General features: G+C 45.0%; 44 protein-coding genes and 2 pseudogenes (1 of these 46 running past the window's edge). 21 read left to right on the forward strand and 25 right to left on the reverse strand.

Annotation, left to right across the window (positions count from 1 at the left end; genetic code table 11):
* Window positions 1-36: 36 nt before the first annotated feature.
* The 3 genes and pseudogenes from ACX5J7_RS01505 to dnaQ all read right to left on the reverse strand — a co-directional run bounded on the left by ACX5J7_RS01505 (window position 37) and on the right by dnaQ (window position 2,553).
* Window positions 37-165 carry a hypothetical protein gene (locus tag ACX5J7_RS01505; RefSeq protein ID WP_269822341.1) on the reverse strand — a complete coding sequence of 43 codons (129 nt, stop codon included), beginning with the start codon at window positions 163-165 and terminating at the stop codon, window positions 37-39.
* 96 nt (window positions 166-261) lie between these two features.
* Window positions 262-1,765, reverse strand: a pseudogene (locus ACX5J7_RS01510) (TIGR03503 family protein).
* Between the two features lie 68 nt (window positions 1,766-1,833).
* A complete protein-coding gene (gene dnaQ, locus ACX5J7_RS01515) occupies window positions 1,834-2,553 on the reverse strand; it encodes a DNA polymerase III subunit epsilon (RefSeq protein WP_012518185.1) in 720 nt (239 codons plus the stop codon).
* Window positions 2,554-2,650: 97 nt separating this feature from the next.
* Between dnaQ and rnhA the strand changes: the two genes are divergently transcribed.
* Window positions 2,651-3,121 carry a ribonuclease HI gene (gene rnhA / locus ACX5J7_RS01520; RefSeq protein WP_015067028.1) on the forward strand — a complete coding sequence of 157 codons (471 nt, stop codon included), beginning with the start codon at window positions 2,651-2,653 and terminating at the stop codon, window positions 3,119-3,121.
* A 75-nt stretch (window positions 3,122-3,196) separates the two neighbouring features.
* On the opposite strand, the gene ACX5J7_RS01525 is transcribed toward rnhA, so the two are convergent.
* Window positions 3,197-4,174, reverse strand: a complete 978-nt coding sequence (locus ACX5J7_RS01525) for an NAD(P)H-quinone oxidoreductase (protein ID WP_474116318.1) — start codon at window positions 4,172-4,174, stop codon at window positions 3,197-3,199.
* 151 nt (window positions 4,175-4,325) lie between these two features.
* On the opposite strand from ACX5J7_RS01525, the gene ACX5J7_RS01530 reads away from it, so the two are divergent.
* Entirely contained in the window at window positions 4,326-5,519 is a 1,194-nt protein-coding gene (locus tag ACX5J7_RS01530) for a class I SAM-dependent rRNA methyltransferase (RefSeq protein ID WP_474376800.1), read from the forward strand.
* Between the two features lie 99 nt (window positions 5,520-5,618).
* Here the strand turns inward: ACX5J7_RS01530 and ACX5J7_RS01535 are convergent, their stop codons facing one another.
* From ACX5J7_RS01535 to ACX5J7_RS01560, 6 genes are all read right to left on the reverse strand, one after another.
* Complete coding sequence (locus ACX5J7_RS01535; protein WP_024016182.1) at window positions 5,619-5,870, reverse strand: DUF2061 domain-containing protein; 252 nt, start codon at window positions 5,868-5,870, stop codon at window positions 5,619-5,621.
* A gap of 270 nt (window positions 5,871-6,140) precedes the next feature.
* The gene (locus ACX5J7_RS01540) at window positions 6,141-6,443 is read right to left on the reverse strand and encodes a PilZ domain-containing protein (RefSeq protein WP_015067025.1); all 303 of its coding nucleotides are present in this window, start codon (window positions 6,441-6,443) and stop codon (window positions 6,141-6,143) included.
* 221 nt (window positions 6,444-6,664) lie between these two features.
* Window positions 6,665-10,693 carry an ATP-dependent RNA helicase HrpA gene (gene hrpA, locus ACX5J7_RS01545; RefSeq protein ID WP_498705849.1) on the reverse strand — a complete coding sequence of 1,343 codons (4,029 nt, stop codon included), beginning with the start codon at window positions 10,691-10,693 and terminating at the stop codon, window positions 6,665-6,667.
* 100 nt (window positions 10,694-10,793) lie between these two features.
* On the reverse strand, window positions 10,794-12,140 hold the full coding sequence (locus ACX5J7_RS01550; RefSeq protein ID WP_474376798.1) for a Na+/H+ antiporter NhaC family protein: 1,347 nt from the start codon (window positions 12,138-12,140) through the stop codon (window positions 10,794-10,796).
* A gap of 275 nt (window positions 12,141-12,415) precedes the next feature.
* The gene (locus tag ACX5J7_RS01555) at window positions 12,416-13,594 is read right to left on the reverse strand and encodes a helix-turn-helix domain-containing protein (RefSeq protein WP_498705850.1); all 1,179 of its coding nucleotides are present in this window, start codon (window positions 13,592-13,594) and stop codon (window positions 12,416-12,418) included.
* A gap of 224 nt (window positions 13,595-13,818) precedes the next feature.
* Window positions 13,819-14,730, reverse strand: coding sequence for a diguanylate cyclase domain-containing protein (locus ACX5J7_RS01560; RefSeq protein WP_012518176.1), 912 nt, complete (start codon window positions 14,728-14,730; stop codon window positions 13,819-13,821).
* Window positions 14,731-15,171: 441 nt separating this feature from the next.
* On the opposite strand from ACX5J7_RS01560, the gene ACX5J7_RS01565 reads away from it, so the two are divergent.
* From ACX5J7_RS01565 to ACX5J7_RS01575, 3 genes are all read left to right on the forward strand, one after another.
* Window positions 15,172-17,877, forward strand: a complete 2,706-nt coding sequence (locus tag ACX5J7_RS01565) for a TonB-dependent receptor (protein WP_348681763.1) — start codon at window positions 15,172-15,174, stop codon at window positions 17,875-17,877.
* A gap of 79 nt (window positions 17,878-17,956) precedes the next feature.
* Window positions 17,957-19,066, forward strand: coding sequence for a metallophosphoesterase (locus ACX5J7_RS01570; RefSeq protein WP_232362925.1), 1,110 nt, complete (start codon window positions 17,957-17,959; stop codon window positions 19,064-19,066).
* A 14-nt stretch (window positions 19,067-19,080) separates the two neighbouring features.
* A complete protein-coding gene (locus ACX5J7_RS01575; RefSeq protein WP_498705852.1) occupies window positions 19,081-21,405 on the forward strand; it encodes a phytase in 2,325 nt (774 codons plus the stop codon).
* A 77-nt stretch (window positions 21,406-21,482) separates the two neighbouring features.
* Here ACX5J7_RS01575 and ACX5J7_RS01580 read toward each other — a convergent pair whose 3' ends face one another.
* The 3 genes from ACX5J7_RS01580 to ACX5J7_RS01590 form a co-directional block, all read right to left on the reverse strand.
* Window positions 21,483-21,902: a CBS domain-containing protein gene (locus ACX5J7_RS01580; RefSeq protein WP_012518171.1), complete on the reverse strand. Its 420-nt coding sequence runs from the start codon at window positions 21,900-21,902 to the stop codon at window positions 21,483-21,485.
* Window positions 21,903-22,066: 164 nt separating this feature from the next.
* Entirely contained in the window at window positions 22,067-23,110 is a 1,044-nt protein-coding gene (locus ACX5J7_RS01585) for an isoaspartyl peptidase/L-asparaginase family protein (protein ID WP_015067019.1), read from the reverse strand.
* 119 nt (window positions 23,111-23,229) lie between these two features.
* Window positions 23,230-26,940, reverse strand: coding sequence for a hybrid sensor histidine kinase/response regulator (locus tag ACX5J7_RS01590; protein WP_498705855.1), 3,711 nt, complete (start codon window positions 26,938-26,940; stop codon window positions 23,230-23,232).
* 233 nt (window positions 26,941-27,173) lie between these two features.
* Here ACX5J7_RS01590 and sbcB point away from each other — a divergent pair, with 233 nt between their 5' ends.
* Both sbcB and ACX5J7_RS01600 read left to right on the forward strand, forming a co-directional pair.
* Window positions 27,174-28,604, forward strand: a complete 1,431-nt coding sequence (sbcB, locus tag ACX5J7_RS01595) for an exodeoxyribonuclease I (protein WP_498705906.1) — start codon at window positions 27,174-27,176, stop codon at window positions 28,602-28,604.
* A gap of 126 nt (window positions 28,605-28,730) precedes the next feature.
* Complete coding sequence (locus tag ACX5J7_RS01600; RefSeq protein ID WP_498705856.1) at window positions 28,731-30,386, forward strand: FapA family protein; 1,656 nt, start codon at window positions 28,731-28,733, stop codon at window positions 30,384-30,386.
* A 198-nt stretch (window positions 30,387-30,584) separates the two neighbouring features.
* On the opposite strand, the gene ACX5J7_RS01605 is transcribed toward ACX5J7_RS01600, so the two are convergent.
* The 5 genes from ACX5J7_RS01605 to ACX5J7_RS01625 all read right to left on the reverse strand — a co-directional run bounded on the left by ACX5J7_RS01605 (window position 30,585) and on the right by ACX5J7_RS01625 (window position 35,728).
* Window positions 30,585-31,019 (reverse strand): GGDEF domain-containing protein, encoded by a 435-nt coding sequence (locus ACX5J7_RS01605; RefSeq protein ID WP_498705857.1) that lies wholly within the window; start codon window positions 31,017-31,019, stop codon window positions 30,585-30,587.
* Between the two features lie 31 nt (window positions 31,020-31,050).
* Window positions 31,051-32,022 (reverse strand): transporter substrate-binding domain-containing protein, encoded by a 972-nt coding sequence (locus ACX5J7_RS01610; RefSeq protein WP_498705859.1) that lies wholly within the window; start codon window positions 32,020-32,022, stop codon window positions 31,051-31,053.
* A gap of 99 nt (window positions 32,023-32,121) precedes the next feature.
* Window positions 32,122-33,357 carry a kynureninase gene (gene kynU / locus ACX5J7_RS01615; protein WP_278384145.1) on the reverse strand — a complete coding sequence of 412 codons (1,236 nt, stop codon included), beginning with the start codon at window positions 33,355-33,357 and terminating at the stop codon, window positions 32,122-32,124.
* Complete coding sequence (locus ACX5J7_RS01620) at window positions 33,350-34,459, reverse strand: alpha/beta hydrolase family protein (RefSeq protein WP_474376532.1); 1,110 nt, start codon at window positions 34,457-34,459, stop codon at window positions 33,350-33,352. The genes kynU and ACX5J7_RS01620 overlap by 8 nt, the downstream gene beginning before the upstream one ends.
* A gap of 93 nt (window positions 34,460-34,552) precedes the next feature.
* A complete protein-coding gene (locus ACX5J7_RS01625; RefSeq protein ID WP_498705862.1) occupies window positions 34,553-35,728 on the reverse strand; it encodes a thiolase family protein in 1,176 nt (391 codons plus the stop codon).
* A gap of 345 nt (window positions 35,729-36,073) precedes the next feature.
* Here ACX5J7_RS01625 and ACX5J7_RS01630 point away from each other — a divergent pair, with 345 nt between their 5' ends.
* The 7 genes from ACX5J7_RS01630 to ACX5J7_RS01660 all read left to right on the forward strand — a co-directional run bounded on the left by ACX5J7_RS01630 (window position 36,074) and on the right by ACX5J7_RS01660 (window position 44,572).
* Window positions 36,074-36,481 (forward strand): MerR family transcriptional regulator, encoded by a 408-nt coding sequence (locus tag ACX5J7_RS01630; protein WP_015066940.1) that lies wholly within the window; start codon window positions 36,074-36,076, stop codon window positions 36,479-36,481.
* On the forward strand, window positions 36,478-37,647 hold the full coding sequence (locus ACX5J7_RS01635; RefSeq protein ID WP_020745790.1) for an isovaleryl-CoA dehydrogenase: 1,170 nt from the start codon (window positions 36,478-36,480) through the stop codon (window positions 37,645-37,647). Before ACX5J7_RS01630 ends, ACX5J7_RS01635 begins: the two co-directional genes overlap by 4 nt.
* Window positions 37,648-37,854: 207 nt before the next feature.
* Window positions 37,855-39,462 carry a carboxyl transferase domain-containing protein gene (locus ACX5J7_RS01640; protein WP_278384149.1) on the forward strand — a complete coding sequence of 536 codons (1,608 nt, stop codon included), beginning with the start codon at window positions 37,855-37,857 and terminating at the stop codon, window positions 39,460-39,462.
* A gap of 11 nt (window positions 39,463-39,473) precedes the next feature.
* Window positions 39,474-40,274 carry an enoyl-CoA hydratase/isomerase family protein gene (locus ACX5J7_RS01645; RefSeq protein ID WP_012518159.1) on the forward strand — a complete coding sequence of 267 codons (801 nt, stop codon included), beginning with the start codon at window positions 39,474-39,476 and terminating at the stop codon, window positions 40,272-40,274.
* Window positions 40,264-42,264 carry an acetyl/propionyl/methylcrotonyl-CoA carboxylase subunit alpha gene (locus ACX5J7_RS01650; RefSeq protein WP_498705864.1) on the forward strand — a complete coding sequence of 667 codons (2,001 nt, stop codon included), beginning with the start codon at window positions 40,264-40,266 and terminating at the stop codon, window positions 42,262-42,264. Before ACX5J7_RS01645 ends, ACX5J7_RS01650 begins: the two co-directional genes overlap by 11 nt.
* Before the next feature lie 4 nt (window positions 42,265-42,268).
* On the forward strand, window positions 42,269-43,165 hold the full coding sequence (locus ACX5J7_RS01655) for a hydroxymethylglutaryl-CoA lyase (protein ID WP_498705865.1): 897 nt from the start codon (window positions 42,269-42,271) through the stop codon (window positions 43,163-43,165).
* A 420-nt stretch (window positions 43,166-43,585) separates the two neighbouring features.
* On the forward strand, window positions 43,586-44,572 hold the full coding sequence (locus ACX5J7_RS01660; RefSeq protein WP_278384154.1) for a transposase: 987 nt from the start codon (window positions 43,586-43,588) through the stop codon (window positions 44,570-44,572).
* Window positions 44,573-44,579: 7 nt separating this feature from the next.
* Here ACX5J7_RS01660 and ACX5J7_RS01665 read toward each other — a convergent pair whose 3' ends face one another.
* Both ACX5J7_RS01665 and ACX5J7_RS01670 read right to left on the reverse strand, forming a co-directional pair.
* Window positions 44,580-45,734, reverse strand: coding sequence for an MFS transporter (locus ACX5J7_RS01665; RefSeq protein ID WP_474376537.1), 1,155 nt, complete (start codon window positions 45,732-45,734; stop codon window positions 44,580-44,582).
* A gap of 76 nt (window positions 45,735-45,810) precedes the next feature.
* Entirely contained in the window at window positions 45,811-46,344 is a 534-nt protein-coding gene (locus ACX5J7_RS01670; RefSeq protein ID WP_474371919.1) for an SRPBCC family protein, read from the reverse strand.
* A gap of 584 nt (window positions 46,345-46,928) precedes the next feature.
* Here ACX5J7_RS01670 and glgC point away from each other — a divergent pair.
* Window positions 46,929-48,215, forward strand: a complete 1,287-nt coding sequence (gene glgC / locus ACX5J7_RS01675; RefSeq protein ID WP_015066933.1) for a glucose-1-phosphate adenylyltransferase — start codon at window positions 46,929-46,931, stop codon at window positions 48,213-48,215.
* Between the two features lie 44 nt (window positions 48,216-48,259).
* Here glgC and ACX5J7_RS01680 read toward each other — a convergent pair whose 3' ends face one another.
* Both ACX5J7_RS01680 and ACX5J7_RS01685 read right to left on the reverse strand, forming a co-directional pair.
* Entirely contained in the window at window positions 48,260-49,063 is an 804-nt protein-coding gene (locus tag ACX5J7_RS01680) for an alpha/beta fold hydrolase (protein ID WP_498705867.1), read from the reverse strand.
* Window positions 49,064-49,135: 72 nt separating this feature from the next.
* Window positions 49,136-50,500, reverse strand: a pseudogene (locus ACX5J7_RS01685) (spinster family MFS transporter).
* A gap of 131 nt (window positions 50,501-50,631) precedes the next feature.
* Between ACX5J7_RS01685 and ACX5J7_RS01690 the strand changes: the two are divergent.
* A complete protein-coding gene (locus ACX5J7_RS01690; RefSeq protein ID WP_012518149.1) occupies window positions 50,632-51,447 on the forward strand; it encodes an acyl-CoA thioesterase in 816 nt (271 codons plus the stop codon).
* A 36-nt stretch (window positions 51,448-51,483) separates the two neighbouring features.
* On the opposite strand, the gene ACX5J7_RS01695 is transcribed toward ACX5J7_RS01690, so the two are convergent.
* Window positions 51,484-52,329: an HDOD domain-containing protein gene (locus ACX5J7_RS01695; RefSeq protein ID WP_015066931.1), complete on the reverse strand. Its 846-nt coding sequence runs from the start codon at window positions 52,327-52,329 to the stop codon at window positions 51,484-51,486.
* A 498-nt stretch (window positions 52,330-52,827) separates the two neighbouring features.
* Between ACX5J7_RS01695 and ACX5J7_RS01700 the strand changes: the two genes are divergently transcribed.
* On the forward strand, window positions 52,828-54,099 hold the full coding sequence (locus ACX5J7_RS01700; RefSeq protein ID WP_498705869.1) for a glycosyltransferase: 1,272 nt from the start codon (window positions 52,828-52,830) through the stop codon (window positions 54,097-54,099).
* A gap of 36 nt (window positions 54,100-54,135) precedes the next feature.
* Here the strand turns inward: ACX5J7_RS01700 and ACX5J7_RS01705 are convergent, their stop codons facing one another.
* Window positions 54,136-54,528 (reverse strand): SufE family protein, encoded by a 393-nt coding sequence (locus ACX5J7_RS01705; RefSeq protein ID WP_287148842.1) that lies wholly within the window; start codon window positions 54,526-54,528, stop codon window positions 54,136-54,138.
* A gap of 14 nt (window positions 54,529-54,542) precedes the next feature.
* The gene (locus tag ACX5J7_RS01710; RefSeq protein ID WP_287148841.1) at window positions 54,543-54,938 is read right to left on the reverse strand and encodes a DUF2750 domain-containing protein; all 396 of its coding nucleotides are present in this window, start codon (window positions 54,936-54,938) and stop codon (window positions 54,543-54,545) included.
* 170 nt (window positions 54,939-55,108) lie between these two features.
* Here ACX5J7_RS01710 and ACX5J7_RS01715 point away from each other — a divergent pair, with 170 nt between their 5' ends.
* From ACX5J7_RS01715 to ACX5J7_RS01730, 4 genes are all read left to right on the forward strand, one after another.
* Window positions 55,109-55,882 (forward strand): heme oxygenase-like domain-containing protein, encoded by a 774-nt coding sequence (locus ACX5J7_RS01715; RefSeq protein ID WP_498705870.1) that lies wholly within the window; start codon window positions 55,109-55,111, stop codon window positions 55,880-55,882.
* 161 nt (window positions 55,883-56,043) lie between these two features.
* Window positions 56,044-56,853, forward strand: a complete 810-nt coding sequence (xthA, locus tag ACX5J7_RS01720; RefSeq protein ID WP_278385911.1) for an exodeoxyribonuclease III — start codon at window positions 56,044-56,046, stop codon at window positions 56,851-56,853.
* 37 nt (window positions 56,854-56,890) lie between these two features.
* Entirely contained in the window at window positions 56,891-57,532 is a 642-nt protein-coding gene (locus ACX5J7_RS01725) for an energy-coupling factor ABC transporter permease (RefSeq protein WP_020745780.1), read from the forward strand.
* An 89-nt stretch (window positions 57,533-57,621) separates the two neighbouring features.
* Window positions 57,622-57,671, forward strand: the 5' portion of a protein-coding gene (locus tag ACX5J7_RS01730; protein WP_498705872.1) for an FIST N-terminal domain-containing protein. 532 nt of this gene lie beyond the right edge of the window; 50 of the gene's 582 nt are visible here — the first part of the coding sequence; its start codon is at window positions 57,622-57,624; its stop codon lies beyond the right edge, outside the window.

A 57,671-nucleotide genomic window follows, 5' to 3' on the forward strand; every position in this document is an offset into this window, starting at 1 on the left:
CCCCGGCGTGACAGGCCGGTATTCTAACCAACTGAACTACCGCTCCACATCTTCAATGTTATCAGTGAGTTGACCTGGCTGATGTTGCCCTGTCCCCTGACTGCGGCGCAGATAATACGTATTCCCCCATGTGGAGTCAACGCTTTTTATTAATAAAATTGTCATCTGCGGTTTGTTTGCCTGTTAAATAGGCATTATGTCGAAATAAAATTCAAACTGAACAAATTAGCGACGCTATTTCATCGTATAACAACGAGCGGCCTACGCGTCGTCTGATTTTTTACCTCGTTTAAAAATACCTAGCAGCTTACTGATGCCCTTTGGCGCAGTTTCCATGGTGAGATCCGCCTCAGTGAGCTGCTGCTTCTGCTGAGTCGTCTGTTTTTTAGCGGTTTGAGTAGCTTGTGGTGAAGAAGAGCGCTTGCGCACAATAATAATAACAACCGCTGCTATCACACCAATCAATATAATTGAGCCGTTTACCACTACCAAAATTAGCGTAAGCGTTCCCTCGTCCATGTCCTCTTCGGAAAGAGCGGGCTGCGTGTTAATCGCGTTAGACTCTATGGGTGCCATCATCGGTGCACTGCCATCTACAATAGGATCTTCGCCGTTTATTAATGGGTCCTCGACTTCAGGCTCAATGGGCCCATCTGCCACGAAGCTAAATTCTGGTACGTCTAAAATGAAGTCCCTTCCATCCACGGTAGAGCCATAGGCAGTGACTTTTACTCTGAAAATACCCTCTTCATAGGCCACTATTAGGTGTTCGCGAGCCTCTGCCCCTCCCTCGGTAAGCGAGAAGTTTTGCATGTCCGCGTTAGGAAATTTTACCTTGCCATCTACCAGTAAAGATTCGATATCAACCAGCTCGCGATTCACATCAATAATAATTTTGTGATAGCCCTCACCGCCCCCATCCATTTCTACATCGATAGTGACCGGGTTATCATGAAGAACAATGGGCGCACCTTCTTGCTCTCGCGTATACATAGGCGTGCTAACCCTAAAAATTGGTTTCCATTCACCGGCAGCAATTTTTAAGTTGAACTGCCCTGTAAATACCCCATCACCCGGTCGTTCATCCATTCCCCTGCCATCATCTTTAAATGTAGCAACGGTTTGATCGCCAGTTCCAAAATTGCCAAAGTTAGGATTGTTAGTGCTTTTAAATTCAATATCTAACGCCACCACATCCCTAAAGCGCTTGTTTTCAATAGGCTTACCATTATTGGTTAGGTACGCAGTTGACTTTAAAATTTCGCCCGAGAACAAGACATTAGGTAAAGGGTCGGCATGGAGTTCGACATCTGATAGCACCATAATGCGGCTTTCTGGCAGTACTTGTCCCACCGCTTGCCACGGTCCGGGGACGGGGTTCCTTATGGTTATCATGTCGAAGGTATCGGCATCAAACCACTGTACCTTGTCTTCATCTACTCTGCCCTGAAAAAGCTTAGAGCCGTCTGGGCGCACTAACACAACTGGCGCAGATCCATACTCACGGAAAAAAAACCATCGTAATTTCCTCCACGTTATAGTCGACGCGGAAGCGGTTCTGTAAAAGCTTGATAGAATTCGTATAGTTATCGCCTAAGTCAGTAAGCGGTGAGGTATCGATTGACGGGTTTTGCGCTTGGGTATCTTGAACGGCACTATCAGCGACTTGGCGCGCAGCGTCTCGTTCATCTTCCTGAGATTGCGCAGTAGCGCCAGTGTGAATAAACGATGATAATAATATTACCCAATAAAACCACACTCTCACGCTACGCTGCTCCTGCACTAAATTGTTCTGTTATATCGCTTTGCTAAAACGGGTTGTCGATGAAAAGTTTAAGACACCTCGTCAACATTAGGGCGCCACAAACATTTACCACCCGCCTTTTCAACGATGTCTAGACGAGCTTCGTGTTGTGTTAACTCATCGGCGGACGCTTTGATAACCTTTAATTTATTTGTTTTGCGCTGCACTCTTCTGATTGCGGTGGAGTCAGTTTCACTACCACCTGATGATGCAAGTTTTAGCTTAGTCTGACCGCCGGTCATTAAGAGATAAACGTCGGCTAATATCTCGGCATCCAGTAACGCGCCGTGGAGCGTACGGTGGCTGTTGTCTATGCCGTAGCGTTTACATAGTGCATCAAGATTATTTTTCTGGCCCGGGTGCATTTGTCGAGCAAGGGTAAGCGTATCGAGCACATCACAAATTTGATTGGTGATAACCCCTTTAGTCGACGGCTCCATGCCAAATTCATGGTCCATAAACCCGACGTCAAACGGCGCGTTGTGAATAACTAACTGCGCCCCTTTTATAAAGTTCACGAACTCTTGTGCAACTTGCGCAAAGGTTGGTTTGTCAGTAAGAAACTCATTCGTAATGCCGTGAACTTCGATAGCTTCTTGTTCTATATGCCGGCCTGGGTTGATATACACATGGAAGTGATTCCCCGTTAACCGGCGGTTCACGACTTCAACACAGCCAATTTCGATAATACGGTGGCCTTCTTTGGGATCAATACCAGTGGTTTCAGTATCGAGTACAATTTGGCGCATGGAACCTCTACTATAATTACGCTTTCATTTTTTGATAGTATATCAACCCCTTCGCAATCCGCTAAGGGAAATGACAAGATAAATTAAAGGAAGTGCTGTGGCGCAAAAGACCATTCATATTTATACCGACGGTTCCTGTCTAGGCAACCCAGGCCCTGGTGGGTATGGTGCTGTATTAATTTATAAACAGCATAAGAAAGAGCTAAGCGACGGATTTGCGCATACCACAAATAACCGCATGGAGCTGCTGGCCCCTATCGAAGCGCTAAACAGCCTGACTGAGCCTTGTGCGGTAGAACTCACTACCGACAGCCAGTATGTAAAAAATGGGATTAACCAATGGATCCATAACTGGCGCAAAAACGGTTGGCGTACGTCTGATAAAAAGCCAGTGAAAAATGCCGACTTATGGCAACGCTTAGATGAAGCGGTGAAAAAGCATCAAGTGAATTGGCATTGGGTCAAAGGCCACTCGGGGCACCCTGAAAATGAACGCTGCGATGAGCTTGCTCGCGGTGCCGCTGAGGCGAAACCAACTCAAATCGATGAAGGTTTCGTTGGCACCTAATGCACAGAAATAAGGCTAACAATACATAGGCAATGAACTGGGCGCGCAACGCGCTGCGCGCCTAACTTAATCGCTCTACCAAGAAACCACCAGTTTGCCTTGTGTGTCATTGTTTTCTAAGCGCCCATGAGGTTTATCTATATCTTTAATACTGTAATGCGTATCAATATTTACCGTTAACTCTTTGCTCTCAAACGCGGGTATACACGCCGTTTCGAACTCACCAATGAGGTTGGCTTTGTATTCATCACTGCGGTTGCGCAATGTAGTGCCAATAATTGACGCTCGCTTACCAAGCAACATCGCCATATCAAGATTATCCGCATAGCGGCCCGCGAGCATGGCAAGGTAAACCACGCTGCCATCTCGTTTCAGTACCTGTAAGTTGCGATTCAAGTAGTCGCCACCCACCATGTCTAGCACCATATCAACGCCTTCAGGCCATGCTTTTTTAAGCACCTTATCAAACGCCTGCTGTTTATAGTTTATAAGTTGTTCTGCGCCATTTTTTTCGCACAACGACAGCTTCTCTTGGCTTGATGCGGTTACCGCACTGTGTACACCCCAGTAACGACACAATTGCGTAGCGGCAAGGCCAACCCCGCTCGCACCACCGTGGATCAACGCTCGCTGGGCCGGTTTAATGTGGGCTATCGTGCGTAAGCATTGAAACGCAGTGAGAAATACTTCAGTAAGACCGGCAGCTTCAAAAAACGGCATGCCCTGTGGAATGCGCATCAGGTGAGCAGGGTTGACCAGTGCTTCCGTTGCGTAACCGCCACCTGCTACTAAGCCACATACTCTATCTCCTTCTTTAAAGGAACTTACATCGCTTGCAACTTCAGATACGACACCAGCCACTTCCAAACCCAAAATCTCGCTTTCACCTGGCGGTGGTGGATAGTTACCTTGCCGTTGCAAGGTATCGGCGCGGTTAACACCGAACGCTTTTACCTCTACCTTTACTTTACCCGCCGTTAATGAATAACCCGCTTGCTCTTTTACCGTTAGCTCATCAGGTTTGCATCCTTTTGCAAAATCTACGTAGTGCATAGCTTTTTTGTATCCCTTAAATAAATATTTCAATACGCGAAAATCTTTTATTCAGTTTGGGTTTCTTTACTGTTTATTCAACACAGAACATACGAAATTGCGTATAATCGCGCCCATTCGCAATACTGTTTAACTAAATACGAGAGCCTACATGTCAGCACAGGTCATATTACAACCCTCCAGAGATAAATCACTTCGCCGTAAACACCCCTGGGTTTTTGAAAGCGCAGTAGCTGAATTGAAAGGCCGTGCTCGCATTGGCGATACAGTAGATGTGTTTGATGACGAAGGCGACTGGCTCGGTAGAGGGGCCTATTCACCTCACTCTAAGATTCGTGTTCGTATGTGGACGTTCAAAAAAGACGAGAGCATCGACAATGGCTTTTTCTTGCGGCGATTAGAAACAGCCTTAGCTTTACGTAAGCGCTTGTTCGACCCAAATAAAACCAATGCATTTCGCTGGATAGCCTCTGAAAGCGATGGCCTTCCAGGTGTAACTATTGACCTTTACGACAATGTGGCAGTCGTACAATTGCTTAGCGCTGGCGGCGAAAAGCACAGAGATAAAATAGTGTGGGCCATCACCAAACTTATGCCAGACGTTCATGTGTATGAACGAAGCGATGTAGATGTGCGTAAAAAAGAGGGCCTTGAGCCTGTTACCGGCGTGCTTCACGGCCAGCCACCTATGCAAGTTACTGTGAAAGAAAATGGCATTAACATTGTGGTAGATATAGAAAGTGGTCACAAAACCGGATTTTACTTGGATCAGCGAGACAGTCGCGCTGCGGCCGCGCACTATGCAAAAGACGCAGATGTGCTTAACTGTTTTAGCTACACAGGCACCTTCTCTTGCTATGCCCTCTCTGGCGGCGCGAAGTCGGTTACCAATGTAGATGTATCGCAGCCTGCCCTTGATTTAGCCAAGCACCACGTGGCAATAAATGGCTATGATGACAAGCGCGCGCAGTATCTTAACAAAGACGTATTTAAAGCGTTGCGTGAATATCACGAGCAAAATAAACAGTTTGATATGGTTATTCTTGACCCGCCAAAATTTGTTGATAACAAAGCCTCACTAAACCGCGCTGCTCGTGGCTATAAGGACATCAACATGTACGGTATCCACGCGGTAAAATCCGGTGGGTTATTGCTAACATTTAGCTGTTCTGGCCTTATGCCGGCCGATCTTTTTCAAAAAGTAGTGGCTGATGCCGCGCTCGATGCGGGCCGTACGATAAAGATTATTGCCCGACTTAATCAAGCGTCGGACCACCCTATCATCGGTAGTTACCCAGAAGGATACTATTTGAAGGGCTTGGTTTGTGAAGTAACAGACGACTGACAAAAGCAAAAGCGCCTGTGTGAATGACATACAGGCGCTTTTTAGTATTTATTTAAAGAAAGTCTTTTTTAAGCCAGCGTTTTTATTCGTTAACCGCGCTCATGAAGCAAATGAGATATCTTGGTTTCTTCGCACTGGCGCCGATGTTTCAGACGCTAATTCCGTTGTCGCCCCTTCTTTACGCGCTTCAATTTTTTTCCACACCATTTCGTGAAAGTAAAACGCAACAGTATTTATTGAGGGTTCTACAAGTGCCACAGCGCCACCTACAACCACACTACCTGTTAATAGGTAAGCTACAGTGAACGCGACCGCAAAGTGCATAACAGCAAAGGTAATCGTCTTTTTCATAATAATAACTCTCTTTAAAAAATAAAATATGGTTGCTTGCGCAGTAATGAGAATTATTATCAATTAGAGCATAAATTGAAAATAGAAAAAAGCGAACGGTCTGTTCAATTTAATTAATAAGAGAGGACAGCGTGATTTTTATGCTCAATGTTGGACTAGGGTTTTAACACAAACACACTAAGCTAAGAGGCATTTTGTAGAAGAAAAAGCCTGCCGGGTTTAACCTGCTTTAAGGCGAAGTTACGGCTTCGCCCCATTGCTTATATCACGCTATTTCATTTGAGAAATTTCAACACCGATAATGCAGCTTGACTCCGATTCCGGCTCACAGCGTACCACCGTTGCTAACGCAGCAAGAGAAGGGATTTGTGAACTAGAGGATTCAATAGCGACGCTTACTTGCGTACCTACCTCGATAGAAGGCTCATCAACTTCTAACGACATTCCCGTTGCGCTAATATCTTTGCACATTGCCTGCATGGTTCGGCTCGACTCATCATCAGTTATTTGCAACTGACACGGCGAATTTACCATCATCCTGAAAAAATTTCGCTTATCGTCGTATCCCAACATGTCTACTTCTCCTGATTTTTAGCATTACGCTGACGACTACCCTTGTTGTTATAGGGTGATGCTGATAACTTGTCAATCAAACTGTATGATATTTGACCGCCAAAACTAAAAAGTAGTCTTTCGTTTAACTTTTCTCTTATACAGTGTTCATATTAACTGTAGTCAAAATTAGAAAAATTACCTTAGCCTTCTACTTTATAAGGCCACAACGCGTATTTTTGCTAATACTCTGCTAAATGCAGTGTGATGCGTTTCGCTGATATGGGGTACGCCGTACCCAGTTGCTGTGCAAACAGTGAAACACGCAGCTCTTCTATCATCCAACGTACGTCTAATAGCGCTTGCGGCACTTTACCCTTAGGGTATTTACTACAGGTCTTTTCCCATTCTTTCGTCGATTTTTCCACCGTTACCTGATGCATTCTGTCTTTGTTAGGATCAATGGGTAGTTTTTCTAGTCGTCTTGCCAACCCTTTGATGTAACGATTCCAATCATCAAGTCTTGCTTCACCTATTTGTGAGACAAAGCCTGGAAATACTAATTGCGCCAGATGCGCTTTACAGTCGCCTAGCGCATTGATCATGGTTAATGGCACATTGCCTTTCATTTGCTTTTGGCATTGATGAGCAAGGGTGAGCCCCTGCTCTACTTGTTTAGCAATTTCAAGCACCTTATCGTTAATGCTTGCCCGGGCAATATCTAGACAGGCTTCGAAGTCGGCCTTGTTGCGAATATCGGTTTTATTCGCCTCGCAGTAGTCTGTCACAATGGCATCGATACCCGCAAAAATACAATCGTCAATTAACGCTTTAACCTGGCCAAACGGGTTAAAATAAAGGCCTAGTTTTGCTTTATTGGGCAGTTTACTCTGTAAGTAATTGAGCGGCGATGGCATGGCATTTTTAATTAATACATTCACGCCTTGCTTGTGTAAGGCTTGCGCTTTATCCGCTTCCTCTATAAGCGCAATATCAACTTTATCGCCCTTTTCAACCAACGCAGGGAATGCTTGTACTTCAAACCCGCCCACCTTCTGCACAAAAGTTTCTGGCAAGCTTTCAAAGTCCCACTGCTCTATGTTGCTGCGTTCTAACTCGGGCGTTGCCGCTTTTTCAAAGGTTTGTTTTACCTGCCCTGCACACTGCTGTTTAAGGGCGTGTAGGTCGTCACCCTTTGCAATATCGTCCCCGTTGTCGTTCACCACTGCGAAATGCATTTTTAAATGCTTATCAAGCTGGGCTAGGTTCCACTCATCGCTTTCAATAATGACGCCTGTCATTTTGCGAAGCTTATCGGTTACGGCTTCAAGCAAGGGCACAGGCCGGTTGTTTTTGTCCGTTTCACTGATATCAGCTAGACAGGCCTCGGCGAAATTAGGAGCTGGTACAAAGTTACGGCGCAAGCGTTTGGGCAGGGCCTTGATTAACCCTACAATTAAGTCGTGTCTTAACCCCGGTACTAACCAATCGAAACCAATGTTATCGACCTGGTTTAATACGGGTAGCGGGATCACTACAGTCACCCCGTCATCGACAGCGTTTGGCTCAAAATTGTAGCGCAGCGGCAGTGTAATATTGCCCTGTCGCCATACGTCGGGAAATGCATTAGCCACTGACTGGCCTGGCTGCTGACGATAAACATCCTCTTCCTTAAACGTTAGGCTGTCGTTGCTGCCGTGCTGTCTGAACCACTTCTTAAAAGCCGCATCGTTGTTTGCCTCAAGTGGGATACGTTTGGCGTAAAAGCTCACAAGCTCTTCGTCATCCACAATCAAATCGCGACGACGGGTCTTTTGCTCAAATTCATCCGCTTGCTCTAGTAGCGCCTGATTCTCCTCAAGGAAGCTGTAGTTTAGCTTAGTATTGCCTTCAACCAGGGCTTCACGAATAAACAACTCGTGGCAAATTGGTGGGTCGATTAGGCTGTACACCTTGGCCCGCTTCATGACTATCGGCAGACCAAACAGCGTAACTTTTTCAAAGGCGATAACCGCACCGCGCTTTTTAGACCAGTGAGGCTCTGAGTAGCTTCGCTGTACCACGTGCTCGGATAAAGGCTCTACCCAGGCAGGGTCAATTTTTGCCACCATACGCGCAAACAATTTAGAGGTTTCCACCAGCTCTGCCGCCATGACCCACTTTGGCTGCGACTTCGACAAACCTGACCCTGGAAAGATTAAAAAGCGAGAGTTACGCGACCCCATATACTCGCGCTCTTTATCTTTAAAGCCCATATGTGAAAGCAGGCCGCTGGCGACAGCTTGGTGAATAGATTGATAATCCGCTTCTTGCTTTGAAATACCAAAGCCAAGCTCGGCAATCGACTTTTTAAGCTGGCTAACAATGTCTTGCCATTCGCGCATACGTAGGTAGTTGATAAACTGCTGCTTACACCATTTGCGCAGCTGGTTTTGGCTTAACGCATTTTGCTGCTCTCTAAACGCTACCCACACATTGTAAAGGCTAATAAAGTCAGAGTCTTTATCTTGATATTCACTGTGCTTTTCGTCAGCTTGCTGGCGCTTTTCTTGAGGGCGCTCTCGCGGGTCTTGAATCGACAAGCCCGCAGCAATAACCATAACTTCACTAAGCGCATTCGTTCGCTCAGCTTCAATCACCATGCGTGCATAACGCGGGTCAATGGGCAGTCTAGCTATCTGTCTGCCAAGTGGCGTAAGCTGCATTTTCCCTTTTTGTTTACCTTTCCCTTTACCAATTGCCTGAATTTCCTCAAGCAAGCGAAAACCATCGTTAATATTGCGGTTGTCGGGTGGCTGAACAAATGGAAACGCAGCAATATCGCCTAGCCCCAACGCTAACATTTGCAAAATGACTGATGCTAAATTCGTACGCAGAATTTCAGGGTCAGTAAACTCCGGACGACCAAGGTAGTCATCTTCGCTGTACAAGCGAATACAAATACCGTCTGAAACACGGCCGCATCGCCCTGCCCGCTGATTCGCAGAGGCCTGCGAAATAGGCTCTATCGGCAGCCGCTGCACTTTACTTCTTGCACTGTATCGCGAAATACGGGCGAAACCAGGGTCGATAACATACTTAATACCAGGCACCGTTAACGACGTTTCAGCCACGTTCGTAGCAAGCACAATGCGCCTGCCGCTATGGGACTGAAAAATGCGGTTTTGCTCGGCGGCGGATAGCCGTGCATAAAGAGGCACGATTTCAGTATTGCGATAATGCTGCTTACTGAGCGCATCTTGGGTGTCTCTTATTTCACGTTCGCCACTTAAAAATACTAAGATATCGCCTGGCGCTTCACGCATAAGCTCGTCAACAGCATGAACAATAGCATCGCTTTGATCGCGATCTTCATCAAAGTCTTCTGGGGCGTGATAGCGAACCTCAACTGGATAAGTCCGGCCACTTACTTCAATAATAGGTGCGTTATTAAAATGCTTAGAGAACCGCTCTGGGTCGATGGTCGCTGAGGTGATGATAAGCTTGAGATCAGGGCGCTTATCTAACAGCTGTCTAAGATAGCCAAGCAAAAAGTCGATATTTAAGCTTCGTTCGTGGGCTTCATCGATAATAATTGTATCGTATTGATTTAAAAAACGGTCTTGCTGCATTTCCGCGAGCAGCATACCGTCTGTCATTAGCTTTACATAACTGCGTTCACTCACCTGATCGCTAAAGCGAATTTTAAAGCCCACTTTTTCGCCCAATGGCGTATTAAGCTCTTCTGCAATACGGGTAGCCACACTTCTAGCAGCAAGACGACGCGGCTGCGTATGGGCAATCATGCCATTCACACCTAAACCTAGTTCTAAGCATATTTTAGGCAGCTGAGTGGTTTTACCCGAGCCAGTTTCACCCGCAACAATCACAACCTGATTGTTGGCTATGGCGTCTTTAATATCTTCTTTTTTATCGCTTACCGGTAGCGGTGGATACTCTACCTTTGGTAGGTTGGCTTTACGCCAGTTGCGCTTTTCAATTGACCCATTGATGTCTGCTTTAAGTTTTTCAAACTGCGTGCTTAAACTTTCTTCGGCCGATTTTTGTGCGTTTTTCTGACTTCCTTTATTTGCGCTATGCGACGTACTATCCCCGAGCGCTTTGCGTTTTGAAGCCTCGCTTTTGTCACCCGGTGCCGCGCCTTTAGACTCACCTAACCCCTTTGCTTTTTGTGCAAGCAGCGTAATGCGGCGCTTCAAGCGAAACTTATCGGCGCTTAAACAATCATCAAGTTTATTGTAGAGGGGTTTTATCGCGATTGGTGAAGACAAAATTGCATCCTAAAGAAGATTTCTAAACATCAATAAAATTCGGGCGGTGATCCTAGAAGATACCGCCCTAAAAAGCTAGCGTTGTAAGCGTTACGAGAAATTACGCGCTTTGGGTTAGTTCATCGTCTTGTGGCGTATTAAAACGCGGAAAACCAAACCAAATCGCCGCCACGCCAAACACAAAGATCAGCATGGGATACCAGCAGTACGGCGTAATTGCCAAGGGCGAAATACCGACTACCGCGGCAGCGCTTAACAATTGCGCGCCATACGGCACCAAACCTTGAAAACTACACGAAAATATATCTAAAAGCGATGCAGTACGGCGGGGGTCTACGCCATACTTTTCATTGAGGTCTTTTGCAATGGGGCCTGCGGTGACAATGGCGATGGTATTATTGGCAGTGGTTATGTCTAAGAAACTAACCAGCCCTGCAATACTAAACTCAGCCCCTTTTTTTGAAGTAACTCGGCGGGTTAGACGTTCAATTAACCACGTAATGCCGCCGTTGGCGTGCATCAGTGCCACAATACCGCCTATGGTTATAGCTATCATGGCAAGGTCTTGCATCCAACCCATGCCCTTTTGGATACTCTGCATCATTGAAAGCATGGTAAAGCTGCCTTGTACTAACCCAACCACACAGGCACTTGCAATGCCGACAGCTAGCACGCTGATAACGTTAAAGCCTGTAAGCGCGAACGCAATAATACACAGGTACGGTACAATGCGCCAAAAATCATAGGTACCACCTTCAACAATGCCCGATGTGTCTACATCAACCATAAGCAAAAGCGCCATAGTGACGATACACGCAGGCACGGCCACCATCAGGTTTGCGCGGAATTTATCTTTCAACTGCACCCCTTGAGTGCGGGTTGCAGCAATGGTGGTGTCTGATACAAAGGATAAGTTATCGCCGAACATGGCACCGCCAACCACAATCCCTAATGCCATTTCTATTGGTAGCCCTAAATTCGTCGCAAGGCCAGCCCCAATAGGTGATAGTGCAGTGATAGTGCCCATTGACGTTCCCATAGAGAACGAAATAAAGCAGCATATAAGAAACAAGCCTGGCAGAATTAACGCTGATGGCACAAATTGAAGGGCCATGTTCACCGTGGCATCGCGCGCTCCGATATCTATCGTGACCGCGTAAAACGCCCCAGCTAGCAAAAAGATTAACACCAAAAGAATAATGTTTTTATCGCCGCCTCCCTGACAAAAGGTTTGCACTTTTTCAGAAAAACTCACCTTTTTACCCTTGGGGTTAAGGCATAGACCATAGCCAGCACTGATAAAAAATGCCACTAATATCGGCATTGCAGTTATATCGTTGGTTGTTACCCCCGTAACCACAACAAGAACCACGAAAAGCAATATTGGCGTTAGACCCATAGGGTTAGGTAATACAGAATTTGGTGCAGTAGCGTTATTTTCGCGCACAGAAAACTCTCTTTTGATTTTATGACTTATCTACAAATGATTAGCGACGACGCTAGAGCCTTTAATATAGACTCAATGTGTTTAGGCAATCACGTAAGTTAAACACGTCAGACCGCTAAATATATATTTCACTACCGTCTAAGCGTGTTTTACGTGAGTGGTGTAACCTGCATATAGCATGCATCTGTATGCTTTTACGTGATAAAAAAACATAAGCGAAAGAGGATAAAAGGTTTTAACGCTATTGAAAAGGGAATTACACAGGTTTACACCAGTTAGGCATTAGAAAGTCTAAGTTCACTTGGCGTCTTTCCTGTCAGCCGCTTAACCGTACGGCGAAAGTTAGGTAAATCGTTTATACCCATTTGTCGTGCTGCCTCTTCATTGTTTGCTTTATGCACAGACAGCAAAACTAAGGCATAGTTGCGCCATACTTCTTCTGACAGCTGTCGATAGCTGGTATTGAACTCCTTTAATTTACGTTTGAGCGTAGCTGGGCTAATCGCTAACTTTTCAGCAAGTTCAGGCAGTGCACTCCCCATATTGTGAGCGCTTATGGTTTGATACACATGGCACCTAACATAATCGGGAAGCGAGATAAGAGGATAGCGTTCGAAAAGGCGATACCGCCCTAACTCTTTGTCAGTCACCATGTTTGGTGAGTGAATAACAGGTGTGGACATGGGTTCATCCAGGGCATGCTTTTCAATGCACATACTGTTGAAAGGGCAATTAAACGCAACCTTAAGCCCTAAATGGGTTTCAAAGTCAGCAATATTTTTTGGTCTGGCGCAGGTAAAGTTAAACGAAACAGAGACTCGCTGCTTTGCAATCCCTTTTAAAAGCGCCGCTATGCTGGCAAAGCTTACTTCTCTTACAAATTGTGCCAGTTTAGCGCCGCCGACGGTGAGTTGAGGAATTAACATCACCTTGTGGTTGGTGGTAAAGCACTGGAACTGACAAAAGGGAATACTACACCACCTGAAGATTTGCTGCTGAACAAGGTGGGTCAGTAACGCTTCTAGGGTATCGCAAGTTTGCAGTACATGCATTGGACTATGTAACCACTGAGCAGCTAACGCACTTCCCAGCAAAAAGCTCACATCTGCCCCTTTCGTTTGACTTTGCACGTTGTTAAGCAATAAATGATATTGCTTAATGCTTATCAAAGAGTCAGGCTCTAGTGCGTCTTCAAATATCCCTGTACCTCTGAATAATTTGTTTTTATTCGCCCCACGATTAAGCGCCACATCAAGCACGGCTTTAACCAGCCAATAGCCAGCAATAACCTTATCATGCGTAGACTGCACAACATCTGCACTAGCGAAGACACCCACGCTACCTGCACCACCACCGTCTCTTACAGAGACACCCATGCTATCTGCACCAACACCTTCTCTTACAGAGACACCCACACTATCTGCACTAACACCTTCTCTTACAGAGACACCCACGCTATCTGCACCGACACCTTCTCTTACAGAGACACACCCACCCCAACATGTTTTTTTGCATGGACACCCAGATCATTTAGCTCTGCAAGAGGTTTCGTTTTTTCACCAAACGTATCACCGCCCTCACCTGAATGTGACGACGCTGCTACTGTGAAATTCGATAAGCTTATTTCCATTGGGTTATAGCCGCGGTGAACATGGTCTATTCATTCATCATTAGATAGTCACGCCGCACTTTTTTGAGGGCGCTCAAGCTCTGTCAACATGGCGTTCAATACCGTAGAAAGTGTCTGATTGGGTAACAAGGTTACGTGTGTACTTCGCGCTGAAGTATAAATGGCGTTGGTATTTAATTGATGTCTAAAGGCCAGATGCTGAATGCTCGCCTTTATCTCATCAATGATTATGTCTGCCTGTGTCGGCGATACATCCGGCAGTAAAATAGCAAAACGGTCTCCAGCATACCGACAGGCTAAATCATGTTGGCGTAAGTTCATTACCAATAGCTGAGCAATTTCGTGAAGATACCTATCACCTTCCGTATACCCATATTGCTGGTTAAACAAAGAAAAGTTGTTGATATCTATGATGGCAAGTACAGCCGACTTATTGAATTGCTGAAGCTTTTGAATCTGCTCTTTCCAATACTCAGCACGGTAAAGCTGTGTTATGGGGTCTATTTTATCGTGATCCCGATAGTCCCATTCACGACGTCGCAACTGTAGGTTTAATGCTCTTTGCTCCAAATGCCACTGGTAAAGAGCCGCGGTCATCACCACCATTCCTACTGCGGCAGGATAGGACTCTATCATGCTTATCCAATGTGCATCATCGGGGTAACGTAAAAACTCATCTAAGAAGTCTAGTGTTGCTGAAAAAAGAAAAAAACCTAATCCGAAAACAAGGAGGCTGGTGACTTTACCAGGAGGCCTACTCGCAAGCGCTGCAAGTATCCAGGCAAGGGTCAGCAGGACAATACTTCCCTCACCCACGATATCTAAACCCGATATATCAGCGCTTTGTTTTGGGTTACCTAAAAAAAGCGCTAAAGATATGGCAATTGCAACAATGCTTACCGTGAAAGCGAGCCACCACGTGTGGTGCCTAAATTGTGTAGTATTGGTAAAGGAAAACATAGCGCCTCTTAAAAAATATCCTGCTCGTGTACACTGCAAAACGTTTTAGCTTTTCCGGTGAGCGTGGCAAGTCAAACAGACCAAGCACGTACGGTACGGCATAGCGCCGTCATCTAACTTCCAAGTAAAACGAGAGTCTTGCCTAAATATGTTCGCAGTGTCGAGGGTCAGTTTGGCTCATTAATGTGACATCTTGATGGCGAACATTTTCTATTTCTCTTTTCTATCGCTAAAACCCGATGTAAATCAACGCGATAAGGCAGGGTCAAATTAGCTCAATAAATTGATAAATCTATGGCATTGAACCCTTGGTCTTATTACTAACATCAAAACGTCATATAACTGTCATGCAGCGTTCTTAGGGTACTCACACATTAACTTCCTCACTAACTTAGTGCTGACTTAACACTCCTTTTGACTGCTTAATTGATTGGAAAATAAATGAAAATTAAAACCGCGTACTCTTCTCTTGCACTTGCTTGCGTAACGGCACTTGGCCTCAGCATTGCTTCTCCTGTTCTGGCGGCAGATGGCGTAATCATTGGCTCTGTAAAAGATGCCGCTAAGGCCCGAAGCTACAACGGCGCTAAAATAAAGCTTATTGAATTAGGACTTGTTACTGAGGCAGGCCGAGACGGCACTTTTCGCTTTCCCTCTATTCCTAAAGGCACTTACACGCTAGAAATTTCTTATTTAGGTGAAGATACCGTCACGCAAACCATCAAGGTGGAAGATAATGACATAGCGCGGGCCTCAGTCGAATTCGGTAGCGGTGAGACCATTGACGAGATACTGGTACGAGGGCAACGAAGCGGACAGGCAAGCGCCATTAATCAGCAGCGAGTTTCTGACCGCATATCTTCGATTGTTTCTGCAGATGCCATTGGCCAATTCCCTGACCAAAACGCAGCAGAATCGCTACAGCGCTTGCCCGGCCTCTCTATTGAACGTGACCAAGGTGAAGGTCGCTTTGTAGGGATCCGCGGTATCGATCCAAACTTAAACAATGTCACCATCAATGGGTTAAACATTCCTTCGCCTGAGTCTGGCGTGCGCTCTGTTGCCCTGGATGTCATTCCTTCAGAACTCATTCAAACACTAGAAGTATCGAAATCTGTCACACCTGATATGGATGGTGATGCCATAGGTGGTTCAGTAGCCGTTAAGAGCGTTAGTGCGTTTGACAAGGCTCGCGACACCGCAAGCGTTACTGTTCAAGCAAGCCAAAATGATTTGCGCGATGAAACCAGCCCAAAAGTATCAGGTACCTTTACCAAGAAACTTTCATCGAAATGGGGCGTTGCCGGTGCTGTTTCATATTTCGATAGAGACTTTGGTTCTGATAATGTAGAAAGCAACGGTGACGACGAACTTGAACAGCGCCACTACGCCATCACACGGGAGCGTTTAGGTAGTGCGTTGAACATAGACTTTCGCCCTGACTTCAACAACCAATATTTCTTACGCACTTTATACAGTGAATTTTCTGACGATGAATACCGCCAAGGCAACATCTTTACCTTTGACGGCGAAGATTCGGAAATTGAAAGAGAAAGTAAAGATCGTTTTGAAAGCCAAAGTATCTTCACGGTCGCGTTAGGCGGTGAACATCAGCTAGATACATGGGAAGCGAACTGGCAGCTAGGCTACGCAAAATCTGACGAAGATGAACCTGACGCTTTGTACTATATATTTAAAACAGAGAATGACAGCATTGATGCCGACTTAAACACCATGCGCCCTACTGTTTCACAGAATGCTGATGCCATGGATTTGTCGACCTATGAAGTAGATGAAATAAGCTTTGAAGATAACTACACCAAAGATACCGAAACCAGCATCAAATTTGATGCGGCGCGCCCTATTAATGTAGGTGGCTACATCGGTGAATTAAAATTTGGTTCAAAATACCGCAGCCGAGAGAAAGACCGAGACAGCAGTATCACTATTTTCGATGGTGACTTTGATGACCTAGATGCCGCTCAATTTGGCGCAGCAAGCCCAGATTATTCACTCGACAATTTCGGTCCAGGGCTTAACCGAGGCGTAATGCGCAGTTATTTTAACGATAACCGTGAGAGCCTTGAGGTTGATAGCCTAAACTCAGACATTGAATCTCGCGGTGCTACGTACGTAAACGAAGAAGACATCTTTGCCGCTTATATCATGGGCAGCGTAGATATTGAAAAGCTTCACTTGGTCGCCGGTGTTCGCTACGAGCGTACTGACTTTTCAACTTCGGGCATGCGCGTAGAGCTTGTTGAAAACGAGCAAACTGACGTAGAAGAAGTGGTGAATACGCCTTGGGAAGCGGAGCGTGACTATGATCACTGGCTACCTAGCGTGAACGCTAGATACACTTTTTCTGACAAGCTACAGCTTCGCGCTGCTTACACTCAAACCATTTCTAGACCTAAGTTTGAAGATGTCGCAGCATTTCAAATAATCGAAAGCAAAACAGAAGAAGACGATGGTGTATTTGTTACTGAACGCGAAGCAGAAGTAGGTAACCCAGAGCTTCAGCCTTACGAAGCTCAGAACATTGACTTATCTCTTGAATACTACCCTGGGGACGTTGGCGTCATTTCAGCCGGTCTTTTTTATAAGAATATCGATAATTTCGTTGTTTATGCCGATGTTGCAGGTACCGCGGGCTGGGAAGGTTTCGAAGAGGTCATTCAACCCATCAACGGGGACTCTGCAGATTTGACCGGCTTAGAGCTCTCTTGGGTAAAAGCCTTTAACAACGGTTTTATCGTGTCTGCCAACGCTACTTTCACCGACTCTGAAGCAACCACCTTTTTGGATGGCGAGAAGTTTGAAACGCAGCTACCGAATCAGTCTGATCGCATTGGCAACTTAACCATAGGCTATGAGGCCAATGATTTTAGCGTACGACTTGCCACCACCTATAAAAGTGAAAACTTTGAAGAAATTGAGGGCGATATGCTGAGATTTGAAGATGACCATGTACAAATGGACTTCATGGCACGTTACTACATTAACGACACCATGCAGGTATATTTTAACGGCATTAACTTAGGTGATGAACCTTTCTACAACTACTTCGATACGCGCAGTCAAAACGCGCAGTACGAAGAGTATGGCCGTACGTTCGAACTAGGTTTTACTTGGCAGCTAAACTAGTCACGTTAATTTGTTGTTTATAATCAGGCGCGCAGGCCGCTAAAAAAAAGCCTGCGCCACCTGTTTTAGAGAGTCTTTCATGCACGTTTTACCCACATCACCCGCTACATCAAAGCCGTCTTTCGTTACTTTGTTAACTATCATGCTTTGTTTCGCTTGTTTCTTTAACTCAGCTTGGGCGCAGGCAAAGCAACAAGGCCCCTCTCAAATCGGGCCTACGGATATTGCGCCTATCAATACGGGGCCCACCCAAACCGCCCCTTACTCGCACGCCTACTATGAAAAAACGACCATTGCAGATTTGTCGGTACCGGATGAAGCGGTTTCCTTCTTAACATTGGGAGACTGGGGGCGCAACGGGCACTTTTATCAAAAACACGTAGCCAAATGGCTTGATATTGCCAGCTACCAGCTAGATGCTGAGTTTATCGCTACCACAGGCGATAATTTTTACGACAACGGGATAGCGTCGGTTGATGACCCGTACTGGATATCGTCTTACGAAGCCGTCTATCACCAGCCTCATCTTTTCATCAACTGGCACCCAGTACTGGGTAACCACGACTACCGCGGAAATTGGCAGGCACAAATAGACTACAGCGTAAAAAGCCGACGATGGGAAATGCCAGCTCAGTATTACAGTAAGACGTTAGCGTTAGATGACGGCGCAACGGCACTGTTGTTGTTTATCGATACCTCACCCCTTAACCCTGACTATGCGAGAGAAGCTAAATATCAAGAAGCCTATGAGCAAGGCGCCTCTGAGCAGCTTTCTTGGATAAACACAATGTTGGCACAAGACCAATATACGTGGAAAGTAGTTATTGGCCACCACCCCTTGTACTCAAGCGGTAAACGCTACGGTAAAACAAACGCGATCAAAGACGTACTTGAGCCCGTTTTTCACAAACACAACGTTAACCTATACATCGCGGGGCACGAACACGACCTACAGCACAATCAGCTAGCCGGCGATGAGTTAGTTCACGTGGTATCGGGAGGCGGCTCTGAGGTGCGCCCCGTTGGAAATTACGAATTTACTCAATTCGCTAAATCTACAGGTGGTTTTGTTAGCGTGAGCATGACGGCCAAAAGCATATTCCTTAATTACATAGACCACCAGGGGAAGAAGGTTTATGCCCACACAATAAATAAGCCTAACACTGCATCTTCATCCAGCACGCTTTAAGGTAACTAATCACAATGGATAAACAAAAAATTACACGCATATACCCCACAATGGGCAAAACCTTTTTCCTTACCGGCATGCTGGCCACACTTTTTAGCTGTGCAACTGCAGGCAAAGCAAGCCATCAACCACAGGCTGATATACAAGAACCTGTGTTAAAGCTCAAACAACTTGCAAATGGGTTTAGCCAAACGCTTTACTATCGTAGCGATAATCAACAAACAGCTTACAAAGACACCCATGCTAACGAGCAAGAAACACCGAAGGCCTTGAACAAATCTTACAAAGACACCCACGCTAACGAGCAAGAAACTCCAAAGGCGTCGAACAAATTTTACAAAGACACCCACGCTAACGAGCAAGAAACTCCGAAGGCGTCGAACAAATCTTACAAAGACACCCATGCTACCGATAATGAAAAATTGGCCCCAGCGTTAAATGCACAAACTAACGATGACACCCACACTATTGAACTTCAGTTAAACGAACACCAAGGAATTTCAATCAGTAATAGCCAAGGAAAAGCCAGGTTTATTGCGGGTAGTTTTGTTCTTGCGAGTGCGGAAATAGCCGAGTTTGAAAATAAACAATGGGTGTCCATGGTAGTGTTTAATAACAATACGCAACACATTGAGGCATATCGACTCGCCCCTGATACCCTCGATATACAACAACAGCTTACCCAGTCCGCCAAAGGCTCAGAAGCCATATGCGCGGCCGTCACTGCCCAAGGTGCTCCGCATATTGTAAATATTGATGCCACGGGCACGCTCAACCAGTTCGAAATACACGATAATCAATTTTTACCGCTTCGTAATTTTGCCATAGGCCCGGGCATGAAAAGCTGTAGCCTTGATATGCTTACTCACTCTATTTACTTAGCCGATGAATTTGCGGGCGTTTGGAAAGTTAATGCCGACATTGAAAGTGAGTTAGAAAAAGAATTGTTTTTTCATAACGCTAATATCGCTATCGAAGGTGTGAGCACTTTATCGAGCAACACATCACTTTTTAAAGGCAGCCTGCTGGGCTGGGTAAGCCCAAATAAAAGCGGCGTATGGTTACAAAGCCAATGCCAGACAGAATTCATAACCTTGCAGTATGACTTAGCTGGAGTACCGCAAACCATTGAGCCCGAATTTATTCATTTAGCGTTTTATGAATATGAAAAAGGCCCGCGAATTTCTGTGATAGTTGATGATGATGCCTCAGGCAATTTCTTTTCGGCAGAGCTATCTAGCGAATTAAGTGCAGCTTATTTTAACCATGGGTGTCTTTCTAAAGATGGGGAGCCGATAACCAATGCTGGAAGCCGTTCGCCGAAGTACGCGCTTGCGCGTGTATTACCTTCCGCCGAGACCCAGCCTGTGAAAAACTACGGTGACGCCGCTGACGACCCGGCTATTTGGGTCAACGCCCAGTCTCCTTCGCAAAGCCGCATACTAGGCACCGACAAAAAAGGTGCACTCAATACTTATGATCTTTTAGGTCATCAACAACAAAGCTTAGCTGTGGGAAGAGTAAATAACGTTGATGTGGGGTATAACGTAGCGATAGCCAATATGAACAACAGCGGCGAAACCACGTTTACCGATATTGCTATTGCCTCGAACCGTTCACACAATAGTTTGTCTGTTTTTGAAATAGATGAGTTTGGCGTGCTTGCTCATTTAGGTGAAATTGACACAACACTTACCGACATTTACGGCATGTGCCTGTTTGTAGAAAATGGCGTCACCCAGGTGTTTGCTAACGATACCAGCGGCCTCTTCGAACGTTATGAAGTCTCCTTCAATAAAAATAAAAAAGCTAAAGGAACGCTTACTCAATCGTTTTCTCTTCCCTCACAACCTGAGGGCTGCGTGGTAGATACTCACACCAACACAGCGTACTTTGGTGAAGAAGGTGCAGGCATTTGGTCAATGGATATTAGCTCTACTAAACACGAGCCTACTTTCGTTTCTGCAATAGCCCCACCAGTAGAGGCGGACATGGAGGGCTTGGCCCTGTTTACTGTTGATGCTCAAACGTACCTTATTGCATCAAGCCAAGGTAACAATAGTTATGCAATCTACAACATCAATAGTAAAAACGCCGACAAGCTTACCTTAATGGGGCTTATTCGCATTACCGCCGATATGAATCACTCAATTGACGGGGTTTCAGAAACCGATGGACTTGAAGCAACGAACGCCAACTTAGGCGGCGTTTATAGCGAAGGTCTTTGGGTAGTCCAGGATGGAAGAAATGTCATGCCCTCAGACACACAAAACTTTAAGCTGGTTTCAGGTGCACGTTTAAAAGAAGCCATAAGAAATTTGGTGTCAACGAAACATTAATTAGACTAGTTATAAACCCATTAAGCGTTGAAAAGGAGGGGGTAACCCCTTTCCTTTCAACGCGTTAAGAAAGGCTTTTATCCTGCTCGCTGGTAGCCATCATTTAGCTGGACGTCTATCGCACGCAGCACTGCCGTTCGGTTAATGCAGCCTAAAAGCACTCCGTCATCATCAACTACAGGGTAAACGCGAGGCTTTTCTTTTAATAATAACTGCGCTAATTCTATTACCGACATATATGGCTTTACAGACACCACGGGGGTTTTCATAATTTCCCCCACTCTGCAAATTTGCTCTCGGTAATAGCTCGACGCGATCATTTGAGCAATACAGTCTTGCTCTGAAAGAAAGCCAACCACCCTTCCTTTGGTATCTAGTACCGGGCCACCGCTTTGTCCGCTGGCCAATAATACTTCGACAGCCTGCGCAACGGGCATGTCGATATTAAGCTTCACTGGGTGAGTATTCATATAATCACTGACTTGCAACGATTCCATTTTCATTTCTCCAGCCGTGGCGCCCAATGAGACCGATACTGCTAACTATTGGCGTTACGGCACTTCAATTGTTTTTAACCACTTGTGAAAGCAATTTTCCCCCACACTTAAAGATTAGACCTATACTCATCCACAAGCCAGCACAATTAACAATAAAATAACAACTAATCTTTATAGATTGCTATGCTCACTTTACCCTCTGTATCGATGCTAGCGCGGTACATCCCCGCAGAATTGAACGGCATCGCAATGTTACCAACACTATCAATAGCAATAACACCACCGTCGCCGCCCGCTTTAACTAACACATCGTTGACTACGGTGTCGGCCGCTTCCGTTAACGTTAGCCCCTGATACTTCATTCGGGCACAGATATCAGCCGCAACATGGTATCGAATAAAAAACTCACCGTGCCCTGTCGCAGACACTGCGCAACTTTCATTATCGGCATAGGTACCCGCACCTATAACCGGTGAATCGCCAATTCTTCCGTAGCGTTTGGCTGTCATTCCTCCGGTTGAGGTGCCTGCCACGATATTGCCACCGCTGTCTAACACCACGGCCCCCACCGTACCGAAACGCTCATTCCCCTGTTGCGTTCCGTAACCACTTGATGCCTTTTCCATACGCGCTTTTACTTTATCTAGCGCTTGTTTGCGAAACTCGGTATCAAAGACTGTGTTTTTAACCTGCTCTAGCCCGTTCTCTTTAGCGTACTGTTCGGCACCTTCACCCGACAGCATGACATGGGGCGATTCATTCATTACCAGCAATGCTGCCTCAATAGGGCTTCGTATTGTTTTAACGCCAGCAACGGCGCCCGCGTTTTTACTGCCTCCATGCATGATAGAAGCATCGAGTTCATGCTCACCGTCAAAGGTATAAACCGCGCCTATGCCCGCGTTAAAAAGCGGTGACGTTTCAAGAATTTTAATAGTCTCTACCACGGCAACTTCGCCTTTTTCACCTTCTTTTAAAAGCGAATAGCCATGCTTTACCGCTTTCGATAGCACATTTTTGTAGGCGGCGTCTTTCTCTGCCGTCATGGACGATTTTAAAATAGTCCCCGCGCCTCCGTGAATAGCGATTGCCACCTTCGGCTCCTGGGCTAACGCATTGGTAGCTAATAATGCGGCGGTAACCACGCTGAAGGTGCATAAGGTTTTATACCAACCATTAGATGAGACGCTAAAACGAGCTAAGTTCAAATTACATTCTCCTAAACGCTTTTATTATGAGTACTGAATTAACTACCATTTAATTCAGCGCAGTTAAAGCAGGTTTTAAAACTCTTAAACGTTAAGATGACACAATAAGAAATAACAAGCTAGGCCACGGCAAGAAGTTCAATGAAGGTATTAAGATCGTCGTCTATGGAAGGAAGCAGGGCTTTGACTTTTTCCCACTGTGCCCCCTTAGATAATTCCCATACTAGCTCAAAGTCTTTTTTAAGTTGCACAGCACCGATATCCGCTGACATACCCTTAAGCTTTAAAGAGAGCACTTGAACTTGTGTAAAGTCTTGCTCCTCTACAGCACCTTTTAACTGCTTTAACTTATCAGGCGCACTTTGTGAGTAAAGTTCGCAAACCCGAGAAAACAACGCTTTATCCCCCATTATTCGCGCTATCGCATCGTCTTTATCCCAACTCTCTCTCACCTTTCCATTATCTGGCGCTGGTATATCGCTTAAAGCGTTAGACTCGTTGGCGCTTGTTGCTGTGACAGTTTCGTTAGTATCGCTGTGACTGCTCATATGGTCATCCATCGACACCTCTTCTTGCACACCGCTGCAAGATGCTTCTTTATTGATAGCGTTTAGCAGGCTATCCACAAGGGCTGGCGGATCGCTCTTTATTTCGTTGTTACGCTTAGCGTCTTCGCTTTTTAATGCCATCGTTTGGTGTATAAGCCATTGCTTAACTTTGGGGATCAACACGTCTGCAATTACGGGCTTAGTCGTAAAATCGTCCATGCCGGCTTCTAAGCACTTCTCTTTCTCGCCAAGCATGGCGTTGGCAGTCATCGCGATAATGGGCACATTGGCATGCAGCGGGCCAGCTTTACCCTCACGGATAGCCCGGGTGGTTTCATATCCATCCATGTTCGGCATTTGGCAATCCATCAAAATACTGTGGATACGACGCCCTTTTTTCTCGCATTTTTGCAAAAATGCAATAACTTCCTCACCGTCGCAGCAGGTAAACATCTTACCAGGCAGGCTTTCCAGTACGCCTTTGGCCACCTCTCTATTTATCAAATTATCATCAACAATAAGTAGGTTAGCGTCTTCAATAGACAATTGAGGGTCTGATGTCTGTTTAACCGTCTCGAAAGCGTCGTCACTTGGGCCATTTCCGTCACTGGGATGAAGTTCGTTCATTGACGATGAGTATCCCCCAAGCGCTGCATCGATTCCCTGTTGAACAAGCGTAAAACTTGAACGAAACAGCGGTTTAGGTAAATAAATTGGCTGTATATGGTTAAATTGGTAAGGCGCTCCCTCTATTTTTTGAAGGATGAAAACCACCGGTAAAGCGCAGGCTTCTTGCTCAGTAGTATGCGCATGCCAGATATCGTCTAAATCGTTAATCAAGGGGCTAGACTCATCAACAATAACCGCGTTGAACGTCGACCACTCAATTTTATCGGTATTGCTGTCTAACACGTAGGCATCTGCCCCCACATGCATCGCCAAACTACAGATATTCTCTTCTAGAGGCGAATAGCCAGCCGATACGCCTATATTGATACCACTTAGCATTGCACTTTCCATTTCTAGCGCGCGCTCAAGTGATGCTTCGGTATCTGGAGTTTTTTCAGTAAGCGTAACGTAAAATGAAAATGTACTTCCAACGTCTACCACAGATTTAAACGTTATATCCCCACCTAACAGCTGTGTTAGCTGCTTGCAAATAGACAAGCCAAGCCCTGTTCCACCATACTGAGTCGCGACGGAAGCATCGGCTTGAGTAAATGCAGTAAATAGTTTTGGTTGACTTTCTGGGGCGATACCTACGCCAGTGTCACTTATGCTAAAATGCAATTCTTGTAACCCAGCGTCGTTTTCGTATAACGCTGCGTTTAGCTGTATGTGTCCTTTTTCTGTAAACTTGATGGCGTTATTCAATAAGTTACTTAATACCTGATTTAGCCTATGGCGGTCGGAATTAATCTCTACACGAGGAAGCCCCGTGGTATCAACTATTAGCTCAAGCCCCTTAGTTGCAGCCTTCACCGCAAACACTTTCGCCAAAGACTCTATCAGCGTTAAAGGTTCGAAAAGCTGGTGGTTAATATCTAATTTACCCGCTTCAATCTTCGATAGGTCGAGAACGTCGTTTATCAGCACGCTTAAATTGTTACAGCTAATTTCCATCATAGACACTAACTGCTCAGCTTTATCATTGAGAGGCTGGCGTTTGAGCAATGACAGTGAACCAACCACCCCGTTTAATGGCGTACGCATTTCATGACTAATATTGGAAATAAATGAGCTTTTTACGCTACTCGCCTTACGCGCCTCTTCCGTTGCCTTCGTCAGCTCTTTCGTTCTACTGACCACTTTTTCTTCAAGCTTAAAATTAACTCTTTCTATCGCATCTTTAGCTTTGTGTTCATCAGTCACATCTCGAATGACAACGGCAACGCCAGAAAATTGTGAGTTATCACCCCATATCGTCGATGCAGTAATAAGAAGTTTGTGCTCGTTTTTTTCACCGTCTATATACGCTGTTGTAAATGTCTCTTGCTTACCGCCCTTGGTGAGAACGGTTTCTAAACCAAGCGGTGACAGCGGCTTAAACGAGGAGAAGTGTTGGTTTATAATGACCTGGCTGGGTATACCAAAAAGGGATTCAGCTGCCATGTTCCAACTTTTCACTTTACCAAAAGCGTCTACGCTAAAAATAGCGTCTTTAGATATTGCAACGATTGCCACTGACTCACCGCGGACCTTTGCAAGTTCGATATTCTTACGATTACTTCGGTAAAAAAACAGCAATGCAACCGTGAATATTATCGTCACCGCCACCAGTACGCTATAAACACTCATTCGTTTATCATTGATTAACGCAGTAACATAAGATTTAGGCGTTGAGACATGGAGGTAAAAAGGCGCTACTTGCTGACCGCCACCAATGCTGAATGCACGCGAGACGCTATATAGGGTGTTTTCCCCTTCCACTGGCGAGAGCCTCGCTCTTCCAGCCTTTAGCGGTTGAACAAATTCACTTTGCCAGTTTATTGAAGGGTTCAAATCTTTAGAAAAGGATTTATCGCTATCTGGGTGTAAGGTAAAGTAACCTTCATTATCAGTTACATAAAGCGATTGATTTTGCGCAAGCGCCTGTTTCATTTGGTCAAGCAAAAAGCGCGCGTTTACGTTCATTATTATAAAGCCGTAACGCTCATTAGCATCACTAAATATAGGAAGCGACAACCTGATAACCGCTTTATAGGGGAATTCCAACTTTCCGTATTCACGATTTAAGTTAATACTAGAAATGTAAAACTCACCTTTGTTGCTTTTTACACTCTCTTTGAAGTAATTTCTCGACGCCTTTGTTTGTAAGTCGATATCACTGGCGATAATGACAGCGCCGCCCTCGCGCTCCACCCTAATAACCTCGCTCCCTTCATCATTAGACTGAATCACTCTCAGTTGGTCAATTTCACTGTTGTTCTCAATAAAAGCAACAAATATCGTTTCTAAACGATGTTTCCATTGATCTAACGTGGTGCTATCTTTTGGGTCTACGTTACCGTTTGCTGTCGCCCGAACTATGCCGCTAATAGGTGGTGTTTGGTGCAGGAAATTAAGTGCATTGGTATACTGAAGTACCCGCATATCGGCCGCGGCTTCCGCATTTGCGGCACTTTTTTCTAGTGCCGAATACGTCTGGGCAGTTGCCGCAGCTTTAATATTACCCTCAAATAGCCCCACAACCAGTATGACAAGTACGACCGCAAGCACAACGGTAAGCCCGAACGTACCTTTCGCTTCGCTTAATGTTGACTTGGGTGTAAAAGACGACAAACAAACAATATCCGTATTAATTTTTATAAGGTATAAACTAGACAGCAAACGGGGTTTGCGCAAGTCATTTACAGTGCAGCTAAGACTAAAGATTATAAGTGAATGAATGTTTTACAGTCGCCTTCGCTTCGTATCGCCCCTTCAGCATTGCCTATATAACCATCAACATTTGGTATTGTATTTTACGCAGTGTACACTGCGTTCAATATTTCATTGATAACGTACTGGTGGTTATGCATACACCTACATTTTTGTGGCACGATTTCGAAACCTTTGGCACAAGCCCACAAAAAGATCTCCCTTGCCAATTTGCCGCTGTTAGAACGGACATGGACTTAAATGTCGTTGGTAAGCCCATCAATATTATGAGCGCAATTGCTAACGATTACCTGCCTCATCCAGAAGCGTGTCTTGTTACTGGGATCACGCCTCAACAAACCATCAGAGATGGCTCAAACGAAGCTGATTTTGCTGCAAAAATTTATAATGAGATGTCTACGCCGAATACCTGTAGCGTGGGCTTTAATAGTATTCGCTTCGACGATGAAGTTTCCCGCTATCTATTTTATCGAAACTTCTACGACCCGTATTCAAGAGAATGGCGCAATGGAAATAGCCGCTGGGACATCATCGACGTAGCAAGAGCCTGCTATGCGTTAAGACCAGACGGTATCAATTGGCCATTGAGAGAAGATGGTTCGCCAAGTTTTAGGCTTGAAGCATTAACGGCTGCCAATAATATCGGACATGATAACGCACACGATGCGCTAAACGACGTTTACGCCACCATATCCCTTGCCAAGCTGATAAAAGAAAAGCAGCCGCGCTTATTCGACTACGCGCTTTCTTTGCGTAATAAGCATACCGTTATGCAGCAAATAGATTTGAGCAAGCCATCGGTATTGCTTCATATATCGTCAAAGCTGCCGGCCTCACAGGGTTGCTGTACATGGGTTATGCCGATTGCTAAACACCCGACTAATTCCAATGCGTTTATCGTGATTGATTTGTCTCACGATATAGACAGCGTGTTAAATGATTCTGCAGATGAAATTAAGCAAGCACTGTACGCGCCTTCCGATACGTATGATGATGCGCGAGAGCGCCCGGGGCTTAAGCTTATTCACGTGAACCGCTCTCCTTTCATTACCACAGCCAAAGCCATGACAGAAGACAATGCACAGCGGCTCGGCTTAGACCGCGAGCGCTGCTTAGATAACTACAAAAAGCTGGCAAGCACACCAGATTTAGTTAGTAAAATTGTGGCAATATATGAAGAAGAGCGACATACCAGCGAACTTGATATTGACCACGCGCTATACAGCGGCGGGTTTCTTAGCGATGAAGACCGGCGCTGGTGTGAAAATGTGATAAATGCTAAACCAGAAGATTTAGCGACGCTCGGTGATAAAACGCAGCACGAAGGGTTAAAAAAATTGCTGTTTCGATATCGCGCAAGAAACTACCCCAATACGCTTACTGCTGACGAAATGACAAAATGGCAGTACCACCGTCAGGCGCGGCTTACCGACCCGGATTTTCACGGTTCTATAACGCTGGAAACCTATATGATGAGGCTTGAATCTCTGGCTCACGAGCACAGTGACAACCCTGAAAAGCAAGCGATATTACGCGCCCTCTATCAATATGCCGAAAACCTTTGACGGCGGTTTTAGAACGCCTTAAATTAAGAACATTGACAGAAAAACAGCAATTTATTAGACGAAGTCAAGGAATGAAATAATGCTGCCGATAATAACAATACACGCGCGCAAGGGAATAAAGATGTCATGAATGGCGTAACAATAAGTTTCGATAAATCTAGAACCTATATCAACCTAATGCTCAACCCTTCTGAATTTACCTCAGAAGTAGACATACGGGAAATAAAAAAGCAGTTAGAAAGCGGCGAAACCAAACGTCTTTACGTTTCAGAAAAAGCGCTCAAATCTGCTTGTGACACGGCTAACCATTACTTTAAAACAGGTGATGGGACTATCGTTCAAGAAAGAATTGGCGAACGTAAAAACGCGGAAGTAGAATTCCGTGTTCCCGATGACGGCATGCACGCGAACCTTGTGCTCACTACCCCTTATGGCGGAAAGCTACCCGCGTTAAGTACGATTAAATCGCTGGCAATAAAAAATAGAGTCATCCGAGGTGTAAGCACCAAAAAGATAGAATCTATGCTGAGTAATGCTAGGCGCGCTGAGCCCGGCACGGTGCTAGAAGAAACTATCGCGAAAGGGCTTCCTGCTAAAAATGGCAAAAACTCTAAGTTCATTCCTCTTGTTCCTAATGCCCTAGAACGGGTGTTAAAGCCTCAGGCAGATGACGGCGAGCGCGTAGACATGCGCAACTTAGGCGAAATTATTTGTGTAAAAGTAAACACGCCTGTGCTGCGTCGTACCGCGCCAACCCAAGGTCGCTCTGGTTTCGACGTAAAAGACAATAAACTCCCTGCCGTCGCAGGCGAGTGGGTCGACTTTAAAATGGGAAGCGGAACCGTTGTGTCAGACGGCGATGCCAACCTTTTGATGTCGACCATTTCGGGCATGCCTAAGTATCGCGACCAAATTATGAATATCGATGACACCTTTATCTGCAATGGCGTTAACGTAGGTACAGGGCATGTGAATTACGAGGGAGCGGTACTTGTAAACGGCGATGTAACAGAAAAAATGCAGATTAAAGCGGCCGGTGATGTAACCATAAATGGTTTTGTTGAGTCGGCGCATATTGAAGCTGGTGGCGATATCATTATCACCGAAGGCGCTATGGGTAAGGTGAATGATTCTCAAGGCGAGTTCCAATGTAAATTAGTCGCATCAGGAAGCATCCACGTGCAGCACGGCCAAGGTATTGATATTCAATGCGGTGGAAACATTACCGTAGGCAGGCAGCTGGCCTACAGCCGCTTGCGTTGCGGGGGAGCTGTTATCGTAGGGCAAATTGACAAGCCTATGGGTAACCTTTTTGCTTGCGATATAATAAGTCAAGATCGCGTGGAGGCAGGCACCCTAGGGGCCGTTTCCGGCAGTACGTTGAAAGTGGATTTTAGCCCGGGCTTTAATCAACTCCTTGAACGAAAAGACTCGCTAGATGAATTGCTACGCCAGATTCGCGAGAACAATTTAAAGCACAAAGAGAAAATAGCACTTATCCAAGGTAAGAAAATTCCAAAAGAACTTCGGCACAAAGCCGCTGAGGCTTTAGAACTTTTCAACAATGAAAGCGCGCTGCTAGAGTGGCTTGAAAATAAGGCCAATGATGTGAAGTCGGCTAAAGAAAACTACCAGTCCGACATTAAACTTATCGCCAATAAACGGCTATACCCTGGCGTATCGGCTAAGTTAAATAACAGAAACTGGCGTTCAGAGCGTGAATATGATCGTGCGCAAATATACTACGACGCTCATCAATGGCACTACGAGCCTTTGATATAATGGGAGATATCGTGCTTTAACTAAGGAGCTATCCTTTATGAAGCACGCTTTCTTTCACATGCTACCGACATAGGTCTCAGGCTATTCCTGTATCTCGACGGCCTAAGCCGTGAAGCCTTAACACACGCTAATAATAACGAAAAGAACGCGTTGTTGAGTAGACGTAGATTTAGACGTTATATTTATTCGTTCAAAAATTTATGGCGCTATGCTCACATTACCAAACCCGTGGCGCTTAGATTGATACAGGGCTTTCATGGTACGCTCCATCCAGTCGGAAAACTCTTCAGATTGCTTAAGCTCAGACATGCCTATCGCAACTTTAAAATTATCGCTTAAAAGGTAATGACTCGTTACACATTTAAGTAATCTATCTGCGAGTATCTTTGCAGCACCTACCTCGGTTTGTGGGCAAAGTATAATAAATTGCTCACCACTAAAGCGAGACACCACGTCCACCTCTCTAACGGTATTTAAGCATTGGGTGGCAACCACTTTAAGCGACTCTTCCAGCGATGATGCTTCGAGCGAATGCCCATCGTCATGAGAGTGGGTTAGCTCAAGAATGATTAACGAGGCCGTTGTTTGAAAGCGCTGGAAGCGAGAGATTTCCTCTTCCGCTCGCTGAATCATATGATTGCGATTGTACAGCCCTGTAATTATGTCATGGGCAGAAAGAAAGCCAAGGGTTCTGTTTTTTTTCCAGCAAGGTGGCCTGTAGCGCGCTTATTTCTTCATTTTTCTGATTAATGATACGCTTGTAGGCACCTACGTGACGGTTCCTCGATATTAACCACAACAGCCCTATTAGCACAATAATAGTGCTCAATATCATCACGGTATAATTACGGCTGTAGCGTATTTGAACATTATTCCATTGTTTGTATATTTCCACTTTCCGAGATTCAGGGATCCGCTCGATGGCAAAGTTGAGTTTATCAACCAAGTGCCCATACGATTTATTTACCCCAAAGGCCAGAGAGTCGAAAGGCTCTGCATAACCAACAATGTTAATGTCTTTTAATTTTAGGTTGTTAATGTGCATATTTACGCTCATCAAAGAGCCGACCATGACATCAAACTCACCATTTGCCAGCTGTTTCAACCCTTCTTCTTCCGACGGCATACGTTTCAACCGTATCCCCGGATAGTGGCGGGAGATATACTCTACTTGTCGATAACCTTGAACTATGCCTACCGTGCGATTACCTACGCCGGAATAACCTTGAAGCATAGGCGTACCTGCCTTCGCCACCAGCACATTAGGCGCTTCGAAGTAAGGAATACTGAAATCTAGAAACTGCTTTCGATAATCCGAGGTATTGAGCATAGGGATCACTTGACACTTCCCCTGCTGAACATATTCTAGGCTCTGTTGCCAACTTTCTGTAGGTATAAGCGTGAATTCAAGGTCAGCAATCTCGGCAATCAGCCGCATATATTGGGCTGAGATGCCAACATGAATACCATTTCTTATCGCTTCGTATGGCGCCCAGTTGGGGTCAATGCAGTAAGTGATCTCCTCAGATGGAGTAAAAGCGGCTTGTTGTTCGGGGCCCGCTTTTAAAATAGCGCTGAAAACACTTGCGCCTAAAAACAACACCACACCCAAAAGATACTTTCTTATTTTTTTCAACCACACACCCAAAACAGTTAACGAGCTCAAAGACAACCGCGAAGTATTAAGCGTAAATAATAAAAATGCAATCAATTAGGCCTATATAGGCCTAATTGCTCAGGTAACGCTCTGTCTTTGCTGGAATGTGGCATTTTCATAGCGTTTTTCGCTCATGATTATTGCAAGTCTTGTTACCGCCTTTTCGACATCGGCGAAGCTCAAATAAAGCGGCGCAAACCCTATTCGCAAAATATTAGGCGCGCGGAAGTCAGCGATAACCCCTTCAGCAATCCACGCTTGGCAAATGGCATAAGCCTCACCGTGGGCGAGGGCTAACTGGCTACCCCGGCAATTAATCGGTGGGCTCGCCACACCGAAATGTTCTAACACTCCTGCCCTTTTTGCTTCAGCAATAAAAAAAGCTTGAAGCTTTTTCGACTTCTCGTCGATGGCTTTCAGTGATACATCGTCAAAAACGTCTAATGCCGCATCTAATATACTCATGCCTATAACACCGGGCGTACCGCACAAGTTTTGCTTTACCGATTTATCTGGCGCGTAGTCGGGAGAAAATGAAAAAGGGGCACTGTGTCCCATCCATCCAGACAGGGGCTGCTGATAGCTATCTTGATGACGGCGCGCAACATAAATAAATGCTGGCGCGCCGGGGCCGCCGTTTAAATACTTGTACGAACACCCTACAGCAAAATCTACGTTGCAATCATCCAAGCCTACTGGGAAAGCGCCGGCACTATGGGCAAGATCCCACAACATCAAAATCCCTTTTGCATGTGCTTGCTCGGTAATGCCTTTCATATCAAGCTTAAGCCCACTTCGAAAGTTAACCTGCGTAAGCATAAGCACGGCAATATCATCGGTTAACTGGCTACTAATACTGGCTTCATCTACATAGCGGATACTGTACTCTTCGCCAAGTAAATCTAACAACCCTTGAACCATATAGATATCGGTTGGAAAATTATCACGTGTGGTCGCAATTACTTTGCGCCCTGGGTTCATTTTAAGCGCGGCGCTTAACACTTTAAATAAGTTAATAGAGATAGAGTCACAGCAGATGACCTGGCCCTGTTGCGCGCCTATAAGCTCCCCTATTTTGTCGCCGACTTGTTGAGGTAAGGAAATCCACTGGTGTTTGTTCCAACTTGTAATAAGGCCTTGCCCCCATTGCTCTTGAACTACTTCAACCGCTCGCTTGTCTGCTGATTTCGGTAAAGGGCCAAGAGAATTACCGTCTAAATAGATGGTGTTGTCTGGAAGCGAAAAAGCCCCAGCTTTATGTGCAAGCGGGTCCTTGTCATCAAGTTGCTCAGCGGAAAAAACCTTATTAATCATGTTCACCAATAACCTCAAGTAAAGCATCAAAGGATGTAGAGTCAGGGTGTAGCCAATCGAAGTGGCCACCATTTGTTATTATCTTTTGTTTTGCGCCAGCCATTGTAGCGTGGAGTTTAGGTACAATGCTATCGGCGTCACCTTGCATCAACACTATGGGTGTATTGATAAGTTTCGCGTTAGGAGTGGCAGCTTGATAAGCTTCGGGGTTTTCATCCGGCATGCTATGCATGAATTTTGCAGTAGCAGTCTGGCAACTGTTGGCTCCAACAGCGTAAGCGTTTATATCGGTGATAGCAGCAAGTCCAATGACTTTCTCAACGCTAACGCTTTGTGTAAATTGTGGCAGTTTCTGCGCGGCAAGCATAGCAAGATGCCCACCTGCCGAATGCCCAGCAATATAAACCTTCGAATAACGTCCATTACCACGGATACGTTCAAGCGACGTTATCATGGCCTCAGTAACATCATTTAAGCTACCAGGCCAACCGCCGCCTTTGTCGCCAACGCGCCGATACTCCATTACGAAGACACCCATCCCTAAATCCGCCAACGCCTTATAAAACCCGTTTGCATGATCATAACCGTAGGCATTCAACCAGCACCCGCCATGAACAAACACAACAGCTTTTCCGGCAAACTTATCGTGCTTTGTATTGCGCCCATGCCACACGTAAACAGACTGGAGCGGGCTTTCTCCGTAGCTAAACAGCTCGTCATGTTCTCTTGTTGGCAAGACACCCAACGCAGCATATGGCACTTGCGTTAACGTTTTACTGCTAGCTGACAGTTCATTAGGTTTATCGTGGGTGTCTTTGTAAATTTCGCTAGTTTTAGCATGGGTGTCATTCTTAACGTCATCTCGCTTAACGTCAGAGTTTGCGGGTTGCTTAATCTCGGGTGCGCTTTGTGGGGGGCGCGCGTCGCTTTTAACGTGGGTGTCTTTACTAGCCGTATTTATACGATGGGTGTCTTTGTAATTGAACTGCGGTTCGATTCCACTTTTGAAAGTAGCTGATTGCGCAACAGCTAGCTGTTGCAAAGAGATAAGTGCGATAAATAGTGCGCGTGTAAAAGTAGTAATGTGTACTGTGTTCTTCATGTTCTGACTTTTTCTTTTATTGAAACACAGAGCAACATTAAAGTGATGTCACTCTGTGATTAAATCGTTTACATGTACGCTATGAAACTTGACTTAAAGCATCTCAACAGCAAGAGCAACGCCTTCTCCACCGCCAATACACAAAGATGCTATACCTTTACGACCATTGCTTTGTTTAAGTGCATGAAGAAGTGTTACAAGGATGCGTGCGCCAGAAGCGCCAATGGGATGGCCTAATGCGCATGCCCCGCCTTTTACGTTCACTTTGCTTTCATCAAGCCCTAGCTTTTTAATCGCCAGCATAGTTACCATGGCAAAAGCTTCATTGATTTCAAAAAGATCTACGTTTTCTTTTGTCCAACCAGCTTTGTCTAACACTTTTTCCATTGCGCCTACCGGTGCAACTGTAAAATTCTCGGGCTCTATTGAGTTCGTAGCGTGAGCTACCACTTTTGCTAATGGTGTCAATCCAAGGGCTTTAGCTTTACTTTCACTCATAACAACAAGTGCTGCAGCACCGTCAGAGATAGAGCTAGAGTTCGCTGCCGTTACCGTACCGTCTTTTTTAAAGGCTGGGCGGAGTGTGGGGATCTTTTCAGGGCGAGCAGAACCCGGACCTTCATCAGTATCCACCACTGTATCACCTTTACGTGAAGATACAGTTACTGGTGCAATTTCGTCGTTGAACGTGCCGCTATTTATTGCTTCATGCGCTTTAGACAATGAACTTAATGCAAATTCATCCATTTCACCGCGGCCAATATTCTCTTCATCAGCGGTATCTTGAGCAAAGCACCCCATTGCTTTACCGTCGTAAGCATTCTCAAGGCCGTCTAGCATCATGTGATCAATAACTTGGCCATGCCCCATGCGATAACCCGTTCGCGCTTTTGGCAACATGTATGGCGCGTTACTCATACTTTCCATACCGCCAGCTACCACCGCAGAGGCGCTGCCTGCTTTGATAAGATCATGGGCCATCATGACTGCTTTTAAGCCTGAACCACAGACTTTATTGATAGTGGTAACACCGGCACTTAGCGGAAGCCCCGCCCCTATTGACGCTTGTCGCGCAGGAGACTGCCCTAACCCAGCCGGTAAAACACACCCCATAATGACCTCGTCAATTACAGAGACATCCACCTCATCACACGCAGCTTTTATCGCAATTTCTCCAAGCTTTGTCGCAGCGAGAGAAGACAAGCTACCGTTAAAACCACCCATAGGTGTACGTTTCGCCGCGACTATCACTACTGATTCATTACTCATATCCGTGCCCTTAATTTCATTTAAAATATTGAATGGATTGAAGAAAGCCAGTCAAATGTATACAAAAGTAAACACCTCTATCAGCTACAACACCTGACCTTCACCATGAAAAATTGACGTTAGCAAAATGTTACTTTACCTTAACGTAAAATGTAATTAACGTTAACGTAAACCTGTACTGAGTATGTGTCAACTAAACACTACGTTTTAACATAGCGATGTAAAATCACTCGCTCAAAACGTGATGCTTTTACAAAGACACCCACTCAATTCAGCCAACAAATTACAAAGACACCCATGCAAACGACGGGTGTTAAGCAGCGCTTAAAGAACAAGGTACATGTAATGAACAAGTACGATGACGAAACAACATATGCAATAGGTGAGCTCGCTCGAGAGTTTGACATCACACCTCGCTCCATTCGTTTTTATGAAGAGCAAGGATTAATGTCACCCTCTAGGACGGGGCAAAATCGCGTTTATTTGAATAAAGATAGAGTGCGATTAAAACTAATTTTGCGTGGTAAACGGCTAGGTTTTTCCCTAGCGGAAGTCAAAACACTGTTCGACATGTACGACACAAACCCTAATTCGGCGGTTCAGCTGGAAGCCATGCTAGATATGACTGAACAAAAAAGAGCTGTACTTAAACAACAACTAGAAGATATTCAGATGTTAATGACTGAACTGGATGATGTTGAAGCACGCTGCCGTGAAGAACTCGCAGAACTAAAACGAGGAAAAATCGCATGAATACCTCCTACCCTACTTTAAATTTCGGGCTTGGTGAAGACATTGAAATGTTACGAGACCAGGTCTATCAATTCGCTCAAAATGAAATAGCGCCTCTTGCTGAACAGGCCGATGCTGAAAATCAATTTCCTAATCAACTGTGGACTAAGCTTGGGGATATGGGGCTTCTAGGGGTCACTGTCTCAGAGCAGTACGGTGGTTCTGAAATGGGCTACCTTGCTCATACTATTGCTATGGAAGAGGTGAGTCGTGCTTCAGGCGGTATAGGGCTAAGTTACGGGGCGCACTCGAATTTATGTGTGAACCAAATATTTAAAAACGGTAACGACACTCAGCGAGAAAAATACCTGCCGAAGCTAGTGAGTGGCGAGCATGTCGGTGCATTAGCCATGAGTGAACCCAACGCGGGATCAGACGTTGTAAGTATGAAGCTGAAAGCGGAAAAGCGCGGCGACAAGTACATTCTTAACGGAAATAAAATGTGGATAACTAATGGTCCTGACGCCCACACATTTGTTATCTACGCTAAAACCGATCCAAATGCAGGCCCTAAAGGGATCACGGCGTTTATCGTTGAGCGAGACTTTCCTGGTTTCAGTCGCGCACAAAAGCTCGATAAGTTAGGAATGCGCTCATCAAACACCTGTGAGTTAGTGTTCGAAGACTGCGAAGTGCCGGCTGAAAACATCCTTGGAAAAGAAGGCGAAGGTGTTCGTGTGTTAATGAGCGGCTTAGACTACGAGCGGCTTGTTTTATCAGGTGGGCCGCTGGGTATCATGCAATCTTGTATGGATATTGTTGTGCCTTACATACACGACCGCCGACAGTTTGGACAGTCAATCGGCCAGTTCCAGCTAATTCAGGGAAAAGTGGCAGATATGTACACGCAAATGAATGCTGCGCGTGCTTATGTTTACACTGTTGCTAAGTCGTGCGACCGCGGCGAAACAACGCGCAAAGATGCGGCTGGCGCCATTCTTTATTCTGCTGAGCTCGCAACCAAAATGGCGCTAGATGCTATTCAGCTTCTTGGCGGTAACGGTTACATCAACGAATACCCTACAGGTCGCCTGTTAAGAGACGCAAAACTTTATGAAATTGGTGCTGGCACATCAGAAATTCGCCGAATGCTAATAGGCCGAGAATTATTTAACGAATCTAAATAACGCAAGGTAGAGGGTGATAATGCCTTCACTGTGTGGCGAAATGCTGCGAAAAGAAAAAAGCAAATTATCAAGACACCCAACCTTGCAGAATTAAAACGCGAATAAGTTGCAAAGACACCCATCACAGCAAAAGATGGTTAGCATGGGTGTCATGCTAACACCAGTTAACGAGGCACACTTCGTTGATGCCCAACACAAGGAGGGGTTATGCCCGTTCTTCGCTCAAGTATAAATACGAAATCTGAAACGTTTATTGCAAACGCTGAGCACATGCAGGCTCAGGTAAACGACCTATTAGAAAAAATTAATAAAATTTCTCAAGGCGGTGGTGAAAAAGCTGCACAGCGTCATATATCTAGAGGAAAACTACTGCCTCGTGACCGTATTAATGCACTAATTGACGCTGATACACCATTTTTGGAAATAGGACAGCTGGCCGCATGGGAAGTGTACGACGACTACGTGCCCTGCGCTGGCGTTGTTGCAGGTATAGGTATTGTTGCAGGAATTGAGTGCATGATTGTGGCTAACGACGCCACGGTTAAAGGCGGGACCTATTACCCGTTAACGGTAAAAAAACACCTGCGCGCACAAACTATTGCCGAGCAAAACAATCTACCCTGTATTTATTTAGTGGACTCTGGCGGCGCGAACCTACCTCGCCAAGATGATGTTTTCCCTGACAGAGAGCACTTTGGCCGAATATTTTTCAACCAAGCTAATATGTCGGCTAAAAATATTCCACAAATTGCGGTTGTAATGGGCTCTTGTACAGCAGGTGGTGCGTACGTCCCCGCGATGGCAGATGAAAGTATCATCGTAAAAGAGCAAGCAACAATTTTCTTAGGTGGTCCTCCCCTTGTTAAAGCCGCTACAGGCGAAGTGGTTACCGCAGAAGAGCTTGGCGGCGGCGATGTACATACGCGTATTTCAGGTGTTGCCGATCATCTCGCTAATAACGATCACCACGCACTCTCGCTCGCCCGTAATGCCATATCAAGACTGAATAGGAAAAAGCCCGAATATGTAGACGTGGCCGATGTAAAGCCGCCACGTTACGACACAAAAGAAATTTACGGCATCGTTCCCGTAGACAGTCGACAAACCTATGACGTGAGAGACATTATCGCTCGTGTCGTAGATGACTCTGATTTTGACGAGTTTAAAGCGCTTTATGGGACAACGCTTGTGTGCGGGTTCGCACGAATATTTGGATTCCCAGTTGGTATTGTTGCCAATAACGGCATACTTTTCGGTGAAAGTGCACTTAAAGGTGCGCACTTCGTCGAACTCTGCGCAAAACGTAAAATTCCGCTTGTATTTCTGCAAAATATTACCGGCTTTATGGTGGGTAAACAGTACGAGCACGGCGGCATTGCAAAGCACGGCGCCAAAATGGTAACTGCAGTAGCGTGTGCCAATGTTCCAAAACTCACCGTTCTTATTGGTGGAAGTTTTGGTGCGGGTAACTATGGCATGTGCGGAAGAGCTTATGACCCAAGGTTTCTGTTTATGTGGCCAAACGCCCGTATATCAGTCATGGGGGGCGAACAAGCAGCTGGTGTACTAGCTCAAGTAAAACGCGACCAGAAAGCGCGTGCGGGCGAGACATGGAGTGAAGAAGAAGAAAAGTCTTTCAAACAGCCGGTTATCGATACCTATGAAAAGCAGGGTCACCCCTATTACGCGTCTGCGCGACTTTGGGACGATGGCGTTATTGACCCTGCAGATACTCGCTTGGTACTGGGGCTGTCGCTTTCAGCGTCGCTTAACAAGCCTATCGAAGACACCCAATTTGGCATATTTAGAATGTAGGAGTTTAGGTCATGGAACCATCGGTTATTTACCACGTAGACGAAAGAAACATCGCCACTGTTACATTGAATAGAGCTGAAAAGCACAATGCCTTCGACGATAAAATGATAAGTGAGCTAACCCGAGCATTTAAACAGGCGGGAGAAGATAAGAACGTAAGAGCACTGATCTTAAAGGCAGAAGGTAAAAGCTTTAGTGCTGGTGCTGATCTTAACTGGATGAAAAGAATGGCCACCTATACCGAAGCGCAAAATGAAAATGACGCACTCGGTTTGGCAGAAATGCTGCAAACGCTTTACACAATGCCGAAGCCAACGATAGCAAGAGTACAAGGCGCAGCCTTCGGCGGAGCTGTAGGCTTGATTGCGTGTTGCGACATTGCCATCGGAAGCAAGCTGAGCAAGTTTTGCTTAAGTGAAGTTAAAATTGGTCTTATCCCGGCCACAATTAGCCCTTACGTTGTTGAAGCAATGGGCGCTCGTGTTTGCAGGCGTTATTTCCAAACGGCGGAAGTTTTTTCTGCCAGAAGAGCCAGACGGTTAGGCCTTCTAAGCGAATCGGTGACTGAAGACGAGCTTGATAGCACTATCGACAACATTTTATCTAACATCATTAAGAACGGACCTCAGGCTGTAGCGAAAGCGAAAGCGCTCGTGCAGTGGGTGTCTTCGCAAGAAATCAATAATGAGTTACTGAGCAAAACAAGTAAGTTAATTGCCCAAGTTAGGACCTCAGAGGAAGGTCAAGAGGGCTTATCTGCCTTTTTAGAAAAGCGCAGTGCTTCTTGGGTGGAGATGAACAATGATAAATAAATTACTAATTGCAAACCGCGGTGAAATTGCCTGCCGTGTTATAAAGACAGCCATCGCACAGGGCATAAAAACCGTCGCCGTATACTCAGACGCCGACCGCAATGCACTGCACGTAAAAATGGCAGATGAGGCTATTTACCTTGGTCCGTCCCCGTCAAAAGAAAGTTATTTAAAAAGCCATGTAATAATCGAAAAAGCAAAGCAGCTAGGCGTTGATGCTATTCACCCAGGTTATGGTTTTCTCTCGGAAAATGCTGAATTCGCCAAGCTTTGTGCTAAGAACGACATTATCTTCGTAGGCCCACCAGCGTCAGCAATTGAAGCAATGGGCTCTAAATCTGCGGCTAAACACATAATGGAAAAAGCCGGCGTACCTCTAGTACCCGGTTACCATGGCGATGACCAAGACGAATCGGTATTAAAAGCAGCTGCTGATGATATGGGTTATCCAGTGCTTCTTAAGGCTGCTGCCGGTGGCGGTGGTAAAGGTATGCGTCAGGTTTGGAGCGAAAAAGATTTCTCCCAAGCCCTAAACGCTGCCAAACGCGAGTCTATGGCGAGCTTTGGCGATGACCATATGCTTGTTGAGAAATACCTGACTCGGCCTCGTCATGTCGAAATCCAAGTTTTTTGTGACACCCATGGTAATGGAGTTTACCTCTTCGAGCGCGACTGCTCAGTGCAGCGTCGACATCAAAAAATTATTGAAGAAGCCCCTGCCCCAAAGATGTCTGAGCACGTTAGAGAAAAAATGGGTGAGGCTGCAATTCTTGCAGCCAAAGCAATCAATTATGTTGGTGCTGGCACTGTTGAGTTCTTACTTGATGAAGATGATTCATTTTACTTCATGGAAATGAACACACGTCTGCAAGTGGAACACCCTGTTACCGAGATGATTACGCGAGAAGACTTAGTACTTTGGCAACTCATAATCGCTGAAGGAAAGCCGTTACCTAAGGCGCAAAACGCACTTACATTAACGGGACACGCATTCGAAGCGCGTATTTATGCCGAAGATCCAAAGAATGAGTTTTTACCTTCAACGGGTACCTTACGCTTACTGCATGCGCCAGAAGAAAATGATGTAGTTCGCGTAGATACAGGTGTAGAGCAAGGTGATGAAGTAAGTGTGTTTTACGACCCTATGATTGCCAAGCTTGTGGTTTGGGGAGAGAACCGTGAAGTTGCACTGAAGCGTTTAACAAGCGCTTTGGGGGAATATTATATCGACGGGGTAAGCACTAACATTGATTTTTTAAAGCGTGTAGCGTCACACCCATCTTTCGTTTCCGCGGAACTAACAACTACATTCGTGGAAAAGCACCACGATACACTCTTTAGTGAAACGATTAATCAAGACACCCAACACGACTTCCCCGCTATGGCACTACTTTCCATTCTAACGAGAAGCCAAAGCCCAAGAACACTCTCTGTATGGTCGACAGCCGGCGCTTGGAGGGTCAATAGTCAACACAGTGAGACGCTTACGCTGATTAGCGACAACAAGGAAACACAGGTTGAAGTTAAGCATCATTTTGATGATAGCCATGGTTACTGGGAAGTAACCGTAGATGGCCAAAGCTTTGCGGCCTCTGGCGTTATTATTGACCAAACGCTAAACGCTACTATTGACGGACACAAGAGGACGTTTTCATTCTCTCAAGATAGCGAACAGTTTACCCTTTTTAACAAAGACACACACGTCAAGTATGTTGTTAAGACAGCATCGTTAGGTGACGTCAACAGTACCGATGACCAAGCAAACTTTAATGCACCAATGAATGGCACTATCGTTACCCACCTTGTTAGCAAGGGGCAAGAGGTCAAAAAAGGTGAGCCTATCCTAATAATGGAAGCCATGAAAATGGAACACAGCATTATTGCTCCTCATGATGGCAAGGTTGAAGAGTTTTATTTCAACCCAGGGGAGCTCGTTGACGGTGGGGCAACGCTTTTAGCGTTTTCTTCGAAAGATTTGGCTGAGGCTTAATATTATGCTTCCATCTAAAGTCAGTATTGTTGAAGTTGGTCCGCGCGACGGACTACAAAATGAAACGCTCAACTTAAGTGCAGCGCAGAAGATTGAGCTAATAAATCTACTTTCAAAAACCGGCCTTAAACGCATAGAAGCAGGCAGCTTTGTTTCTCCAAAGTGGGTACCTCAAATGGCAAATTCGGATGAAGTTTTCCAGGCGCTCCCTTCTAGAACAGATGTCCAGTATTCTGCGCTTACACCTAATCTTAGGGGACTAGAAACCGCTATTGACGCTGGCGTAAAAGAAGTTGCTGTGTTCGGCTCTGCATCTGAGGCATTCTCGCAAAAAAATATAAACTGCTCTATAAGCGAGAGTTTGAAACGCTTTGAAGATGTTTTTCAATTGGCTGATCAGAATAATATTAAGGTTAGAGGCTATGTTTCATGTGTTATGGGGTGCCCCTATCAAGGGGACATTTCGCCTAAAACAGTTACGCAAGTGAGTAAAGCCCTACTTGATATGGGTTGTTATGAAATTTCGTTGGGGGACACTATTGGAGCCGGCACGCCTAGAGCAACGAGTCTACTGTTAGAAGATGTGCTTAAGGATATACCTGCACAAAAACTTGCGGCCCATTTTCACGATACATACGGCCAAGCTCTCGTTAATTTGTACAAAGCACTTGAATACGGGATTGCTACTATCGACTCCGCTGTCGCGGGTCTTGGGGGGTGTCCTTATGCAAAAGGGGCTAGTGGAAATGTTGCAACTGAAGATGTTGTTTATATGCTTAATGGGATGGAAATTTCATCAGGTGTGAATATGGATAGATTACTTACTTCATCGTCCTATATCTCTGAGGTTTTGGGCCGCCCACCGGTATCGAAAGCCGCAAACGCATTATTAGCTAAATAATTGATTTTTTTGGAGCATGCTGCCCTTCCAAGCATGCTCTTTTTATCGAGCCATCCATCCTAAAAGTTTTTTATGACGCTTTAGCTTGATGCTAGCCTACCTCTTATCAAGATACCTCTTAGCAAGACACCCACCATAAATTTAGCAAGACACCCACTATAAATTGTATCGATTACTCATGTAGCCATTTAGTTGCTACTTTTTGATAAAACCTTCTAAAAAGCTAACGTGGGTGTCTGCGTAACTTTCTTTTAAAAAGGGGGGGTATAATGGGTATCTTGCCAAATAGAGCATGTTTAAAAATGGGTGTCTTTCCTAGCAATTAAGGTATTAACAAAACACACCTTGAGTTCAGGTCACAAAGGGCTAGTGATAATGCTACTGTCTTGAAACTTTTTCCAACGATCGTAGAAAAGCATCATGGCGCAAAGCAGGAAATCTCTTATAAGCCTTCAAGATACCCCTTATTATCATTGTATTTCGCGATGTGTACGTCGAAGCTACCTTTGTGGCTATGACCACACAACGAATGTTAGCTATGAGCACAGAAAGTCTTGGGTCGAAAACAGGTTACTGTTTTTAAGTAGTATTTTCGCTATCGACATTTGTGCATATGCCGTCATGAGTAACCATATTCACATTGTGTTGTGTGTAAATAAAAGCGCAGCGCTATCCTGGTCACTAGATACGGTTTTACGCCAATGGCACAAAATACACAGGGGAACTTTACTTACCCAAAGGTATTTAAAAGGAGAGGTTCTGAGCGATATTGAGATAGAAGCAGTCAAAGAAACCGCAGATATCTACAGGAAAAGGCTTTTTGACATCAGTTGGTTTATGAGAGACTTAAACGAGCATATTGCAAGAAAAGCGAACGAAGAGGATGAGTGTACAGGCCGCTTTTGGGAGGGACGCTTTCGCTCTCAAGCACTATTAACTGAAAAAGCGTTGCTATCTTGCATGGCTTATGTCGACTTAAACCCTATTCGGGCTAATGCGGCGAAAAGCTTAAACGATTCTGTGTACACGAGCATTTATACACGACTTTTCTGCCCATCAAAAAATAAAAAGACTCAGGGTTTAATACCATTTAAAGGTGAAAAGCGACCCAAAAACAAAAAATATTTAAATCTTACGCTCAAACAATATTGCTTTCTTCTTAGCGATTCGATTGCCGCATTAACTAATTCGTTGCCGAAAAACAGCACAACCTCATCTGAGGTACAAAATGTTGAGCGAGTCATTATTGATACAACCTCACCAGAGTGGCTACAAACCATAAGCAGTTTCGAAAATCTTTTCTCATTTGCAGTAGGTAACACGGCGTCTATGTTGGCGTTCAAAAAGCGCACCAATAGGAAAAGAATGGCATGCATTAAGTCTGCAGCAGTTTGCTTTGACGATTAGCTGCCTATCACTTTTCATTCGGTAAAATAAGTGAAGCGACTATGGCAAATAAAAGCATAGCAGACATGATATATACGACGCTGAACGACAAAACAGGCGTTAAGGCAGCGTAGATAGCCCCAAAGCCAAGCAAAATAAGTCCAATCGCTGTATTAGAGAACCCGACAAGCTCAGTTCTGTCATGACCATCTTTTACATCTAAACTATAGGTTTTTCTTCCTGTCCTTACGCCAGCATGGGCAACGGAGAGAACGAAAAATAGAAGTGCTGAAGTGACTATTGACGTTGATTGAAGTACAAGTAATCCAACGCATGCAAATAGAGCGAGAACGCCTGAGGCTTGAAGCGTTAGCTTTGCACTCTTATCCGCAATTTTACCCCAAATGATTGAAGACAAAAGCGCCGCTAATGCTTCTGCGCCAATATAAATCGGAAGTAACTCTTGGGCCTCGCCGCTTTTTTCAAGCATGAAATAAGGAGCAACTAACGCAGAGTGAACGAATAGGCCTCTAACGAATATAAACTTGTACACCGTCGAATCAAAATCAATGCCCATGGCACCGTCTGAACTGTCATCTAATTCTACGTTTGTTTTGATTGGCCAGACACATACTAATGTTACAAGAAAGGCCAAGACACTCACACACAAAATGACCATAAGCGTATTAGAAGAAAAAGCCCCCTCATAGAGCGCTAAGGGTATAGCTATGAGAAGCGTTATTACTCCAGACACCGTTGAAGCGACGCCAATCAGATTTCCTCGCTGACCCTTTCTCGCTACATCAGCCTCCATATCTTTGACCGTAAGTGAACAAGCTGAGCGCCCTAGACTTAACAATACAAGTGAGGCAAGTATGCATGCTCCCGCTTTGGCACCAGATAAGAGTGTAGCAGAAACAAGCATTCCAATGACAGCAAGAGACTGAACCAACATACCCACCCGCCACACTATGTGTCTCTTTGGGTGTTTACGCAGATATATGCTTATTAGAACCTGAGGAAGGAGAGCTCCAGACTCTCTAATGGGCACTAACCAACCGATCATCCAAATCGGCGCACCAACGCTCAAAAGAAGGGCTGTCAAAGTGGTCTTTGCTGAAATTAAAAGGTCCGCAAGCTTGTTGAAAGACAAGCCCGCTAGGAGTTGAATTTTTGGTTTCATTAAGCCGGATGTGTACCGCTATTTTTTGTGTTTAATTACGGCACCTTTCGATAATAAGATCATAACGCTGCCTCAGTTACACATCATTCTCTACTAGTATCTTTAAGTTCTCTAAACCCATCTCGAAGTCCGGTCCAATCATGCCGTCCATTAATAAAGCGAAATATCGATTGATTGGATTATTGTCTACCGTCCCTTCATCCCTCCAAGTAACTAACGTACCACCTGCCGTTGGCTTTATTTCTACTATCCCCGAAGAGCCCATGTCAAAATCTGGGAAATACAAACGGTAAAGTACACGTTTATTGTGCTCTAATTGAGTAATCTCCATTTCGCCATTTCCCTCAGTCTCGCTTTCCCATACCGAGCGCATGCCAATAGCTCTATCTGGGCCTGAGTAGGTAAGCTGCATATTAGGGTCGCGTTTAAACCAAACGCCCCATTTTTTCCATTCTCTTAAATCTACAACGTATGGGTAGACATCAGAAGGTTCGGCATCAATTGTGATCGTTCTTTCTACACTATAATCTTTCGGAATGAAAAAGCTAGAAATCACGATAATTGCAATTACAGCGCCAAATACTATTAAAAGTTTCTTCAGTACACCCATTAGAAGCTCCTTAAATAAATCAACCAACTCAAATATAACATTTAATTAACAATTGTCACTGATTGTTCTACTTATTCTTTTCTTGTTTAAAAGTTAGATAGACACCCAACTTAAACTTTTTTACGGATGTTCGGCGCACTTTTCATAGAAGAATGCTTCATGGCCTTGAACAAGAATTAGGGTGGGTGTCTTTGTATATAACTATTTGCATATGCTCGGACTGGGAGCCAAACGCTGATTTCTTAGCATGGGTGTCTTTCTTAAGAATTTAAGATGAATGCAGCTACGAGCTAATTAAATTGGGTGTCTTTGCAAGTCGTCTTTGCAAGTCGGGGGAAGCTGCTTGGCTTGGGTGTCTCTGTAAGCCACCACACAACACAATTTTAAAAAAATTTACCAATTCGTCACAAACATTGAAAATCCCACTGTCATTCTAAAATATCTTGTGTAGTATGGGTTTATGTTATCAAAAAGCCTGTTCAAACAGACTGTTCATATATAGCGCAATCAATCGCAACACTTCGTTTTCTTTTTATATTTCTATCGATACACAGTTGTCGCTTTTTTACAGGAGTCTATAGGAAATGGCAGATCAAAGTTCTCGTTACATCAGTAACCTTACTCGCGATACTTATGCGCTCATTCTTGCGGGTGGAAAAGGTTCTAGATTACACGAACTCACTACTTGGCGAGCCAAACCGGCACTTTATTTTGGCGGTAAATTTAGAATTATCGACTTCCCACTATCAAATTGCGTGAATTCTGGTATTCGACGAATAGGCGTGGTCACCCAATACAAATCGCACTCTCTCATCCGTCACCTTGTAAGGGGCTGGGGCCACTTTAAGAAGGAGCTCGGCGAATCTGTTGAAATTCTTCCGGCTTCTCAACGCTTTTCAGACAGTTGGTATGAAGGCACCGCTGACGCCGTTTTCCAAAACATAGATATCATCCGAGATGAGCTGCCGAAATATGTCATGATCTTGTCGGGCGATCATATTTACCGAATGGACTACGGCGATATGCTAGCCAAGCACAAAGAATCAGGTGCCAAGATGACCGTTTCCTGCATGTCAGTACCTTTAGAAGAAGCAGCAGGTGCATTCGGCGTGATGTCAGTAGACGAGAACTACCGTATTAACGGTTTTGAAGAAAAACCTGCAAACCCCACTCCCCTTCCAAATGATCCCACTCGCTGTCTAGCGTCTATGGGCAACTATGTTTTCGATACCGAATTTCTTTTCGAACAGCTACGGGTTGACTCTGAAAACATGGGGTCTCAGCGCGATTTTGGTAAGGACATTATTCCATCTATTATTGCAGACCACCCCGTCTACGCTTACCCGTTTGAACAAAGTGGTGGCGATAACGCCTACTGGCGTGACGTCGGCACAATTGATTCCTTTTGGGAAGCGAATATGGAAATGGTTGCGCCAGTTCCACAGCTTAATTTGTATGATAGAAAATGGCCCATTTGGACATACCAAGAACAATTACCACCGGCCAAGTTCGTATGGGAAGACCACGACAGACGTGGCGAGGCAATTAATTCTGTCGTTTCAGGGGGCTGTATTATTTCAGGCTCAACGCTTCGCTCGTCTATTTGTTTTTCTAACGTACGTGTGCATTCTTACGGTTTAATTGAAGACGCGGTCATCCTTCCCGATGTAGAAATAAAACGCCACTGCAAATTGAAAAGAGTCATTATTGATCGCGGCTGCGTTATCCCGGAAGGCACAACAATTGGTTACGACCTAGAGCAAGATAAAGCGCGAGGGTTCCGCGTTTCAGAGAAAGGTGTAGTATTGGTAACCAGAGAAATGTTAGGCCAGCCGGTTGGCGGTTTAAGCCAGCCCCAAACATCAGCATAACGCTCTAAAAATGATTTGGCGCAACTGCGCCAAATCGTGCCCCACTATGTATTCCACTTCGTTATCGTACGTTCTATAAACGCTGCCACTTGCTCTGGATGTTCTAAAGGAAACATATGCCCCCCTTCAAGCACAACATGATCAATAGCGTTATGCTTCATTAGGCGAGAATACATTTCTGGCTTACATACATTACTTTTACTTCCCGTTGCGAGCACTGCCGGACATTGTAGTTTCCCTCTATATTTTCCCAAATTATGAGGTACGTTTCGAAACAACGCAGCTTCAACGTCAGCGCGAAATGTCAGCGATATAGTTTCTCCTTTTAACGCAGTCACCGACTTTACGTAGTCTCGTACGCAGCGTTTGTCCATATCTCTAAACAAGGCTTTGCTATGAAAGTATGCCTCCATATCGGTATTACTCGGCCAACTACTTTTGCGTGTTTGCGCGAGTTTCGCCGGGGTTAGCTTATTGATTAACGGTGTATACTTAGCAAACCTGAAAAAGTAGCTTAGCGGGCCAACCACCAGCGGCGGGTCGAGTAAAATGATGCCTCGAAACAGTTCTGGCGCCTCGCATGCGGCCATATAGGTGATAACCGCACCAAATGAATGCCCAACGCCAAATACACCGCGTGAGTCCGTATTCTCTTTTCTTACATGCTTAATAAGCTCGTGAACTTGATTTCGCCAATTGCCATTCACGGGAAGCTGAGGGTCGTGGCCGAAACGCTCAACGTGTAAACGATTGAAGTTCTTAGGCAACGCCGAAAACATCGCATTGTAACTGCCAGCGGGAAATCCGTTTGCATGAGCAAAATGAAAACTCAACTCTGTCGAAGACACCGATACACTCCGTTATGTCACAAACAAATAAGGGGCTTGAAATCAGCCCCTTAGCAATAAAGCACGATAATACTACAAGCCTCTGGCTTCTGCCATTTCCCAATCTTTTACGATTTTGGTACTTGTCCATAAGAAAACGGCAATTGAAAGCGCGTAAGGTACTACAAGGTAAATCAGCGCTTGTCGCAATGCTTCTGTTTCACCAAGAGAAGGAACCAGTGCCTGACTTATAATACCGGTTAGCGTAGGCCCGCCACCTAGGGCAATAATATTTAACACGAAGAAAAATAGCGCCGTTGACATTGCCCGTACGTTTATTGGCGCTAGGGTTTGCGCCATAGCAAAGCTGGGCCCCAAATACGACCCGCTGGTAAATAATAATAGCGCCATTAGCCCAACAGAAAGCCATAAGTCTTGGACCTGAAGCGAAGCGTAAAAAGCCGGAACACCGATAATCAGCGCAATAGCAGGCAAAAGCGCATACGCCTTTTTATTGTGCTTACCCCATCGGTCTGCGATATAGCCACCCAGCCATACACCTAACGCGTATGCAGTACCGTTAATAATTCCAAATACAATCAGCAGTTGGGTAATGTCTAGCCCCGCAAATGCGCGTACGTAATAATCGATTACCCATGTTGATATTGCATAGTTTCCGAAAGAGCCAAACGAAATACCCAGCGCCATTCCCCACCATGTGGGTATCTTTAAAAGCATTTTAAGCGATGACTTTACGCTTGGCTTGTTCGTTGTATCATCACTTGGCGCAGATACGGTTCGAGTTGGCTCTTTTACCGTTAACTTAAGCAGTATCGCAAGGAGCACGCCAGGAATACCCACACTGTACATAACGGTACGCCAGTCTGCTGAGCCCCCCTTGCAAGAAAAATGCAGACGCAAAAAACGCTAGCATAACGCCAAAAGGGATACCTAAAGAGTAAATAGCGAGTGCCCCCCGCTCGGTTTTTCTTTCGGAAAAAGGTCAGAGATAATACTGTGCGACGGTGGGCTGCCCCCTGCTTCGCCAATGCCAACGCCTATTCGAGCAATGGCAAGCTGCATGTAATTTGCCGCCAACCCCGAAGCTGCGGTAAACCCGCTCCACAACGTAAGTGAGATGGCGATGATATTCACCCGGCTGTAGCGGTCTGCGAGCCAAGCAATAGGAATTCCCATCACCGTGTACAATAGCGCGAAATAAACCCCCTTTAACCACCCAAGTTGGGCGTCATCCAAACCTAAATCAGCTTTAATGAAAGGTGAAAGGATCCCAATGATTTGCCTGTCTATAAAGTTAAAGGCGTAGACCAGGGTTAGTATGAATAAAACGTAATTTCGGTAACTTCTTGATGTTCCGGCTTCATTAGCAGGAATACCTTCTACGTGAGTATGGGCCATAACAGTCCTTTTAAGTGACGATAACCCCAGTCTACGCATTAGGTAAAAAAATAAACAACTTATTGTTACTTATTTGTTAACATAACGAAAATTTCTAACTCAGGCTTTTCGTTCTATAGCGCTTAGGGTAGGATGACAAAACACTCAACTCATCAGACCAGACAGCAAGTATGACAGTAGACGAATTGCTCAATATCCCTCAGTTATCACAGACTTCGGAAAACACATGGAAGGTTGATGGCCTTATCATTCCCAAAACGTGGGGACAGGGCCGTACCGCATTTGGCGGCATTTCTGCCGGTATGCTCTACTGTGCAGTAAAGCAACAAGTTACTGACAATCGGGTATTGCGCTCATTCACCACTAACTTTGTGGGCCCTTTGTCACTTGAAGCTCCTTTTTCTATTGAAGTTACTTTGCTAAGAACGGGTAAAAACGTATCGCAATTTACGGCACACGCTATTCAAAACGGAAAAAGCTGCGTGTTCTCTCAAGCCTGCTTTGGCGTTGCCAGGGCGTCTGGAATTCGCGTCGAGAACAACGAAAAGCACGATATGCCTTTACCAAATAAGGCTAAATTCATACCGCAAATTCCTAAAGTAACGCCAAAATTTTTGCGTTACTTTGACTTAGCCATCGACGAAGGCGGCATTCCATTTACGCGCAAGAAAACCAGTCACTACCATGGATTTATGCGTTTTAAAAAGGCGCCTGAAGCCATTACCGATGCCCATATCATCACCATGATTGATGCATGGCCGCCAACCTTGCTGCAAATGATGAAGCTGCCTGCACCAGCAAGCACAGTTAGCTGGAATTTAGAGTTTATTCATCCGCATAAACCTGTAAGCCCCACCGATTGGTTTGGCTATAAAGCGCATACGCGACAAGCGGCTGATGGCTACGGACACACGGAAGCAACAATTTGGGATAAAGACAACGAGGTGATTGCGATAAGCAGACAAACCGTCGCGATTTTCGATTAAACCGGAAGGCTAAACTGAAGCGTGCATACGCTTCAGTTAATACAACATAAAGGCATTAGGATTAAATAGCGATATAATCGAAATACACTGTAGATTGGTTATATCTAATGCATCTTCTAGATCTTCCCGTTTTAGCGAAAGCGCCTCGTGTTGCTCGGGTTTGAGGTTATGGTAGCTTGGGTAAATCTCAGGGTTTACATTATCGAGAGCTAAAACGTAAGACAACTGCAGAATTTTATCTTCAATAGTCGTGGCCCCTTCCTCCCCTTTGTGAATACTATCAATAGGCGCATAAATCGTACTGGGAATATCCCACTTTTCAATGAGCCTGGCCGATAGCTCGGCATAAGTAAAACCCAACACGCCAAACTGAAGCTCTGCAGGGCTAACGCGGGCATTAAACGCCTGACAGCGCGTAGCCGACTCTGGTAATACGGATACGGTAACAAGCTCGCCAATATTGTGAAGCAACCCGGAAACAAAAAGGCGCTCAGGTTCACGAATATTGCGCATATCTGCAAAGTATTTTGCCAAAAGGCCGCAGGAGACACTTTGCTCCCAAAATTTATCTAAATCGATACACTGGCCGTGAACATCGCTAAAGGCCTGACTAACGCCATAGGCAAGTGCTAAATCGTAGGTAGATCGGGTGCCCACCACCTGAATTGCGCGAGTGACGGTATCAATTTTGTTAGGAAATCGATACAACGCAGAGTTCGCCACACGCAGAAGTTGGGTGGCCAACGAAGGGTCAAAAGCAATGATCTCACCGATGTCATCGATGCTCGAAGCTTCGTCATCCATACAAGCTTTAAGTCGAGTTACCGAGTCTGGTAATACGAAGAGGTCTTCCGCTTTGGAAACTAGTTCATCTAAATTCATTCGTGCACTCTCTTAATGCCGCCTTTATCAATATAGCGCTCAAGGTACGTCCATTTGCCTCACGTTTGTTTAGGTATAGGCACAAAAAACGGGTAGGTCAATAAATACCGCTTAGTAAAAAAGTATGATTTTTTTATTAATCAAAACGTTATACTAAGCAATTAAATTGCGCTTTATTAGCTGATTTTTGCACCAGCCATACGCCGAGCTTTTATTTTTAAGCACCTATACAAGGGCAATAATACCGACACTAATGAGCCATATAATCAGCTTCATCCCGATTGGCTTATTATACCGTGCCGCTTGTTTTTACATACCTACAATTGTAATACAAAGAAAAACTCGGGGTAATTACCTATAAGAATTAGATTTTCTAAGGGTTACCCCTTTCTTGCAGTTTCAACGCTAGAGAAGCAGATTTATGTTAGCATCACACGCTAACACCACAACACCGCGCCTTTTAAGGCTAACCTCAAACGTAAAAGTTAAAATTTCACCATGTTAAATGTTGCTGTAATTGGTTATGTATGGCCTGAGCCTAATTCTTCGGCCGCTGGCCAAAATATGCTATCGCTTATAACGCGCTGTTTAGACGCTAATTTTAACGTAACGTTTTTAACCGCAGCGACAGATAGCGAGCACAAAGCAGACCTTGAAGCACTGGGCGTGCAAGCCCATTCTGTGGCACTGAACTGCAGTTCATTCAATACGCTGATAGCGCGGTTAAATCCAGACGTGGTTATATTTGATCGCTACATGACAGAAGAGCAGTTTTCGTGGCGGGTGAAAGAAAGTTGCCCCGAAGCGCTACGCATTTTAAATACAGAAGACTTACATAGCTTACGCCAAGCAAGGCACGATGCCGTAAAGAAAACAGGCGATGCTAAACAGGCACAATTAAGCAGTGAGTTAGCACAAAGAGAAATCGCTTCTATATTACGTAGCGATCTCACTCTAGTAATTTCCAAACAAGAGATGGCGCTGCTCACTGAACACTACGGCGTGCCAGCAGCGCAGCTTCATTATCACCCCCTTGTTGTTGGCAATACAACGACGATACAGGTTCCTTTTGAGCAGCGCGCCAATTTCGTTCACATCGGTAACTTTCGCCATGCGCCTAATTGGGATGCAGTACTTCAGCTTAAGCAAAGCCTGTGGCCTGCAATTAAAAAAGCACTTCCCCAAGCAGAACTGCACATTTACGGCGCTTATCCACCTAAAAAAGCCACACAACTTCACAACGACAAGCAAGGCTTTTTAGTGAAGGGTTGGGCCGCAGACGTTGAATCAGTGATGGTAAACGCTAAGGCATTAATTGCGCCTTTACGGTTTGGGGCTGGCGTGAAAGGAAAGCTTTTAGATGCAATGCGATGTTTTACACCAAGTATTACAACATGGGTAGGCGCGGAAGGCATCGTACGTAGAAAGGTAGCGAAAGACGACCCGAGTAATGACGCACCATATTCATGGCCCGGGGCTATTTGTAGCACTGATATCGCTAAGCCTGAGGTGGTTAACAACTATGTAGAGCACGCTGTAGCGCTCTATACCAATAAAGAGGTGTGGGAAAATGCGAGCCACCAAGCGGAATTCTTACTTAATGAGTTTAAAGCCCACCAACCTCAATTTGAGCTAACCACGAAGATACTAAATTTAACGCAAAGTTTAGAATCGCACAGAGCTGCGTTATTTATGCAAAGCCTACTTTGGCACCAAACACTGACGGCGAGTAAGTACATGAGCCAGTGGATAGAGGCGAAAAACAAGTAAAATTAAGCCACAGGTTTAATTAGATATCCTTCTTAATTAGATATCCTTGAGCTTCGCTATAACCGACTTGATCCCGTTTCCTCGCGATTGGCTTAAGTAGCGCTCAAGTTGGCATTGCGATAAATAATTTTCAAAATCAAAGGCCTTTCGCTGCTGCTTGGTAAGTGAATTTGCTTTTTCGAGTAAAACGGCGAGTACGCCGCGTATTACCTTACTTGGTGAAAACGCCATAAGACAGCCTTCATCGTGAGAAAAAGCTAACCATACTGGGCTTTCACACCCTTCCACCGCAGTATTATCATTGCGCGATGGCTGTGGTAGCGGAGTTAGCGCCTTTCCCGCTAACATGAGTGTGCGAGTAAAGTCATCCCACCCTTTCGCATTAGCCAGCGATTTGCCAAGAGGAAGTAAACTATCTTCGGATGACATACACAAACCTTAACTTAGTTGCCGTTTAACGCAGCGGCAAGGTCTTCGGCGGTCATAACCAGGTTTTCAACGTCACTTGTTGTTGGGAACATAACAAGTTCAACACCGTTTTTCTCAAGGCCTGGTAGCCACGTTTGAGTAAATTCGTCTAATGCTACGTTTGTACATTGACCAACAATTTCGTTGATATCTACGAATTTCTGCGCCAAATCTTTATGTGGAAATACCGGCAGTTGGACGCTATCACCGTTTTCAAACATGACAAACCCTTCGTTGCCCTGCACCAGCCAAATCTCATTAGCTTTTACGATATAGCTCACAACAAGTTCTTGGCGTTCTTCGGCACTTAGCCTCATTGCCTGTTCAATCACTGCGTCAGTTAGTTTATCTGCAACTGTTTCTGGAAACACAATTCTTTACCTATCTTAAAATTTGCGGCAAGTATACCCGCACTGGTATTCGGCGCAATGAAATAGGCAGGAAAAAAACTCCGTCCCACCTATCCGTTACAAAGACACCCATGATAAAGTTAAGCCAAACCACAAAAACCATGTAATTTAATCGCGAAGAATCACCGTCCATGCGAAACCTATTTACCGCTCTTAAGCAAGACACCCATGCTAGCCACACCACGCTAGAAAATACTTATCCATTTTCGATTTATCACGATGATAATTTATTTAGCGTTAAGGCTTATCAAGCCGTACTTTTCGTGATGAGAAACTTTCACGAAACTGCTGCCCGTGCGGTAAATCACGCAAAGCAGAACAGCACACAGCTTGAAGGCATTGCATCGATGATTAATAGCGATGCTATTTTAACCGCCATTAGCGAAGACACCCACGCGTTGGATTCAATGAGCAATACCTCAAACACCCAAGAAGAAAACGCCCATATTGAAAAATCTCAGCTCACTGATACTGGTGCCTTTTACAAAGACACCCACCCTAATTTTCACAATACCCTCTTAAGCCAAAGCGAGATTAAAGAAAACATTAAGCAAGACACCCACGCTAAAAAGCCCCTAGATTTCAACTTTAAATCTCCCACATCACAAGCTATCGCAGCAGCTTACGTATGGTTAGGTTCATCGATGGGGGCAAATATCATCGCCAGGCGGCTAGCTGCCAAGCAGAAAGAGATTCCAACGAACTACTATCAGGCTATGGCGAGCTGTGCGAAAAGATGGGTGTCTTTCAAACAAGATGTTGACGCTCTACTTCCAACACTTGTTTTAGAAAATAGTGAGGTAATAACAGACATCATTGATGATGCTAATGCATGGTTTGAATATTTAATTGCGTTAGGAAACCAAGTTCAATTAACCAAAGCTTCGCAAGAAGCGAATTTATAGCCACCTTTTGCGGCCTCTCTTCACGCGATCATCGGTAAGCTATAAATAAACTTAATCTATGCAATCGACAGAATGCATTAATATAGCCGCAATTGATGATTAAGCGCGTCGACGCTTTCTGATAGACTTGCTAGAAGTTCGTATCAACCAGTTTAAAAAATATGAAAGTTATCTCCTTTAATATAAATGGTATTCGCGCTCGCTTACACCAGCTACAAGCCGTTATCGACGCCCACCAGCCTGATATAATCGGGCTTCAGGAAATTAAGGTTCACAATGAGCAGTTTCCTGTTGAAGCAGTTGAAGCAATGGGCTACCACGTTTACTTCCACGGTCAAAAAAGCCATTACGGTGTCGCCTTCTTAGCTAAAAAAGAGCCTTTATCAGTAACTATGGGCTTTCCCACGGATGAAGAAGACACGCAACGTAGAATGATCATATTAAAAACTACCGATGACGCTGGCCAGCCTGTCACTATCCTGAACGGTTATTTCCCGCAGGGTGAAAACGAAAAGCATGAAACCAAGTACCCAGCCAAACGTAAGTTTTATAAAGATTTAATGACCTATCTGGACGAAAACCACACGCCAGAAGACAATGTAATTGTGATGGGTGATGTAAACATTTCTCACACAGACCTCGATATTGGCATTGGTGAAGAAAACCGCAAGCGTTGGCTACGAACAGGCAAGTGCAGCTTCTTGCCAGAAGAGCGCGAGTGGCTCAACACGCTCTTCAGCTGGGGTTTCGAAGATAGCTTCCGTACGTTAAACCCTGAAACAAACGAAAGGTTTTCGTGGTTTGATTATCGCTCTAAGGGGTTTAATGACAACCGAGGTCTTCGTATTGATTTGATCTTGGCAACAAAGTCTCTTCATAGCACGCTTGTTGATGCTGGCATTGACTACGAGCTTCGCGGTATTGAGAAGCCCTCTGACCACGCCCCAATCTGGGCTGAGTACAAAAGTTAAAAATTGAGAATGTAGGCGCAGTAGCCGGGGAGTATATGTGAGTACATTACAAGTCATAGCTTTACTGATGTATGGTGCCTTTTTATTGGGTGCTGTAAAGAATATCGACTTTATTCACTTTGCCAAAAATAAGCAGCAACAACATCTTATTTTCGGCACCGCGGCTTCGCTGTTCGTACTTTGGTTATTCAAAGCCGGTATATTTGAAGGCCTAGACGTACATTTCCTCGGTTTATCTGTGCTTACGCTCATGCTCGGCTTTAGATACGCAATTATCGCCGCTTTTATCGCCCTTGTTGGCGCCACCGCTACAGGCTATGGAACATGGCAAAACCTGGGTGTAAACGGTCTATTAGGTACGGTGCTCCCCATCAGCGTTACTTACCTATTTTACATGCTGTCGTTTCACCGCATCCCTCGCCAGTTATTTGTCTACATCTTCATCTGCGCGTTTTTCCCCGCCGCCTTTTCGATAGCGCTAAAAACCTTATCACTCGGCGCCTTTTATTACATGGACGGCATTTATGCATGGGACATTATTTTTGATAACTATATTCTGCTCATTCCGCTACTTGTATTCCCAGAAGCATTACTAAACGGTATGGCGATAACGTTACTCGTTATTTACCAACCCACGTGGGTGTACACGTTTCACGATAAATTCTATCTCGATAACTAAACCCTAGGTCAGTTATTGCGACTAATGGTTAATAAGGCTTTTGTTATTTTAATCTACTATTAATTGGTAGGTTTAGTGGTAAAAGCCAAATGCATATAGAAACGTTCGAGATACAATGCGCTAACCCTGCGCATATAAA

It is taken from the genome of Alteromonas infernus, from assembly GCF_902705815.1.

What these genes read in the sequence shown, in the direction of transcription:
- ACX5J7_RS01505 (WP_269822341.1), bottom strand. Translation starts at nt 165, where the DNA reads ATGACAATTTTATTAATAAAAAGCGTTGACTCCACATGGGGGAATACG.
- dnaQ (WP_012518185.1), bottom strand. Translation starts at nt 2,553, where the DNA reads ATGCGCCAAATTGTACTCGATACTGAAACCACTGGTATTGATCCCAAA.
- ACX5J7_RS01525 (WP_474116318.1), bottom strand. Translation starts at nt 4,174, where the DNA reads ATGCACTACGTAGATTTTGCAAAAGGATGCAAACCTGATGAGCTAACG.
- ACX5J7_RS01530 (WP_474376800.1), top strand. Translation starts at nt 4,326, where the DNA reads ATGTCAGCACAGGTCATATTACAACCCTCCAGAGATAAATCACTTCGC.
- ACX5J7_RS01535 (WP_024016182.1), bottom strand. Translation starts at nt 5,870, where the DNA reads ATGAAAAAGACGATTACCTTTGCTGTTATGCACTTTGCGGTCGCGTTC.
- ACX5J7_RS01540 (WP_015067025.1), bottom strand. Translation starts at nt 6,443, where the DNA reads ATGTTGGGATACGACGATAAGCGAAATTTTTTCAGGATGATGGTAAAT.
- ACX5J7_RS01560 (WP_012518176.1), bottom strand. Translation starts at nt 14,730, where the DNA reads ATGTTTTCCTTTACCAATACTACACAATTTAGGCACCACACGTGGTGG.
- ACX5J7_RS01565 (WP_348681763.1), top strand. Translation starts at nt 15,172, where the DNA reads ATGAAAATTAAAACCGCGTACTCTTCTCTTGCACTTGCTTGCGTAACG.
- ACX5J7_RS01570 (WP_232362925.1), top strand. Translation starts at nt 17,957, where the DNA reads ATGCACGTTTTACCCACATCACCCGCTACATCAAAGCCGTCTTTCGTT.
- ACX5J7_RS01575 (WP_498705852.1), top strand. Translation starts at nt 19,081, where the DNA reads ATGGATAAACAAAAAATTACACGCATATACCCCACAATGGGCAAAACC.
- ACX5J7_RS01580 (WP_012518171.1), bottom strand. Translation starts at nt 21,902, where the DNA reads ATGGAATCGTTGCAAGTCAGTGATTATATGAATACTCACCCAGTGAAG.
- sbcB (WP_498705906.1), top strand. Translation starts at nt 27,174, where the DNA reads ATGCATACACCTACATTTTTGTGGCACGATTTCGAAACCTTTGGCACA.
- ACX5J7_RS01600 (WP_498705856.1), top strand. Translation starts at nt 28,731, where the DNA reads ATGAATGGCGTAACAATAAGTTTCGATAAATCTAGAACCTATATCAAC.
- ACX5J7_RS01605 (WP_498705857.1), bottom strand. Translation starts at nt 31,019, where the DNA reads ATGATTCAGCGAGCGGAAGAGGAAATCTCTCGCTTCCAGCGCTTTCAA.
- kynU (WP_278384145.1), bottom strand. Translation starts at nt 33,357, where the DNA reads ATGATTAATAAGGTTTTTTCCGCTGAGCAACTTGATGACAAGGACCCG.
- ACX5J7_RS01620 (WP_474376532.1), bottom strand. Translation starts at nt 34,459, where the DNA reads ATGAAGAACACAGTACACATTACTACTTTTACACGCGCACTATTTATC.
- ACX5J7_RS01625 (WP_498705862.1), bottom strand. Translation starts at nt 35,728, where the DNA reads ATGAGTAATGAATCAGTAGTGATAGTCGCGGCGAAACGTACACCTATG.
- ACX5J7_RS01630 (WP_015066940.1), top strand. Translation starts at nt 36,074, where the DNA reads ATGAACAAGTACGATGACGAAACAACATATGCAATAGGTGAGCTCGCT.
- ACX5J7_RS01635 (WP_020745790.1), top strand. Translation starts at nt 36,478, where the DNA reads ATGAATACCTCCTACCCTACTTTAAATTTCGGGCTTGGTGAAGACATT.
- ACX5J7_RS01640 (WP_278384149.1), top strand. Translation starts at nt 37,855, where the DNA reads ATGCCCGTTCTTCGCTCAAGTATAAATACGAAATCTGAAACGTTTATT.
- ACX5J7_RS01645 (WP_012518159.1), top strand. Translation starts at nt 39,474, where the DNA reads ATGGAACCATCGGTTATTTACCACGTAGACGAAAGAAACATCGCCACT.
- ACX5J7_RS01650 (WP_498705864.1), top strand. Translation starts at nt 40,264, where the DNA reads ATGATAAATAAATTACTAATTGCAAACCGCGGTGAAATTGCCTGCCGT.
- ACX5J7_RS01655 (WP_498705865.1), top strand. Translation starts at nt 42,269, where the DNA reads ATGCTTCCATCTAAAGTCAGTATTGTTGAAGTTGGTCCGCGCGACGGA.
- ACX5J7_RS01660 (WP_278384154.1), top strand. Translation starts at nt 43,586, where the DNA reads ATGGCGCAAAGCAGGAAATCTCTTATAAGCCTTCAAGATACCCCTTAT.
- ACX5J7_RS01665 (WP_474376537.1), bottom strand. Translation starts at nt 45,734, where the DNA reads ATGAAACCAAAAATTCAACTCCTAGCGGGCTTGTCTTTCAACAAGCTT.
- ACX5J7_RS01670 (WP_474371919.1), bottom strand. Translation starts at nt 46,344, where the DNA reads ATGGGTGTACTGAAGAAACTTTTAATAGTATTTGGCGCTGTAATTGCA.
- glgC (WP_015066933.1), top strand. Translation starts at nt 46,929, where the DNA reads ATGGCAGATCAAAGTTCTCGTTACATCAGTAACCTTACTCGCGATACT.
- ACX5J7_RS01690 (WP_012518149.1), top strand. Translation starts at nt 50,632, where the DNA reads ATGACAGTAGACGAATTGCTCAATATCCCTCAGTTATCACAGACTTCG.
- ACX5J7_RS01695 (WP_015066931.1), bottom strand. Translation starts at nt 52,329, where the DNA reads ATGAATTTAGATGAACTAGTTTCCAAAGCGGAAGACCTCTTCGTATTA.
- ACX5J7_RS01700 (WP_498705869.1), top strand. Translation starts at nt 52,828, where the DNA reads ATGTTAAATGTTGCTGTAATTGGTTATGTATGGCCTGAGCCTAATTCT.
- ACX5J7_RS01705 (WP_287148842.1), bottom strand. Translation starts at nt 54,528, where the DNA reads ATGTCATCCGAAGATAGTTTACTTCCTCTTGGCAAATCGCTGGCTAAT.
- ACX5J7_RS01715 (WP_498705870.1), top strand. Translation starts at nt 55,109, where the DNA reads ATGCGAAACCTATTTACCGCTCTTAAGCAAGACACCCATGCTAGCCAC.
- xthA (WP_278385911.1), top strand. Translation starts at nt 56,044, where the DNA reads ATGAAAGTTATCTCCTTTAATATAAATGGTATTCGCGCTCGCTTACAC.